This window comes from Parapedobacter flavus, from assembly GCF_035818675.1.
In the GTDB taxonomy this organism is placed as follows: domain Bacteria; phylum Bacteroidota; class Bacteroidia; order Sphingobacteriales; family Sphingobacteriaceae; genus Parapedobacter; species Parapedobacter flavus.
Genome location: NZ_JAYKZZ010000001.1, coordinates 57672 through 113875 on the forward strand (window position 1 = coordinate 57672; position 56204 = coordinate 113875).

66 protein-coding genes (2 of these 66 cut by a window edge) are annotated in these 56204 nt (G+C 50.1%); 49 read left to right on the top strand and 17 right to left on the bottom strand.

Annotated elements, in window-relative coordinates; translation table 11 throughout:
* Positions 1-53, top strand: the 3' end of a protein-coding gene (efp, locus tag U9S71_RS00275; RefSeq protein ID WP_326324335.1) for an elongation factor P. 508 nt of this gene lie to the left of the window's left edge; only the last 53 of its 561 coding nucleotides appear in the window; its start codon lies off the left edge, out of view; it ends in the stop codon at positions 51-53.
* 18 nt (positions 54-71) lie between these two features.
* Positions 72-662, top strand: a complete 591-nt coding sequence (locus tag U9S71_RS00280) for a 5-formyltetrahydrofolate cyclo-ligase (protein ID WP_326324336.1) — start codon at positions 72-74, stop codon at positions 660-662.
* Here U9S71_RS00280 and U9S71_RS00285 read toward each other — a convergent pair.
* Positions 646-1938: an HAD-IB family phosphatase gene (locus U9S71_RS00285; RefSeq protein ID WP_326324338.1), complete on the bottom strand. Its 1293-nt coding sequence runs from the start codon at positions 1936-1938 to the stop codon at positions 646-648. The two genes, U9S71_RS00280 and U9S71_RS00285, sit on opposite strands and share 17 nt — an antisense overlap.
* 9 nt (positions 1939-1947) lie before the next feature.
* Positions 1948-2955, bottom strand: a complete 1008-nt coding sequence (locus U9S71_RS00290; RefSeq protein WP_326324340.1) for an NAD-dependent epimerase/dehydratase family protein — start codon at positions 2953-2955, stop codon at positions 1948-1950.
* Positions 2956-3076: 121 nt separating this feature from the next.
* On the opposite strand from U9S71_RS00290, the gene U9S71_RS00295 reads away from it, so the two are divergent.
* A complete protein-coding gene (locus U9S71_RS00295) occupies positions 3077-4258 on the top strand; it encodes a formimidoylglutamase (protein ID WP_326324341.1) in 1182 nt (393 codons plus the stop codon).
* A 5-nt stretch (positions 4259-4263) separates the two neighbouring features.
* Here U9S71_RS00295 and radA read toward each other — a convergent pair whose 3' ends face one another.
* The 3 genes from radA to U9S71_RS00310 are packed head-to-tail and all read right to left on the bottom strand — an operon-like array spanning position 4264 to position 8589.
* Positions 4264-5640 carry a DNA repair protein RadA gene (gene radA, locus U9S71_RS00300; RefSeq protein ID WP_326324342.1) on the bottom strand — a complete coding sequence of 459 codons (1377 nt, stop codon included), beginning with the start codon at positions 5638-5640 and terminating at the stop codon, positions 4264-4266.
* A 2-nt stretch (positions 5641-5642) separates the two neighbouring features.
* Positions 5643-6800 (bottom strand): dipeptidase, encoded by a 1158-nt coding sequence (locus U9S71_RS00305; protein WP_326324344.1) that lies wholly within the window; start codon positions 6798-6800, stop codon positions 5643-5645.
* Positions 6801-6807: 7 nt separating this feature from the next.
* Positions 6808-8589 carry a serine hydrolase domain-containing protein gene (locus U9S71_RS00310; protein WP_326324345.1) on the bottom strand — a complete coding sequence of 594 codons (1782 nt, stop codon included), beginning with the start codon at positions 8587-8589 and terminating at the stop codon, positions 6808-6810.
* Positions 8590-8672: 83 nt separating this feature from the next.
* Between U9S71_RS00310 and U9S71_RS00315 the strand changes: the two genes are divergently transcribed.
* Genes U9S71_RS00315 through miaA form a run of 3 tightly spaced genes read left to right on the top strand, consistent with a single transcriptional unit; the run spans position 8673 to position 11592 of the window.
* On the top strand, positions 8673-9470 hold the full coding sequence (locus U9S71_RS00315) for a hypothetical protein (RefSeq protein ID WP_326324347.1): 798 nt from the start codon (positions 8673-8675) through the stop codon (positions 9468-9470).
* Positions 9471-9511: 41 nt separating this feature from the next.
* The gene (locus U9S71_RS00320; RefSeq protein WP_326324349.1) at positions 9512-10684 is read left to right on the top strand and encodes a Gfo/Idh/MocA family protein; all 1173 of its coding nucleotides are present in this window, start codon (positions 9512-9514) and stop codon (positions 10682-10684) included.
* Positions 10663-11592 carry a tRNA (adenosine(37)-N6)-dimethylallyltransferase MiaA gene (miaA, locus tag U9S71_RS00325; RefSeq protein WP_326324350.1) on the top strand — a complete coding sequence of 310 codons (930 nt, stop codon included), beginning with the start codon at positions 10663-10665 and terminating at the stop codon, positions 11590-11592. The genes U9S71_RS00320 and miaA overlap by 22 nt, the downstream gene beginning before the upstream one ends.
* Here miaA and U9S71_RS00330 read toward each other — a convergent pair.
* From U9S71_RS00330 to U9S71_RS00340, 3 genes are all read right to left on the bottom strand, one after another.
* Entirely contained in the window at positions 11582-13135 is a 1554-nt protein-coding gene (locus U9S71_RS00330) for an Rne/Rng family ribonuclease (RefSeq protein WP_326324351.1), read from the bottom strand. The two genes, miaA and U9S71_RS00330, sit on opposite strands and share 11 nt — an antisense overlap.
* 374 nt (positions 13136-13509) lie before the next feature.
* Entirely contained in the window at positions 13510-14340 is an 831-nt protein-coding gene (locus U9S71_RS00335) for a tetratricopeptide repeat protein (RefSeq protein WP_326324353.1), read from the bottom strand.
* A gap of 26 nt (positions 14341-14366) precedes the next feature.
* On the bottom strand, positions 14367-14651 hold the full coding sequence (locus tag U9S71_RS00340) for an HU family DNA-binding protein (RefSeq protein ID WP_325637451.1): 285 nt from the start codon (positions 14649-14651) through the stop codon (positions 14367-14369).
* A 252-nt stretch (positions 14652-14903) separates the two neighbouring features.
* Here U9S71_RS00340 and U9S71_RS00345 point away from each other — a divergent pair, with 252 nt between their 5' ends.
* The 3 genes from U9S71_RS00345 (at position 14904) to uxaC (ending at position 18474) form a co-directional block, all read left to right on the top strand.
* Positions 14904-15725 carry an SDR family oxidoreductase gene (locus U9S71_RS00345; RefSeq protein ID WP_326324355.1) on the top strand — a complete coding sequence of 274 codons (822 nt, stop codon included), beginning with the start codon at positions 14904-14906 and terminating at the stop codon, positions 15723-15725.
* A 166-nt stretch (positions 15726-15891) separates the two neighbouring features.
* Positions 15892-17055, top strand: a complete 1164-nt coding sequence (gene uxuA / locus U9S71_RS00350; protein WP_326324356.1) for a mannonate dehydratase — start codon at positions 15892-15894, stop codon at positions 17053-17055.
* Positions 17056-17070: 15 nt separating this feature from the next.
* Positions 17071-18474 carry a glucuronate isomerase gene (gene uxaC, locus U9S71_RS00355; protein WP_326324358.1) on the top strand — a complete coding sequence of 468 codons (1404 nt, stop codon included), beginning with the start codon at positions 17071-17073 and terminating at the stop codon, positions 18472-18474.
* Here the strand turns inward: uxaC and hemL are convergent.
* From hemL to hemA, 4 genes are all read right to left on the bottom strand, one after another.
* Positions 18469-19854: a glutamate-1-semialdehyde 2,1-aminomutase gene (gene hemL / locus U9S71_RS00360; RefSeq protein ID WP_326324359.1), complete on the bottom strand. Its 1386-nt coding sequence runs from the start codon at positions 19852-19854 to the stop codon at positions 18469-18471. The two genes, uxaC and hemL, sit on opposite strands and share 6 nt — an antisense overlap.
* A gap of 88 nt (positions 19855-19942) precedes the next feature.
* A complete protein-coding gene (gene hemB / locus U9S71_RS00365) occupies positions 19943-20914 on the bottom strand; it encodes a porphobilinogen synthase (RefSeq protein ID WP_326324361.1) in 972 nt (323 codons plus the stop codon).
* Between the two features lie 106 nt (positions 20915-21020).
* Positions 21021-22658 (bottom strand): hydroxymethylbilane synthase, encoded by a 1638-nt coding sequence (hemC, locus tag U9S71_RS00370; RefSeq protein ID WP_326324362.1) that lies wholly within the window; start codon positions 22656-22658, stop codon positions 21021-21023.
* A 181-nt stretch (positions 22659-22839) separates the two neighbouring features.
* Positions 22840-24081 carry a glutamyl-tRNA reductase gene (gene hemA, locus U9S71_RS00375; protein ID WP_326324364.1) on the bottom strand — a complete coding sequence of 414 codons (1242 nt, stop codon included), beginning with the start codon at positions 24079-24081 and terminating at the stop codon, positions 22840-22842.
* 178 nt (positions 24082-24259) lie between these two features.
* On the opposite strand from hemA, the gene U9S71_RS00380 reads away from it, so the two are divergent.
* A complete protein-coding gene (locus tag U9S71_RS00380; protein ID WP_326324366.1) occupies positions 24260-25471 on the top strand; it encodes a serine hydrolase domain-containing protein in 1212 nt (403 codons plus the stop codon).
* 23 nt (positions 25472-25494) lie between these two features.
* Positions 25495-25860 carry a CoA-binding protein gene (locus U9S71_RS00385; protein ID WP_326324368.1) on the top strand — a complete coding sequence of 122 codons (366 nt, stop codon included), beginning with the start codon at positions 25495-25497 and terminating at the stop codon, positions 25858-25860.
* Here U9S71_RS00385 and U9S71_RS00390 read toward each other — a convergent pair.
* On the bottom strand, positions 25837-26352 hold the full coding sequence (locus U9S71_RS00390; RefSeq protein ID WP_326324369.1) for a GNAT family N-acetyltransferase: 516 nt from the start codon (positions 26350-26352) through the stop codon (positions 25837-25839). The two genes, U9S71_RS00385 and U9S71_RS00390, sit on opposite strands and share 24 nt — an antisense overlap.
* Before the next feature lie 15 nt (positions 26353-26367).
* Complete coding sequence (locus U9S71_RS00395) at positions 26368-27390, bottom strand: LLM class flavin-dependent oxidoreductase (protein ID WP_326324370.1); 1023 nt, start codon at positions 27388-27390, stop codon at positions 26368-26370.
* Between the two features lie 216 nt (positions 27391-27606).
* On the opposite strand from U9S71_RS00395, the gene U9S71_RS00400 reads away from it, so the two are divergent.
* From U9S71_RS00400 to U9S71_RS00585, 38 genes are all read left to right on the top strand, one after another.
* Entirely contained in the window at positions 27607-28650 is a 1044-nt protein-coding gene (locus tag U9S71_RS00400) for a LacI family DNA-binding transcriptional regulator (protein ID WP_326324371.1), read from the top strand.
* 83 nt (positions 28651-28733) lie between these two features.
* Entirely contained in the window at positions 28734-29987 is a 1254-nt protein-coding gene (locus U9S71_RS00405) for a glycoside hydrolase family 88 protein (protein WP_326324372.1), read from the top strand.
* Positions 29988-30293: 306 nt separating this feature from the next.
* Positions 30294-30911, top strand: a complete 618-nt coding sequence (gene rplC, locus U9S71_RS00410) for a 50S ribosomal protein L3 (protein WP_325637419.1) — start codon at positions 30294-30296, stop codon at positions 30909-30911.
* 4 nt (positions 30912-30915) lie between these two features.
* Positions 30916-31545: a 50S ribosomal protein L4 gene (rplD, locus tag U9S71_RS00415; protein WP_326324374.1), complete on the top strand. Its 630-nt coding sequence runs from the start codon at positions 30916-30918 to the stop codon at positions 31543-31545.
* A 1-nt stretch (position 31546) separates the two neighbouring features.
* Positions 31547-31837: a 50S ribosomal protein L23 gene (rplW, locus tag U9S71_RS00420; RefSeq protein ID WP_326324375.1), complete on the top strand. Its 291-nt coding sequence runs from the start codon at positions 31547-31549 to the stop codon at positions 31835-31837.
* A gap of 6 nt (positions 31838-31843) precedes the next feature.
* Complete coding sequence (gene rplB / locus U9S71_RS00425; protein WP_326324376.1) at positions 31844-32668, top strand: 50S ribosomal protein L2; 825 nt, start codon at positions 31844-31846, stop codon at positions 32666-32668.
* The gene (gene rpsS, locus U9S71_RS00430) at positions 32668-32934 is read left to right on the top strand and encodes a 30S ribosomal protein S19 (protein ID WP_326324378.1); all 267 of its coding nucleotides are present in this window, start codon (positions 32668-32670) and stop codon (positions 32932-32934) included. The genes rplB and rpsS overlap by 1 nt, the downstream gene beginning before the upstream one ends.
* A 3-nt stretch (positions 32935-32937) precedes the next feature.
* Positions 32938-33372 (top strand): 50S ribosomal protein L22, encoded by a 435-nt coding sequence (gene rplV / locus U9S71_RS00435; protein WP_325640148.1) that lies wholly within the window; start codon positions 32938-32940, stop codon positions 33370-33372.
* An 11-nt stretch (positions 33373-33383) separates the two neighbouring features.
* The gene (gene rpsC, locus U9S71_RS00440; protein WP_326324380.1) at positions 33384-34202 is read left to right on the top strand and encodes a 30S ribosomal protein S3; all 819 of its coding nucleotides are present in this window, start codon (positions 33384-33386) and stop codon (positions 34200-34202) included.
* Between the two features lie 52 nt (positions 34203-34254).
* Complete coding sequence (gene rplP / locus U9S71_RS00445) at positions 34255-34671, top strand: 50S ribosomal protein L16 (protein WP_326324382.1); 417 nt, start codon at positions 34255-34257, stop codon at positions 34669-34671.
* Between the two features lie 118 nt (positions 34672-34789).
* Positions 34790-35023 carry a 50S ribosomal protein L29 gene (gene rpmC / locus U9S71_RS00450; RefSeq protein ID WP_326324384.1) on the top strand — a complete coding sequence of 78 codons (234 nt, stop codon included), beginning with the start codon at positions 34790-34792 and terminating at the stop codon, positions 35021-35023.
* A 14-nt stretch (positions 35024-35037) separates the two neighbouring features.
* On the top strand, positions 35038-35292 hold the full coding sequence (gene rpsQ, locus U9S71_RS00455) for a 30S ribosomal protein S17 (protein WP_130143043.1): 255 nt from the start codon (positions 35038-35040) through the stop codon (positions 35290-35292).
* Between the two features lies 1 nt (position 35293).
* The gene (gene rplN / locus U9S71_RS00460) at positions 35294-35662 is read left to right on the top strand and encodes a 50S ribosomal protein L14 (protein ID WP_262245014.1); all 369 of its coding nucleotides are present in this window, start codon (positions 35294-35296) and stop codon (positions 35660-35662) included.
* A gap of 2 nt (positions 35663-35664) precedes the next feature.
* Positions 35665-36015 carry a 50S ribosomal protein L24 gene (gene rplX / locus U9S71_RS00465; protein WP_326324385.1) on the top strand — a complete coding sequence of 117 codons (351 nt, stop codon included), beginning with the start codon at positions 35665-35667 and terminating at the stop codon, positions 36013-36015.
* Positions 36015-36584, top strand: a complete 570-nt coding sequence (gene rplE / locus U9S71_RS00470) for a 50S ribosomal protein L5 (protein WP_326324387.1) — start codon at positions 36015-36017, stop codon at positions 36582-36584. The genes rplX and rplE overlap by 1 nt, the downstream gene beginning before the upstream one ends.
* Positions 36577-36846, top strand: a complete 270-nt coding sequence (gene rpsN, locus U9S71_RS00475) for a 30S ribosomal protein S14 (RefSeq protein WP_326324389.1) — start codon at positions 36577-36579, stop codon at positions 36844-36846. Before rplE ends, rpsN begins: the two co-directional genes overlap by 8 nt.
* Before the next feature lie 74 nt (positions 36847-36920).
* The gene (gene rpsH / locus U9S71_RS00480) at positions 36921-37319 is read left to right on the top strand and encodes a 30S ribosomal protein S8 (protein ID WP_326324391.1); all 399 of its coding nucleotides are present in this window, start codon (positions 36921-36923) and stop codon (positions 37317-37319) included.
* 18 nt (positions 37320-37337) lie between these two features.
* Positions 37338-37895, top strand: a complete 558-nt coding sequence (rplF, locus tag U9S71_RS00485) for a 50S ribosomal protein L6 (protein ID WP_326324392.1) — start codon at positions 37338-37340, stop codon at positions 37893-37895.
* An 8-nt stretch (positions 37896-37903) separates the two neighbouring features.
* Positions 37904-38257, top strand: a complete 354-nt coding sequence (gene rplR, locus U9S71_RS00490; protein ID WP_326324393.1) for a 50S ribosomal protein L18 — start codon at positions 37904-37906, stop codon at positions 38255-38257.
* A 12-nt stretch (positions 38258-38269) separates the two neighbouring features.
* On the top strand, positions 38270-38788 hold the full coding sequence (rpsE, locus tag U9S71_RS00495) for a 30S ribosomal protein S5 (RefSeq protein ID WP_257666909.1): 519 nt from the start codon (positions 38270-38272) through the stop codon (positions 38786-38788).
* Between the two features lie 5 nt (positions 38789-38793).
* A complete protein-coding gene (rpmD, locus tag U9S71_RS00500; RefSeq protein WP_326324394.1) occupies positions 38794-38973 on the top strand; it encodes a 50S ribosomal protein L30 in 180 nt (59 codons plus the stop codon).
* 61 nt (positions 38974-39034) lie between these two features.
* Positions 39035-39481, top strand: a complete 447-nt coding sequence (gene rplO / locus U9S71_RS00505; protein ID WP_326324395.1) for a 50S ribosomal protein L15 — start codon at positions 39035-39037, stop codon at positions 39479-39481.
* Positions 39482-39484: 3 nt separating this feature from the next.
* Entirely contained in the window at positions 39485-40822 is a 1338-nt protein-coding gene (secY, locus tag U9S71_RS00510; RefSeq protein WP_326324396.1) for a preprotein translocase subunit SecY, read from the top strand.
* 7 nt (positions 40823-40829) lie between these two features.
* A complete protein-coding gene (gene map, locus U9S71_RS00515) occupies positions 40830-41615 on the top strand; it encodes a type I methionyl aminopeptidase (RefSeq protein ID WP_326324397.1) in 786 nt (261 codons plus the stop codon).
* Between the two features lie 72 nt (positions 41616-41687).
* Positions 41688-41906 (top strand): translation initiation factor IF-1, encoded by a 219-nt coding sequence (gene infA, locus U9S71_RS00520; protein WP_013665023.1) that lies wholly within the window; start codon positions 41688-41690, stop codon positions 41904-41906.
* A 35-nt stretch (positions 41907-41941) separates the two neighbouring features.
* Complete coding sequence (ykgO, locus tag U9S71_RS00525; protein ID WP_013665024.1) at positions 41942-42058, top strand: type B 50S ribosomal protein L36; 117 nt, start codon at positions 41942-41944, stop codon at positions 42056-42058.
* 21 nt (positions 42059-42079) lie between these two features.
* Positions 42080-42457 carry a 30S ribosomal protein S13 gene (gene rpsM / locus U9S71_RS00530; RefSeq protein WP_326324398.1) on the top strand — a complete coding sequence of 126 codons (378 nt, stop codon included), beginning with the start codon at positions 42080-42082 and terminating at the stop codon, positions 42455-42457.
* Positions 42458-42476: 19 nt separating this feature from the next.
* Entirely contained in the window at positions 42477-42866 is a 390-nt protein-coding gene (gene rpsK, locus U9S71_RS00535; protein WP_326324400.1) for a 30S ribosomal protein S11, read from the top strand.
* Between the two features lie 68 nt (positions 42867-42934).
* Positions 42935-43543, top strand: coding sequence for a 30S ribosomal protein S4 (gene rpsD / locus U9S71_RS00540; RefSeq protein ID WP_326324402.1), 609 nt, complete (start codon positions 42935-42937; stop codon positions 43541-43543).
* Positions 43544-43629: 86 nt separating this feature from the next.
* Positions 43630-44622 (top strand): DNA-directed RNA polymerase subunit alpha, encoded by a 993-nt coding sequence (locus tag U9S71_RS00545; protein ID WP_326324404.1) that lies wholly within the window; start codon positions 43630-43632, stop codon positions 44620-44622.
* A gap of 78 nt (positions 44623-44700) precedes the next feature.
* Positions 44701-45336, top strand: coding sequence for a 50S ribosomal protein L17 (rplQ, locus tag U9S71_RS00550; RefSeq protein WP_326324406.1), 636 nt, complete (start codon positions 44701-44703; stop codon positions 45334-45336).
* Between the two features lie 218 nt (positions 45337-45554).
* Positions 45555-46691, top strand: a complete 1137-nt coding sequence (locus U9S71_RS00555) for an aspartate aminotransferase family protein (RefSeq protein WP_326325277.1) — start codon at positions 45555-45557, stop codon at positions 46689-46691.
* 45 nt (positions 46692-46736) lie between these two features.
* Positions 46737-47699: a Rossmann-fold NAD(P)-binding domain-containing protein gene (locus tag U9S71_RS00560; RefSeq protein ID WP_326324407.1), complete on the top strand. Its 963-nt coding sequence runs from the start codon at positions 46737-46739 to the stop codon at positions 47697-47699.
* Positions 47700-47729: 30 nt separating this feature from the next.
* A complete protein-coding gene (argB, locus tag U9S71_RS00565; protein ID WP_326324409.1) occupies positions 47730-48524 on the top strand; it encodes an acetylglutamate kinase in 795 nt (264 codons plus the stop codon).
* Between the two features lie 47 nt (positions 48525-48571).
* Entirely contained in the window at positions 48572-49375 is an 804-nt protein-coding gene (gene proC, locus U9S71_RS00570; protein WP_326324411.1) for a pyrroline-5-carboxylate reductase, read from the top strand.
* The gene (locus tag U9S71_RS00575; RefSeq protein ID WP_326324412.1) at positions 49368-50432 is read left to right on the top strand and encodes a M20 family metallo-hydrolase; all 1065 of its coding nucleotides are present in this window, start codon (positions 49368-49370) and stop codon (positions 50430-50432) included. The genes proC and U9S71_RS00575 overlap by 8 nt, the downstream gene beginning before the upstream one ends.
* An 89-nt stretch (positions 50433-50521) precedes the next feature.
* The gene (locus U9S71_RS00580; protein WP_326324413.1) at positions 50522-50956 is read left to right on the top strand and encodes a PepSY-like domain-containing protein; all 435 of its coding nucleotides are present in this window, start codon (positions 50522-50524) and stop codon (positions 50954-50956) included.
* Between the two features lie 65 nt (positions 50957-51021).
* Positions 51022-51342, top strand: a complete 321-nt coding sequence (locus U9S71_RS00585) for a heavy metal-binding domain-containing protein (protein WP_326324415.1) — start codon at positions 51022-51024, stop codon at positions 51340-51342.
* A gap of 81 nt (positions 51343-51423) precedes the next feature.
* Here the strand turns inward: U9S71_RS00585 and U9S71_RS00590 are convergent, their stop codons facing one another.
* The 3 genes in view from U9S71_RS00590 to U9S71_RS00600 are tightly spaced (at most 30 nt apart) and all read right to left on the bottom strand, a layout consistent with a single transcriptional unit that may run on beyond the window.
* Positions 51424-52719: a hypothetical protein gene (locus U9S71_RS00590; RefSeq protein ID WP_326324416.1), complete on the bottom strand. Its 1296-nt coding sequence runs from the start codon at positions 52717-52719 to the stop codon at positions 51424-51426.
* 30 nt (positions 52720-52749) lie between these two features.
* Positions 52750-54294, bottom strand: a complete 1545-nt coding sequence (locus tag U9S71_RS00595) for a RagB/SusD family nutrient uptake outer membrane protein (protein WP_326324418.1) — start codon at positions 54292-54294, stop codon at positions 52750-52752.
* A gap of 21 nt (positions 54295-54315) precedes the next feature.
* Positions 54316-56204, bottom strand: the 3' portion of a protein-coding gene (locus U9S71_RS00600; protein WP_326324420.1) for a SusC/RagA family TonB-linked outer membrane protein. The gene runs 1159 nt beyond the window's last position; 1889 of the gene's 3048 nt are visible here — the last part of the coding sequence; the start codon falls outside the window, past its right edge — the gene reads right to left on this strand; the stop codon is at positions 54316-54318.

Sequence of the window (56204 nt, forward strand, 5' to 3'; positions counted from 1 at the left end):
ATAAAGTAAAAGTAGATACACGCTCCGGCGCTTACGTGGAGCGCGTGAAATAGTTTCAGGCGCTGCGCCAAATGGACCCATCTACAAAACAGGCACTGCGCAAACGATATCGTGAAAAGCGGATGGGGCTTTCGCCCGAGGAGTTTCAGCGATTGAATGACGGACTGATTCTGCAAGCGGAAGTGCTGGACCTGGAGCATTTGCGGACGGTACACCTCTTCCTACCCATCACCGGTAACAACGAACCCGATACCTACGCGATTACAGGTCGGTTGAGGCAACGCTACCCCAATATGCGGATTGTGCTTCCAAAAACTGAGCCGGGGACTCGCGAAATGAAACACTTCGTTTGGGATGCGAATACAGCGCTAGTACCCAACCATTGGGGGATACCTGAACCAGTCACAGGAACAGCTGTGCGACCGCATGAAATCGATGCCGTATTTTTGCCGCTGCTGGTTTTTGACCAACAGGGACACCGTATTGGTTATGGCAAAGGGTTCTACGACCGGTTCCTCGCCGAATGCCGTCCAGCGGCTCAGAAAATCGGATTGTCGTTATTCGAAGGGGTGAAATCCATCAGCGACATTTCCTCGCATGACGTGGCGATGGACCTATGTGTGACACCCACCCGGATATGGACGTTTAATACAGTACCCTAAATTTAACCGTATTATCAATTTGCCGCAGTTGTCGGAGCAGTTGCTTATCGTACTGCGTATCCACGTCGGTCACGGCATATCCGATATCGCCCTTCGTTACCAGGAACTGGGCAACGATGTTGATGCTGTTTTCGGCAAAGACCTTATTGATCTGTGCCATCACACCCGGAACATTGCGATGGATATGCAGTAACCGGTGGGCTTTATCCATTTTGGGCAACGGGAGGCTTGGGAAGTTCCTGCTAAGGTACGTATCGCCCTTATTGATGAACTCAGCCATCCGGCGCGGAATGAATTCGCCATTGCGTTTCTTGTCTTTTTTATCGTCGAAAAGGACGATCCCCTTTTCGCTGCAGATATCGCGGTTTACACGGTGCTTGCTGTCGCCAAGGTAGCCAATGACCTTGAGCTTGTCGGCCCTGGCCAATTGTTCATCCGCTAGCCTGATATCCTTGCCCAATAGCAGCATCCCCACGTCTTTAACGTATTTCTCTTCAAATGTCTGCTTGGTGCGGATGGAAAATCCATCTCGTTTCAGGATATGGGCAGCGATCTCCGGGACGTCGCCCACAATGAGACATAGAATACGGTTTTTGGGATACGATATGGCACGCGGGAGGTCGTTCACGTACAGGAACTCGTCAAAGCTGGGTGTTACGTGGTCTGCTTTCTCCGACACGCTTTTACGCTCGATATTCTCGGTAAAGGCGAAGAAGCGCTCGATAAGCCCCGACTCCTTCAATTGGAAATCGGAATAACCATCGCCGATGCCAAAGATCTTGCCCGGTAGTTGCAATTGCTTCAGGAGTTTCACTTTGCCCCCTTCTTCCGATAAGGGGTTTCCTTCATCGTATCCGGTGATGTTGCCCGCTTCGTCGAACGTAAATGTGTTGGCATATACGTTTTCTTTTTTGATATGGTAGGGGATGACGACGGGGAAGATGAACTCCTTGAATCCGCCGGAAACAATCAATACACTGTCTGCATTCTTCTTGAAGAACTCTTTGTTGCGCGAGAAGGACCGAGACACTTTCTTTTTCAATATCCAGATGAGCTTGGCGAGGTGTTCGCGATTGGCTTCCAATAGCTTAACGCGGGCGGCGAGGCTCTCGCGGAACGATAGCTGGCCGTTCATGGATAGGTTGGTGAGGCGATCGATCTCTTCATACACCAGCTCCTTGGCGGGGTGGTCGGCCAGTGAGATACGGGCCAGTTCGTCTAAGGCCTCCACTTGGGTGAAGGTACTGTCAAAATCAATGATGTAATAATTCTCCAATGGATGTTGTTATTTCAGTGTTTTACAAATTTCGTTTAATGTATGATCAATGGGTTTGAACGCGATGCCGGTGACAGCGACAACCTTGCGATTTGAAAATCGCAACCGGTTGCGTGCCGAATTAGCAGTCTCGCGTGTGATCAATGGGCGCTTACGGGTAAACCATGCAAGCACGCTAGCTGCCCGCCAGGCCATGCTGAGCATCCATGGTGTGGCCCGGTATTTCGGGGCAGGTCTGCCCAAGAGGTTGCTGCAGCGGGCCAGAAGTTCACGGTACGTCATGTTAGCATTGCTCAAGAGGAAACGTTGCCCCGTGATGGTAGGATTGTCCATGAGCAATACCATCGCTTTGGCGGTGTCTTCCACATCGATGAGGCCGACAGACCCGTCGGTATAGAAATGGAGCCCTTTGTGGACCATTGCGAAGATCGAGCCGCTGGTATCACCGCCTTCAGCCCGGGCTGAAGGTCCGATAATAAGGGCCGGATTGACGATAACGGCATCCAGCCCTTCGGCAACTCCCCGCCATACTTCCATTTCGCCCTCGTACTTAGAAGCCGCATACCCAGGTTGACCGGGCGTATACTCCCATAGGTCATCTTCCGTTGCTTCACCGTTATGCCTTGGCTGACCGATCGCAGCGATGGAACTGACATGCAATAACCGCGTGCGGTGTTGTAGCGCCAGGTTGACCACGTTGGCCGTACCGGCCACGTTCACCGTCGTCAGCCGTTGCCGATCGGCAGCATGATACGAAATCATGCCGGCGCAATGATAAACCTTCGATATACCGATGAACGCATCACCCAGCGCGAAGAAGTCATTGATATCCGCATTTACCCATTCCAGTGCGGGCAAGTCAACGAGTTCTTGTGGGATAACTGATGTTTCCCGTTTGGCAGCGCGTACCGCCATCCCTGAAGCGAGTAACCGTTTGATGAGTATCGAACCAAGAAAACCTGTTCCTCCTGTTACTAAAACCACCGTCGCAGCATAGTTTGATAATAATGCTTTCAAAAGTAAGGTAATAAATGGATATTTCCGCTATTAAAACACTTTCTTATGGCAGCGGAGAGAACGAAAAATTTGCTTTTTATGGGCAAATTTATCTAAGTTTGCCAAACAACATACAACTATCATGTCCTTATCGGTTTTCTTTTCATCTGTTTCCCACCAGGATCTCACACCCAACGGCGGGTTCTTCCGATCACAAATTGGGGCGACGGTTCGCCTATTTGACCGTGATTTCCCGGATCTGGAGGAGGAGAAGCCCGATTTGGCATTGTTCGGGGTGCTGGACGACCGGATGGCCGTGGGCAACCTGGGTTGTGCTGAAGGGGCGGGTGCGGTGAGACGCAACCTGTATGGGCTTTACCAGGGCGAATACAAGCTGCGGTTGGCCGACCTCGGTAACATCCGAGCGGGAGAGACCGTAACCGATACCTACGCTGCGGTGAAAACGGTATGTGCGGAACTCATCAAGGCGGGTATCGTACCAGTCATCATCGGTGGCGGGCAGGACATTACATATGCACAGTACTTGGCGTACGAGAGCCTCGAACAACGCGTGGACGTCTCCATCATCGATGCGCGGTTTGACATCGATCAAGACCAAACGGAAAGTGCTCCGTTGAATGCACAAACGTACATCAACCATATCATCCTGCATGAGCCCGATTACCTGTTTAACCTGAATAACCTCGCTTACCAGACCTATTTCGTCAGTAAAGAGTCCATCGCGATGTATGATAAGCTGTATTTCAATGCGGTGCGCTTGGGCTTGATGGCTGGTCAGGTGGATCAGGTGGAACCCGTTATCCGGTCGGCCGACATGCTCAGCTTCGATATGGCTGCGATCCGGCAATCGGATGCACCGGGGAGTGCCCATGCCTCCGTCAACGGGCTGTTTGGCGATGAAGCATGCCAGATTTGCCGCTACGCCGGGATGAGCGATAAGCTCACGTCGATCGGCTTTTACGAGTACAATCCGGCGCTCGATAGCCGCGGGCAGACAGCTATGCTTCTGGCCCAGATGATATGGTACTTTATCGATGGGTTCTACAACCGGAAAAATGATGCCCCGCTGGTGCCCAAGTCGGCTTACATTACCTACCGCACAAGCGTACATAATGAGGCGTATGAATTGGTTTTTGTGAAAAGTAAAAAATCCGATCGGTGGTGGATGCAGGTGCCCTATTCGGGTACGAAATCAGTGAACGAGCGGTACCACTTGGTTCCTTGCCGTTACGAAGACTATCAAATGGCCGTTTCGGGCGAAATGCCCGACTTGTGGTGGAAGACCCATCAGAAGCTGATCTGACCCCATCACCCGAATATCGCTTGGAATACTTCTTCCACGCGGGCAACCGGCTTGATATCGATTTGATAATTGCTGCGTTCCAATCCCTTGGTATTGTACTTGGACAGGAAAATGGCCTCGAAGCCGAGCTTTTCTGCTTCGGCTATCCGCTGCTCGATACGGTTCACGGCACGTATCTCGCCCGAGAGGCCCACTTCGCCGGCGAAAGCTACTGTAGCCGATACGGCCATGTCCTGTTGGGAAGAAATAATGGCCACGACGACCGCCAGATCGATGGCCGGATCTTCCACCCGTAGGCCGCCGGCGATGTTGAGGAAGACATCCTGGGCGCTGAGGCGGAAACCGAAGCGTTTTTCGAGCACAGCGAGCAGCATGTTCATCCGTTTGGTATCGAATCCGGTAGACGAGCGCTGGGGCGTGCCGTAGGCCGAGTTGCTCACCAATGCCTGCACCTCGATCAACATGGGCCGCATTCCTTCCAGCAAAACGGCAATGGCGGTGCCACTAGTGCCATCTTCACGTTGCGATAACAGGATTTCCGAAGGGTTGCTCACTTCGCGCAACCCGGAGCCTTGCATCTCGTATATACCCAGCTCGGAGGCCGATCCGAACCGGTTTTTAACTGCCCGCAAGATGCGGTAGGCGTGGTGGCGATCGCCTTCAAACTGTAACACCGTATCGACCATGTGCTCCAGTACCTTTGGCCCGGCGATGCTGCCGTCTTTGGTGATGTGGCCGACGATGAATACGGGGATGTCGGTTTCTTTGGCAAAGCGGAGCAGTTCGGCCGTACATTCGCGTACCTGCGATACGCTCCCAGGGGCGGAGTCGACCTGTGCGGAATGCAGCGTTTGGATGGAATCGATAATGACCAAGTCGGGTGCAACGGATTCCACCTGTGCAAATATATTCGTTGTAGCGGTTTCGGTGAGGATATAGCAGTTGGCCTGCGAGGCTTGCGAAATCCGTTCCGCGCGCATTTTGAGCTGCTGCTCACTCTCCTCGCCGGAGACATATAAGGTCTTTGCCTTCATAGTAAGGGCGAGTTGCAGCATCAAGGTGGATTTGCCGATGCCCGGTTCGCCACCGATAAGCACCAGCGATCCGCGCACGATGCCGCCACCCAGTACCCGGTTCAACTCGCGGTCGGGGGTCACCAATCGGCTTTCGGCCACATGCTCAATTTCATGTATCACGGCCGCCTTGCGCGCGGGCTTTTTCGTGCCTGAGGCTGTCCGCCAATCGGGTGTGCGAGCATTGGCGCGCGCTACCACTTCTTCCACGAACGTGTTCCACTCGTTGCAAGAAGGGCATTTGCCGAGCCATTTGGCCGATTCATAGCCGCAGTTTTGGCAGAAGAAGGATGTTTTTGTTTTCGCCATGGTTAATTCGCTTGGGCCGCTATCACGCGGAGTACATTCTCGCCGAGGATTTTTCGGATATCGGTTTCGGTATACCCCCGCTGCCGGAGGCCCGCGGTGAGGTTTGGGAAATCGCTGCAATCGTCGAGCCCTACTGGCGTGGATGATATCCCGTCGAAGTCGCTGCCAATGCCCACGTGGTCAATGCCTGCCGTTTTAACCATATAATCGATATGGTCGAGCAATAACGAGAGGGGTGGACGGAGTTCTTCTTTCGCTGCGGCTGGTAGGCGGCTGAACTTGGCGTCGTTTGAACGCTTCACGCTATCCTTGGTGGCCACGTACTTTTCATACAACCGGTTGATTTTCGTGTAATGCATGGGATCCAGGAAGCCCGAATAGAAATTAAGGCAGATGACCCCGCCGTTTTCGACAACCGCTTTGATTTGGTCATCCTGCAGGTTCCGTGGATGTGCCATCAGCGCGTAAGCGTTACTATGCGATACGATCACCGGTTTGGTGGTCGCCGCTATGGCGTCGAAAAACGTTTGCCTGCCTACGTGCGAGAGGTCGACCATCATGCCCAGTTCGTTCATCCTATGGATGACCTGGCGCCCGAAATCGGTCAGCCCCTTATGCTTCAGTTTTTTAGGGTTACGGGTTTCATCTGTGGCCGAAGTTGCCCACTCCGTGCTGTTGTTCCAGGTCAGGGTGAGGTACCGTGCGCCGCGGGCAAAGAGACTATCGAGGTAGTCCATGCGGCCCTCAATCATGTGGCCGCCTTCCACACCGATTACCGCCGCGATTTTCCCTTGGTCGGTGATGGTTCGTATGCCGGCAGGGGTGGTGGCCAGTGCGATTTCACCCGGATATTTATGGATGAGTTCCATCAGCCCATCGATCTGCTTATTGGCGTATGCAAATGCGGTGCCTTTGCCATACTTCTCGCTGCACCATACGGCAAAAACCTGCACATCGATGCCCCCTTCTTTGATGCGGGGAATGTCTGTGTGGCCCGAGGTTATCCGTTTCCCGATGTCCTTACCCCGCATGACCGATTGATAGAGCACGTCGTTGTGTGTGTCGATAACAAGAGCATCGTTGTGGATACGTTGGGCATCCTGCGCGAATAGCTCGCCTGTGAAGAGGATGGCGGCGACGAATAGCATGGTTTTATTCATAATGGACCTATTTAGCGCGGACGGCTTCGTAGAAGGTATCTTGTATCCGGCTACGCACATTCAATTCATACAGTTTGGTGCTCCTTACCGGATGAACCCGATTGGACAGAAAGATATAAATCAGTTGTTCTTCGGGATCAATCCATATACAGGTGCCGGTATAACCCGTGTGGCCGAATGTAGCGGGTGAGGCTAGTTTGGAGGGATATGCTTTGCTGGTGTCGGGGTTGGCCCGGTCGAACCCTAAACCCCGTCGGCTGGTTTTCGATTGCTTGGACGAGAATAGGTCCACCGTTTCCGGCTTAAAATACCTATCGCCTCCGTATTCGCCACGGTTGAGCAGCAGCTGTCCATAGATGGCCATGTCGTTGGCTGTGGCGAAGAGGCCGGCATGGCCCGCAACGCCACCGGCCATGGCCGCACCCTCATCGTGCACATACCCTTGTAGTAGCGTTTTCCGGAAGGTCGTATCGTCTTCGGTCGGTACGATACGTTGCTTCGGGAAGCGTTGCCGAGGAAGGTAACCGGCTGTCTGCATACCTAAGGGGCGATAAAACTCGTGCTGGATGTAATCTTGGATAGGGGTGCCCGTTTGGTGCTCGGCCACTTCCTTCATCACATACATGCTGATGTCGCTATATACATAGTTTCCCGTGGGATTGAGTTTCGATTGGAGCATGGTGGGCCACATGACGTCATCGTAAAACCCCGTGCGGATAAAGCAGCCATCGGCAACTTTCACGGAATAGGTGGCCGACGAGTCGGAGCTGAGATCTTCCGGCTTGAGATTGGCATAAAACGGGATGAAGGGAATAAACCCTGCCTCATGGAGCATCACGCTGCGCAGCACGGTGCCGTTTTTGTTGGTGCCCTGTGCTTGCAGCAAGTAATGGCCCATGGTACTGTCGAGGTCGACAATACCGCGCTCGGTGAGGCGCATGATGGTCGGTGTGGTTGCCGTAATCTTCGTCACGGAAGCCATATCGAAGATGTCGGAAACCTTGGTGGGCTCTTCCTTTTCATACGTGTGGTATCCATAGGATTTCTCAAAGATTACCTTGCCGCTTTTTACCGCCATGACCACCCCGCCCGGGGTGGCGCGCTCGCGGATAGCCTCTTCCATGATGTGGTCGATATCGGTTTCCAGTTGGGCCTGATCGATGCCGAGTGTAGACGCATCCGTATAGGCCAACCGGGTCTTAGCGGTGGTATAGCCCGCGCCCACCGTATATCGTGGCGAGAATGATTTCGGTAGCTTGGCCGTACAAGCAAGGCCACCGAATACCGACATGGCCGCATCTACGGCGGAGGCAGCGGTTTTTTCGGGATTCCACAGGAGCGGAAAATAGCGGAAATCCAGTGCTTTAAGGTTCGTTCCGTCGCCAAATACGGCGAGTATGACTTGTTTGCCCACGGCTTGTGTATAGATAAACTGCAAGAGCCGTTGATCGGAAAGGTCTTCGGCCGTCAACGCTGCGATAATGGTATTGTAGAACTTGATGTCTTCATCGAGTTGCAAATAGCTATCCGGTTGCATGGGTATCACAAAGCGATCGACGGGCGCATAGCGGCTTAGTTGGTTACCGAAAGCGATGGACATGGTTTCATCGAGACGGGTGATGACCGCCGTCTGCCGCTTGGCAAGGTTGCGGAGCGGGATAACATTAACTTGGTTGTTTAACAAAACGGTTTGGTTTATCTGCGCGTAGGTTGTGGGCTGTGCGTATAGCGCCGTATTGGTGTACATGCAAGCCACAAACATGCAAAGCAGCATAATGGTTCTATTCATAGTAGACGAATATCGGTAATTTGCGGAAAAAATAGGTGCCTCTCGTATTTTTTATGAATTTTGTCAATTATTACCGGTATCTGATGTTTGGTTTGAACGGCTCTTTCTATACATTTCGCTCAGCGTTAGCCAATCGGCTTACGTTGCCGTTCCATGCGGAAATGCTTTCGGAAAAGGCAGGCTTGCTATATTCGGACGAAGAAAGGCTTTGTATCGTTTATTACGCAGTTGAGGCTGAAAAACGCGTTCCGATGACCTGTATCGGCCGGTGTATCCATATCGATGAAGACCTTTGGGCCACGCGGTCGCAGCTGTTGCTCAATCGCATTGCCGCATTGATGGGACATGCGCAACGCGTCTACGCACGGAATACCGTGGTTGCACGGGTAGAAAAACGCGTTGCGCTATCTTTTCTGCAGGAACATCACTTACAGGTGGCCTTGCCGGGCAAGTACCGATATGGCCTATACCACGATGGCGAGCTGGTAGCCGTGGCGGTATTCAGCGGCGGCCGGCGCATGGCCGAAAAGCCTACCGATTACCGTTCTTACGAGCTGCTCCGCTTTTGCCATAAGCAGGGAGTGCACGTGGTGGGCGGCTTCAGCAAGCTGCTTGATGGTTTCCGGCGTGATTTTAACCCCGACGACATCATGACGTATGCCGACAAGGATTGGTCGGATGGCAGTCGCTATCGCAAGCTGGGTTTTACGGAGGTGGGCGAGACCGCACCGCAGCTATTCTGGGTGGATATGCGTACGATGCAACGGTATTACGAGCGTACGTTACCCTCGGAGGTCGCAGCAATGCTCCCCGATGAGCGGCCCACGGCAGGATACGTGGCTGTACACAATAGTGGGAGTATCAAGCTAGTATATTTTTAGTATATTCGACGGATTTTAAACTTTTTAACGCAAGAAAACAGATGAACAGAAAACTTCGCATGGGCATGGTAGGAGGAGGAAAAGACGCCTTCATCGGTGCGGTACACCGTATTGCCGCCAATATGGACGGCTTGGTGGAACTGGTGTGCGGTGCATTTAGCATCAACCCCGACATCGCGCGAGAATCCGGGAAGGCTCTTTTTATCCCCGACAACCGGGTATACCTCACCTTTCAGGAGATGATTGAAAAGGAGAGCCAGCTCCCAGAGGGTGAACGTATGGATTTTGTGACCATTGTGACCCCGAATTTCGTGCACTTTGAACCGGCGAAGCTGGCCCTGGAACATGGGTTCAATGTTGTTATTGAGAAACCGATGACCTTTACGCTCGAAGAAGCCAAGGAACTCAAGGAAATCGTTGACCGTACCGGCAACGTGTTGTGCCTCACCCATACCTATAGTGGATACCCGATGGTGAAACAGGCCAAGGCGATGATCAAGGAAGGTGTCTTAGGCAAAATAAGGAAAGTGGTGGTGGAATATCCGCAGGGCTGGTTGAGCCGTCTTTCCGAGCGTGAAGGTAACGCCCAAGCTGCTTGGCGTACTGACCCGAAAAAATCGGGAAAGAGTGGCTCGATGGGCGATATCGGCACCCACGCGGCACACTTAGCCGAATACGTGACGGGCTTGGCAATCACCGAACTCTGTGCCGATTTGTCTACGCTAGTCGAAGGACGGATGTTGGATGACGATGGAAACGTCTTGCTGCGTTTCAACAACGGCGCACGTGGCGTGCTGGTGGCTTCCCAGATTTCCGCAGGCGAGGAGAACGCACTACGTATTCGCGTGTATGGTGAAAAAGGGGGAATCGACTGGGCGCAGGAAGATCCCAATAACCTCATCGTGAAGATGCTCGACCAACCGCGGCAGTACATTCGCACGGGCAATGCGTATGCGGCACCCTATACGCTGAGTAGTTTTGCCATGCACAATACGCGCGTACCATCCGGACACCCGGAAGGGTTACTGGAGGCATTTGGTAATATCTACCGCAATTTCGTGCTCACCGTTTCCGCTAAACTCAACGGCGAGACGCCCACTGCGGAGATGTTGGATTTTCCACAGGTTGATGAAGGTGTGCGCGGGATGGCGTTCATCGATAATGTGGTTGAAAGCAACAATTCCTCCGAAAAGTGGACGAAGTTCGTGGTGTAAAGACCACGTCTGACCTTATCGTCATTCTTGGCCCTACCGCCTCCGGAAAAACCCGGTTGGCGGTGGAGGTAGCCAAGCGGACCGACGGCGCCATCATCAGTGCCGATTCCCGGCAGGTGTACCGTGGCATGGACCTCGGTACGGGGAAGGACCTTGATGATTACGGTGATATTCCCTATTTCTTGATCGATATCCGGGAAGCTGGAGAAACCTATCACGTAAGCCAATACCGCAGCGATTTCTACGACGCCCTAGACCGCATCAGGCAGCAGGGAAAACAGCCTATTCTGTGTGGCGGCACAGGATTGTATATCCAGTCGGTGCTGCAGCGGTTTGATTATAGCGGGGTACCCGTAGACATGGTGTTGCGCAGTGAACTGGAGGCGTTGGATGCCGATGCGCTCCGTGACAGGTTGCGGCAGCTACCTATGCCGCTTGGTTTCAAAGCCGATACCAGCACTAGGAAGCGGCTTATCCGCGCAACGGAAATCTGTACGTGGTGTCAGTACCATGTGCTCCCCCAACACCATCACCCTGTCGTTCCGGCCCTCCTTTTTGGTATAAACCCACCGATAGATATCCGCCGGCAACGCATCACCGAACGACTTCGCGCGCGGCTCGGGCAAGGGCTCATCGAAGAGGTAAAATACCTATTGCAAAAAGGCATACCGCCCGAGCGACTGGTCTATTACGGATTGGAATATAAATACGTAACCCGTTACCTCTTGGGCGAATTGGACGATAAAACATTTTTTGACCGACTCAACACGGAAATCCATCGCTTTGCCAAAAGACAGATGACCTATTTCCGGAAGATGGAAAAGGATGGGTTAGTCATACACTGGTTGACCAACGGGTCGATAGATGATATGGCCACCGAGGTGATGGCCATATCCGCTATAATTTGATCTCGACCTCTTTCCCATTGAAGAAATGGAACTCGGTGAGGAAATATGAGGCTACCGGTTTTACCTTGATCCAGCGGCCGAACTTGAAATACCACTTCATCCGTCGTGATATGAACCCCGATTTGAGGTACGTGTAGATATAAGGGTGTACACACAGGGTGATTTCCTTTTCGTTCTGCTCCTGCAGGATGAAGCTCAAGTTGTTCTCAATGTCATCCATCAAGACAATGCTTGAACGTATCTCGCCGGTACCATCGCAAGCAGGACACTTTTCGTTGGTGACGATGGTCATTTCGGGGCGTACACGCTGCCGCGTAATCTGTACCAACCCAAATTTACTCGGTGGAAGGATGGTATGACGGGCACGGTCGGCCGCCATGCATTGTTTGAGGTAGGCGTGCAGCTCCTTGCGGTTGGCCGGCTTATGCATATCGATGAAATCGATGACCACGATACCGCCCATGTCGCGTAGGCGGAGTTGCCGGGCAATCTCCTTGGCGGCCTCCATGTTCACCTGCAACGCGTTTTCTTCTTGGTTCTCCTTATTGGCGGTACGGTTGCCGCTATTCACGTCGATGACGTGCAACGCTTCCGTATGTTCGATAACCAGGTAAGCACCGCCGTGCAAGTTCACCGTTTTGCCGAAGGCTGCTTTGATTTGACGTTCCACACCGAAATGCTCAAATATGGGCTCACGGTGTTTATACAGCTTGACGATTTTTTCCAGGTCGGGCGAAATTTCCTGCACATAGGAACGGGTTTCTTCAAAGATGGCCTGTTCGTTGACATAGATGTGCGAAAATTCGTCGGTGAGGATGTCGCGCAAAATGGTTGATGTGCGGTCCATCTCACCAAGTACCTTATGCGAGGGCTCGGCTGTGCGCAAACGGCTGGTGAGCACTTCCCATTTTGAAATAAGATCCAATAAATCTTTTTGCAGTTCAGCAACCCCTTTCCCTTCTGAGACGGTCCGAATAATGACGCCGAAATTCGCGGGCTTGATGCTCTCTACGATTTTCTTCAGGCGGTTGCGCTCGGTGTTGCCTTTTATCCGTTTGGAAATGGATACTGCACTTGAAAACGGAACGAGTACGACGTACCTCCCCGCAATGGACAAATCCGAACTTAACCGCGGTCCCTTGGTAGAAATGGGTTCCTTGGCAATCTGTACGGGCAGCAGCATATTCCGGGTGAGTACCTCGGATATCTTGCCGGCTTTGTTGATGTCCTTTTCTAATCTTAAACTATCGAGCAGTTTCTCTTTGTAACTGCCTTTCTTTACCAATTTGGTGAGCTTGATGAGCGATTGGACCTGGGGGCCCAGGTCGAGATAATGTAGGAATGCGTCTTTCGAATATCCAACATCTACAAAGGCAGCATTAAGGCCGGGCATGATTTTTTTGATCCTACCCAGGTAAATGTCTCCTACAGCATAGTTGTTGTTTGCCTGTTCCTTATTGAGCTCTACAAGCTGTTTGTCTTGAAGTAAAGCGATAGTGACCCCCCTTTCGGGAGCCGAATCGATAATTAACTCCTTTACCAACAGCTACTCCTTTAGCAAAGCAGGTCACTATCGGGAACATGTAGCCATGTCTTTTCATCATTTGCGAAAGGATAATAACCTGCTTTGAATGAATAATAAAATACGTTTAATCCAGATCCTATACGTCTTCCTGAAACATGGTAAGGGTAGAGTTCTGTTGTGGGCGCACATCAACTAATGCTGTGTGCTGCGATGTGGCCCGCGCTCATTTATATACCCTAAGCCGGAAGAAGGATCTTGTCAGGCAAGGTTATTTTTTCTTGTGCCTGTTTTTCCTTAGACGTTTTTTACGTTTGTGGGTAGCCATTTTGTGTCTTTTTCTTTTTTTTCCGCTTGGCATAGCTTAAATTTTTTAAATGAATAAATTAAAATGATTATTTACTCAATTCATCAATTTTGCGATCGATAAATTGGGTTAGGGTCGGATCGGCCGCCAAATCCCTGCTTTTTTCAAAAGCAGCGATGGCCTCACGATTCAGCCCAATGTTTTCGTAACTTGTGGCCAGATAAAAATAAGATTCGGCATCGGGCTGTTGGGATACAACCGTATTGAACCGATCGATAGCGAGGTCAAACTGGCGTGACTGCATCGAAAATAAGCCGAGGCTTTTGTTTGCTCCCACGTGGGAAGGCTGCACATTGACGACCTCCCGGAGCAGCGCGATACCAGCCATGGGGTTTGTCGTGCCCGTTACGTACGCGCTACCTAAACCTACCTTCGCATCCAAACTTGTCGAATCTAGCGCCAGTGCTTTTTCGTATGCGTTAATGGCATAACCGTTGAGGGCACCGGCAGCCAATGTATCTTGCAGGTTGGTGTAGGCTGCGCGGTAAGCATCGCCCGCTTTAAGCCAATCCTCAAACTGACCATCGAGTTCGGCAAGCTCCTGGTAGATGAAGCCCGCTGGGGCCGATTCATTGATATCGTCCCATTTGGTGGCGAGCTGCTGCAGAAGCCTACGTTTATTGTCGTTGTCAGCACGCTCCAGTTCCGCCTCCACATCCGATATTTCCTGGATGATGCTAGGGTTAAGCCCCTCTTTGGCTTTTTGCGATACGGATTCGAGCGTAACCTGGGGTCCGGTAGCGGCACTCGGGGTGGGCTTGTTTTCGTTGACCAAACCTTTGATGGGCTGCGCCAACAAAAACCCCATCAAGACAATGATTGATGTAATGGCGACTACCTGTTTGGTTCGTTGCTGCATGTGTGTTACCCGCTGGTGCGCAAAAATTACTTGTTACCAGTTTTTACCTTTTCGACAAAGGTTTTAGCTGGCTTAAAGGTTGGTACATAGTGCGCAGGGATAATGATGGCCGTGTTTTTTGAAATATTTCGAGCTGTTTTTTCTGCTCTTTTCTTTACGACAAAACTGCCGAAACCCCGCACGTAAACATTCTCACCCCCAACCATCGCGTTTTTGACAACTTTGAAGAATGCTTCAACCGTTTCTTGAACATCTACTTTCTCCAGTCCGGTTTTGTTTGCGATTTCTGCTATAATTTCTGCCTTAGTCATATCTATAATTTTTGTAATTAATTATTTTTCAATACATAAGCCCTTCAAATGTTGGGGATGCAAAAGTATCGCTTTAAAACGACATCTTAAAATATATTTGTTAAAATTTTGTAAATGCGCGAGTTACCGTTTATTATCGTTGACATACCTACAACGTTTTCGTGAATAATTATATGAAAACATACCCCTACTCCATCCATTTTGCCTAATATTGGGGATTAAAATACGCAATAGACCTTATTTCTAAAAACTATGGATGGAATACAACAGTTTTCTTTAGCGGGTAAAGTGATCGTGATTACGGGTGCGACAGGGGTTTTGGGCGAGTCGTTCTCCCTGGCCACCGCGGCGGCAGGTGCGAAAGTGGCGGTATTGGGGCGTAACAAAGAACGGGCAGACGCACGGGTAGCGGCGATAAAGGAGCGTGGTGGTGAAGCAATCGCAGTGATTACCGACGTGTTGGATGAGCAGGCGGTTCACCAAGCTAAAAACCAAATATTGGATGCTTGGGGTACCATCGACGGGCTGGTGAATGCTGCGGGAGGGAATATTCCCGGCGCCACCATCGGGCCCGACCAAAACCTGTTCGACACCAAGATCGCCGATACCCAAAAGGCCGTTGAGCTGAACCTCTTCGGTACGGTTATCCCTACCCATGTTTTCGGGCGGGTCATCGCCGAGAAGGGACAGGGGTCCATCGTAAACATTTCGTCATTAGCCGCCCAGCAGGCCATTACCCGTGTAATGGGTTATAATATGGCCAAGTGTGCTGTCGAGGGGTATACCAAGTGGATGGCCGTGGAGTTGGCCCAGCGTTATGGCGATAAAGTACGGGTGAACGGGATTGCACCCGGTGTATTCCTTACCGAACAGAACCGCGCTTTGCTCACCAATGCCAATGGGTCTTATACCGACCGGGCACAGCGGTTCGTTAACAACACCGCCTTTGGACGTTTGGGCGACCCCAGTGAACTTACCGGCACGTTGATTTTCTTACTCAGTGATGCATCGGGGTTCATTTCGGGTGAAACCATTTTGGTGGATGGTGGATTCAATGCCTGGAGCGGGGTGTGAGGTTGTGAACTTGTGAGTCTGTGAACTGTGAGGTAGTGAGGTTGTGAACTTGTGAATTGAATTAAGGATAGCGGAGTGGAAGTACTAACGCAATAGCAAATGGAGCAGAGCGAAATCCCGAAAGCAAAGCGTATCGGGAAAGCATAGAGCAAATAGCAAAAAAGCAATGACAAAAAAACTTGAACAGGCGTGGCGGTGGTATGGTCCTGCCGATACGGTGTCACTACAGGATATCAAACAGGCCGGGGCAACGGGCATTGTAACCGCACTGCATCACGTACCCCATGGCGAGGTGTGGCCGCTGGAAGATATACGCGAGCGGAAAGCGCTCATCGAAGCTGCCGGGCTGACGTGGAGCGTGGTGGAAAGTGTGCCGGTGCACGAAGCCATTAAAACGCGCCGGTCCGATGCCGAACAGTACCTCGACAATTATCGGCAGAGTCTGCGAAATCTTGCCGCGACGGGCATCAGAACCGTTTGCTATAATTTCATGCCCGTATTGGATTGGACGCGTACCCAGCTCGATTTGGAAATGAAAGATGGCTCGAAGGCACTGTATTTTGATTGGAATGATTTGGCGGTTTTCGACCTCTTCGTGTTGAAAAGGGAAGGGGCCGACCAGGACTATCCGGAAGCGGTGAAGGTAGAAGCCAAGAAGCGGTATGAAACCTATACACCCGAAGCCATCGAGCTGCTCACCACCAACGTGCTGATGGGGATACCGGGCGAACGCAGTATCGAGCTGGAAGAATTGCGGGAAAGCATCCGTGAATATACGGCTATTGGCTTCGATGGCCTGCGCGAGAACCTGATCTGGTTCCTGTCGCAAATCGCCGATGTGTGCGAGGAAGAAGGTATCCGGATGACGATCCATCCCGATGACCCCCCTTATCCGATTCTTGGCTTACCGCGTATTGCCAGTAACAAAGAAGACTTGCTATATATTATTCGTTCGCTCGACCGGCCTTTCAATGGCATATGCTTTTGCACCGGATCATTAGGAGCCGGCGTTGATAACGACCTCCCCGATATTTTCGACGCGGTGAAGTCGCGTGTTTATTTTGTGCACCTGCGCAACGTGACGAAGGATAGCCAGGGTAATTTTTACGAGGCTGATCATCTTGGTGGGGACGTGGATATGTATGCAGTGATGAAGGCACTGGTTGCCGAAAATCAACGGCCTGGGGCGGCGATACCGTTCCGTCCGGACCACGGGCACCAGATGCTGGATGACATCGGCAAGACCACAGCTCCGGGTTACTCGGCCATCGGCCGCCTGCGGGGCTTGGCTGAACTTCGGGGACTGGAGCTTGGCATAATGGGACAATAATTAGAAAACCTACACATGGCTTATTTTCTTCACGACGATTTCTTGTTGCAATCGAAGCGGGCGGTGCAGCTTTACCACGATTATGCCAAGGCGTTGCCCATTATAGACTATCATTCGCACCTCCCCCCTGACGCCATTGCTTCTGATGAGCAATTCGGAAACCTCACGCATATCTGGCTGGCTGGCGATCATTATAAATGGCGTGCGCTGCGCGTATTGGGTACCGACGAGCGATACATCACCGGTGACGCAGACGACCGGGAGAAATTCCGCAAGTGGGCCGAAGCGGTTCCATATACCTTACGTAATCCGTTGTACCACTGGACGCACATGGAACTCAAAAACCCATTTGGTATCACTGAGCTGCTGAGGCCCGATAACGCGGACCGGATTTTTGATACGGCATCGGCCCAGTTGCAAACGGCTCCGTTTTCTCCTCGTGGTCTGCTGACGCATTTCGGAGTGGATATGGTGGGCACCACCGACGATCCTGTGGATGACCTTCGTCACCATCAGGCGATCGCTGGAGCAAGCTTTAAAACCAAGGTGCTACCGACATTCCGACCGGATAAGGTGTTCCAGCTTAGCAAAGGCGATGACTATCGCCGTTACATCGATCAGTTGCAGGCGAGCAGCGGCGTAGCCATCGTTGATTTGGATACGTTGTTGGATGCCTTATGGAACCGGCTGTATTATTTCCATAGCCAGGGTTGCCGGATTGCCGACCACGGCCTCAGTAGCCTGCCCCGGCAAATGGACGTGAGTCTTTCATTGGACGATGTGTTTAAACGCGTGCTTGCGGGCGATGATGCCCTTGCGGCCGAGCATGAAGAGGCGTTTACCTTTTTGGTGCTTTCTGAGTTGTGCAAATTGTATCACGACAAAGGGTGGGTGCAGCAATTCCACCTCGGTCCGCTCCGGAATACCAACAGCCGGAAATTGCGGGAGCTTGGTGCCGATACCGGCTACGACTCCATCGGTGATTTCCAGCAAGCTCAATCCATGCAGCATTTTTTCAATATGCTGGAGGAAGAAGGGCGTTTGGCCAAAACCGTGGTGTACAACCTCAATCCGGCGGACAATGCCGTGTTTGCCGCAATGATGGGGAACTTTCAAGCGGCAGGGATCAAAGGCAAGATGCAGTTCGGTTCGGGATGGTGGTTCCTGGATCAGCTTGATGGCATGGCCCAGCAGCTGAACACCTTGTCGAATATCGGGCTGATCAGCTGTTTCGTAGGGATGTTGACCGACTCGCGCAGTTTCCTGTCGTACTCGAGACATGAATATTTCCGGCGGTTACTCTGCAACCTGTTTGCCGAAGACATCAATAAGGGCCTGATGCCCGATGATATCGAGTGGACGGGCAAGGTGATACAGGATATCTGCTACTACAACGCCAAGCAGTATTTTAACTTATGATTTTGGGGCGCCCATCGCGCGGAATACCTCATCCAGGCTTTCAAAGATCGCCCGTTTGGTCTTTTCCAACTCCACCTTCGTGTGCGCTGCGGAGACAAAGCCCACTTCGTAACCGGAAGGGCCGAGGTATACGCCACGATTGAGCAATTCGCGATGGAATGCCTTATAGTATTCCATGCTGCCGTGGTCGATATCGCCGGCGGCAGTAATCGTATCCTTATCGGTAAACGCAAACCAGAAGATCGAACCGATTTGAAAAACTTTGAACCGGTAATTTTTGGCCGTGGTAAAACGTTGGATAGCTTCAACGAACTCCTTCGTCTTCGTGTTTAGGTTTTTATAGAAATTGCTGCTTTTAAGTACTGTGAGCTGCACGATACCCGCCGCCATGGCTACGGGGTTGCCCGATAGGGTGCCCGCTTGGTAAACCGCGCCCTCTGGTGAGATATGACCCATCAATTCGGCAGAAGCGCCATAGGCGCCCACAGGCATGCCGCCACCGATGATCTTGCCATAGGTGATGATGTCGGGGTGCACATCATAATGGGCTGCCGCGCCTTCAAACCCGAGACGGAAGCCGGTAATGACCTCATCAAAAATAAGCAGCGCCTGGTGCTTTCGGGTAATGTCGCGTAAAAAATGAATGTATTCTTGGTGTTGGATGAGGAGTCCATTATTTGCCGGCACACCTTCAATGATGACCGCAGCAATCTGCCCATCGAATTGGGCGAATGCAGTTTCCACAGCGCTCCGATCATCCAAGGGGATAACGATGGTCTCCTCGGCAAATGCTTTCGGTACACCTGCGGAAGATGTCTCGCCGAAAGTTACCAACCCCGAACCGGCCTTCACCAATAGCGAATCGGAGTGGCCGTGGTAGCACCCCTCGAACTTGATGATTTTGTCGCGGCCGGTGTACCCCCTGGCCAGCCGAATGGCCGACATGACGGCCTCTGTGCCTGAGCTGACGAACCTGATTTTCTCGATGTATCGATTGTGTTCAAGGATCAACTCCGCGAGTTCGTTTTCCAACGCCGTCGGCGCACCGAAGCTTAAGCCTTGCGCTAAGGTTTGGATTACCTTTTCCCGTATTTTGGGATGGTTATGACCCAAAATCAACGGCCCCCAGGAGCAACAGAAGTCAATGAATTGGTTGCCGTCGGCATCCCATAGGTGGCAGCCATCGCCCTTTTCAATAAACAACGGTGTACCGTGCACCGATTTGAATGCCCGGACGGGCGAGTTCACCCCACCCGGGAAGTACCGTTTGGCCTTTTCATACAGCTCGGCTGATTTTTCACGTGTAATATCGTCTCTTTTGCCGGACGGTGGGTGGGACTCGTCGTTCCCACCAAAGGCTTTTTTCAATGCATCTAACATCTTTTGTTAATTGTTAATGGTCAATTGTTAATGGTTAATCACCAATATCAATCTACAATCTAAAATCGTCACGCCACCATCGTCACACTCAAATCCATCCATTTTCCAGCACTTCCTTGGCATGGTAGGTGAGGATGGCGGTAGCCCCTGCCCGTCGGATCCCCGTGAGGACTTCCATCGTTGCACGGCGCTCATCGAGCCACCCATTTTGTGCCGAGGCCTTTACCATGGCGTATTCGCCGCTCACATTATAGGCGGCAATCGGGAGGTCAAAACCATCGTGCAGTGACTTGATCACGTCCAGGTAGGCGAGTGCTGGCTTCACCATGAGGAAGTCTGCACCTTCTTGTGTGTCCAATTCGGCTTCAATCAGGGCTTCGCGCTGATTGGCGGGATTCATTTGGTACGTTTTCTTATCTCCGTGTTTCGGTGCCGAGTTGAGCGCATCGCGGAAAGGGCCATAAAATGCGCTCGCATATTTGGCGGTATACGACATTAGCGATACGTTGGTGAATCCGTTTTCGTCAAGTACTTGGCGGATATAACCGATCCGCCCGTCCATCATGTCCGACGGCGCCACGATATCCGCACCGGCGCGGGCATGTGCCAGTGCCATCTCACCCAAGATGGGCAGTGTTTCATCGTTTAGGATTTCACCATTCTCTACCACGCCATCATGCCCGTCGATGCTGTAGGGGTCCATAGCCACATCGGTGATGACGCATGCTTCGGGGAAATGGTGTTTCACTTCGGCGATGGCGCTGAGGTACAGGCTGCCTTCCCTTGTGCTTTCGGTTGCATACTTGTCTTTGAGCGATTCCTTGATATTGGGAAACAGATCAAAAGCACGCAGGCCCAGTTCCATGCAATACTCCACTTCGCGGAGCAGGTGATCTATCGTATATCGATAAATACCGGGCATGGAGGCGACCTCCGACTTGATGTTGTTGCCCTCGATGATAAACAAGGGGAATATCAGGTTGGCCGCCGTGATATGCGTTTCCTGAACCATATCCCGTATTACCGCTGATTTGCGTTTCCTTCGTGGTCTTATGAGCATGCCTCCACTGTAATTAATTGAAAATATCAATTGTCAAATCAGCCTTATGGCAAAATGAATTGGCAATCAAAAATCTGTGTACATCCATTCAATCTGTGTTCGATGCTCAATAATCCAAGCCGAACACCGCTTCGGCCAGACCGATTTCATCGGGCGAGTAGGGGAGTGTATATGACAGTCCGAACTCTTCCATTTTCCGACCTGTAGACCGGCCAATACAGATGATCTGTTGGCCCGGATCGACCAGGTTATCTACAAAATAAGCCTCCACGTTTGAGGGACTGGTGAAAATCAGCACGTCGGCGTTCGACTTGGACACGTTGTTATCGATGCGTGTTTGATAAACGGGGAGGTTGATGACCTTGGTGTCTGCCGTCAACGACTTCTGGATCGTTTCCAGAGAATCTTTGGCACGCGGAATCAGCACGGTAGTGCCGGCTGCGATTTTGGCAAATTCTCCAGCGATTTCTTCCATGTTGATGCCCAGCCGTTCTCCTGAAAACTCAGGGGCATGGCCGAATTGGCGAAGCATCTCTTCGGATCCCCGCCCGATGACAGCAAATTTCGTCCGCTTACTCAACCGGGGTTCGAGTTTAAAGAAGTTCTCGATGCCGTTTTTGCTACCAAAAAAGACCCAGTCTACATACTTGAGGATATAGGGGTCTAATTTATTGATCATCGGGAAAATGCGAATCAGCGAACGGCCTTCCACTTTGATGTCATGTTTAGCCATGGCACGGTAGAAATAGCTGGCTTCGGACAGGTCGCGCGTGATGAACACATGGCCGGGTAATTTCCGGTCTTGGGCAAATTTATTGGCTATCCGGTCGGCAAGGCCGGCCGTGCTCTCGGCAGCCAAGTAGAGGCGATCGGGGAAGTCTTCACTTTCTGCGGCATTGGACGTCCACACTTCATAGCGATCACCCTGTTTACGGCAGTAGCAGCCCAGCGGGGCGTGACATCCCGCATCGAAAAGGTTCAGTACTTTGCGTTCTACGGCAATGGTGTCTGCCACTGCAGCGTTGTTTATAGACTGCAGCACGTCCGAAAGCTGTGTATCGTTTTCGCGGATTTGTACAGCCAATACCCCCTGTGCCGGGGCCGGTATGACCTCTACCGGTGGGAGTTCTTCAACATGGAAGTCGCTAAGGTCTATATTGACGCGGGTAATGCCCGCTTTTGCCAGCATGATGGCATCGAAATTCTCATCACGGAGTTTCTGAACGCGGCTCAGTACATTACCACGGAGATCGTCAAATTCCAAGTCGGGACGGATAGCTAGCAACTGCGCCTTCCGGCGGTTCGAAGAGGTGCCTACAATAGCGTTGTGTTTAAGCACCAAGCGCTTCTTAGGGTCAACACAGTCTTTATGGATGATGAGTAACTCCGACGGGTCTTCGCGCGCCGTGACGGCAGCGATGGTTAGGCCAGGTGGGTGTACCGTAGGAAGGTCTTTATGTGAGTGCACGGCGAGATCGATGCCCCCGTTTAAAAGTTCCTCTTCCAATTCTTTGGTGAAGAAGCCTTTGCCTTCCAGCTTGTCCAGCCGCAGGTGTTGCACGATGTCGCCCTGGGTCTTGATGACTTTGAGTTCGGCATCCACGCCGATTTCGGCCAACCGATCTTTCACATAATTGGCTTGCCATAGGGCCAATTCACTCCCGCGGGTACCGATAATGAGCGTACGGTCTACCATTTTCGCAAGGGTAGGGGCCGTTTTAGTCAGGGGTTCATCTGTTAGCATACACAAACTTAGATAAATTAGCTTTTATATGCAATTTAACCTGCTTTTGCATATAAAAGCTATTTGTCGATCTCTTCGCTGCCATAAAAAAACTTTTTAAATCTGCGAAAACTTAATGAATATAAGACGTTATCCGAACGGATAAGTTAAAAGATTGCACGTTTCGGATAACCGAAGTGGGTCAATGGGTGTCCGAATGGTTCGTCTTCACCAAAATATCCTTGGCCATCACCATGGGTACTTTGATGTATTTTTTTTCCATATAATCAATTACCTTTTCGAGCACTGCCCTTGAATTGGCATCCAGTCCGCTTACTTCGTTGGCGAACACCTCATTGAGTGCGAAGGAACGTATTTCTTTTACTTTCTCGGGTACTTCACGCATGGCCAGTTCTACACGGCGCTGTTTAAGCATGGGCAGGAAGTCGCGGATATTCTCGGCGATGATTTGCTCAGCATGGACCAATTCATCGTAACGTTCCTGCAGGTTTTTGGATGCGATGGCCTGCAGACCGCTTACTTCGATATAATGTGCCGGATACGTTTCCAATACCTCAGGGTGGACATCATTGGGAATAGCCAAATCGACAATTACTTTCCGATCGGTTTCGCCATGGAGGAGCGATTGGTAGAGTTGCTTATCGATAATTGCTTCAGGCGATCCGGTGCAGGTAATCAGGATGTCGAACCCTCCTTTATAATAAGGAAGCTCGCTCAGCGGGTACGCGTCAGCATTTAATTCGGCACTGAGGGCCCGTGCATTCTCAAGCGTGCGGTTGAACACCACGAAATTGGAAAACCGGTGTTTCAATAAGTATTTGGCAATGTTCTGGTTGGTTTCGCCGGCTCCGACAATGAGGATACGGGGATTATCTTCCAGTTTGATTTCGCGCAATTTGCGATAAGCGAGCGAAACCACTGACACCGGATTCCGGGATATGCGCGTATGGGTGTACACCTCTTTAGCTGTTTTAACGAGTCTATCCATCACCATCCGGAGGAAATCGCCGGTGAAACCACTCTGTCGGCAACGCTCATATGCCTTGCGCACCTGCGCGAGGATTTCTTTTTCGCCTACGACCAAGCTTTCCAATGAGCACGACATCCGGAGCAGGTGGTTCAGTGCGTCGAGGCCCTCGTAGGTGTTTACCTGGCCTAAGAAGCACTCCAATTGCTCGGAAGGAACGCAAAAGTTGAGCTTGTGCATGAATTCCTTAATGAATAAGGGTGTCAATTCGTGCGCACCATAAAACACAAATTCCACGCGGTTGCAGGTGCCTACATAAAAAATTTCGGGAATGTCAAAGCTGTTCTTCAGGTTAATCAGCCGGCTCTCCAACTCTTCGTTACAAATCACAAGGTTTCCTAAATCCTTAAGATCCACGTGCTTGTGGGTAAATGCTATGACTTTAAGATTCTTCAAGGCTGTACTATGCTCCCTTAATTTCGGTAGCAAAAGTACAACATCTCATATCTGACCACTGTCAGAACTGTGTAAAACACAGATATTTAGAATGGTTATAAATAAACCTGTTCTGCTTTCGATTCCATGTTAAATTGCTTGCCATTGCAAGTCGATTGCAATACCTTAGCGGCCGCGTATGATAGTTAGTGAACAGCCTTTGCTCAGAAATAGTTTTTTCTTCTTATTATTTATAGCCGTTTTCGGTGCATCATGCACCTCAGCCGAAAAAAAGCGTGTCCGTGCCGAGCGTAAACAACACGACCGCGACAGCTTGGCGTTGGTGTATAACCCCGCCAAGGCCGATGACCGGTTGGATGCATTCATGCAGCGGTTGCACAGCCGATCGGGCTTTAATGGAAATGTGTTGATTGCAAAAAAAGGGAAAATCCTTTACCAAAATGCCTTTGGCTGGGCAGATTACCTGATGCGCGATAGTTTGGAAATCGACTCGCAGTTTGAATTGGCGTCGGTATCCAAGCCGCTCACCGCAACCGGCATACTGCGATTGGTCGAAGCGGGAACCATCAAGCTTGACCAGACGGTGGATGAGTTTTTTCCTGATTTTCCTTACCCGGATATAACCATTAAGTTGTTGCTTACGCACCGGTCGGGATTAACGAATTACCTTTATTTTACCGACAAGAAAGAAATCTGGGCTGACAAACGTAAAGGGATGACCAATGCCGATGTGATGGCGCTGTTGGCAAAGCACAAGCCCGCCAAGTATGCAAACCCTGATGTACGATTCTTCTACAACAACACCAATTACATGGTCTTGGCAGCTATCATCGAAAAAGTGACGGGCCAGGATTTTGCCGTATATATGAAAGAAAACGTATTTGGGCCCGCCGGTATGAAGCATACCGCGGTATACTCGAAGGCGGTATACGAAAAGATTCCTACCGGTGTGATTGGGCACGACAAGGTATGGCGCCGCTCGGTGGTGCAGAATTTCCAGGATGGCCCCGTTGGCGACAAGGGCATATACAGCACGGTTCGGGATCTCTACCTGTTTGACCGCGCGTTGCGCGACGGACGCCTACTTAAGCCGGAGACACTCGATTCGGCCTATGCCGGCTACAGCAAGCCTACAAAAAGCGTATTCAATTACGGTTTTGGATGGCGTACCTATGAAACGGACAACCATCAAGTGGTGTACCATACCGGCTGGTGGCACGGCTTCCGCAACATTTACGTGCGAGACATCACCAGTGATGTTACCATTGTGTTACTCGCCAATCTCGCCAATGGAAGCCTACTCCACTTGGATGAGCTCTACCATATACTGGATATACCGGTTATCCGCCGGGGCGCCTATTCGTCGGAAGGGGAATATATGGCGGAATAGCTGTACCTTTGTAAAGCATGGCTATGGAAAACAAGAAAACATTGATTTTGGGTGCCACGACCAATCCGGGCCGGTATGCGTATTTGGCAGCCCATCGGTTGGTCGCTGCCGGCCATGATATCGTCAACATCGGGATAAAGAAGGGTGATTCTGCCGGGGTGGAAATACAACGTGCCGGTGAGGTTATTCCGGATATCGATACCGTAACGCTCTATATCGGTCCGCAGCGGCAGCCTGAATACTACGATTATATTTTAGCCACCCAGCCTAAGCGTGTCATCTTCAATCCGGGTACGGAAAACCCGGAACTTGAATCGTTGGCGCAACAACAGGGCATCGAGGTAATCCGCGCCTGTACATTGGTGCTATTGAGCACTGGGCAGTATTGATTTTTCATACGCCTTTCTCGGGCTCCCACGGAAATACACCTCACCGCAATAGACGTATCCCATCGATTCAAAAATCCGCAACATCGCCGAGTTATCGTAATTCGTATCCGCTTTGATGCTGTATATGTTTTTCTTCAGGGCAAATGCTTCGATGTGCTTCATTAGCTGCTTGGCCAGCCCTTTACCGAGGTGGTCTTTAGAAACCGCAACGCGGTGGAACACCACGAAGTCACCCTCAGTTAGCCACTCCCCTTCGATCGTTGCGTATGCAGGTTCGTCGTTGATCATTATGGCACAATAACCGGCAATGGTTTCGCCTTCGGCCAGTACAAACCCTGTGCCTGCGCCTATGTCATTGCGCAAGACCTCCGGGTTGGGGTAGCCATCCTGCCATTGGTTGCTACCATCTTCTTTCCGCCGGGCGATTGCGTATTGAAAGATTTCCCATAGTTGCGGCAAATCATCAGGTTGTGCTTTTCTAAATGTATACATCCAAGTTCCTCGTTTTTAACGCCAACCCAGTCCCGGCGCCACATGCTCCAAAATGGCGGATAGCACGTGCACGTTATATTCAACCCCAAGCGTATTGGGTATCGTGAGCAGCAACGTATCCGCTTCTTGAATGGCCTCGTCTTGAGCCAGCTCCTCGATCAGTCGATCCGGCTCTGCAGCGTAACTGCGCCCGAAAATGGTGCGTTTGTCATTTTCAATGATCCCGATTTTATCTCGCCGACTGGCTTCCTGACCGAAATAATAATGGTCTTGCTCGTTTACCAGTGCAAAAATGGATCGGCTTACCGAAACCCTCGGTTCGCGCTGGTGCCCGGCTTTTTTCCACGCTTCTTTATACATCCTGATCTGCTCGGCCTGCTGTATGTGGAATGGCTTGCCGCTCTCGTCGTATTTCAAGGTAGAGCTTTGGAGATTCATGCCATGCTCGGCCGCCCAAACGGCGGTTGCGTTAGAAGCGGCGCCCCACCAAATGCGTTCGTGTAGTCCTTCGGCGTGTGGTTCCAGTCGCAATAGGCCCGGCGGGTTCGGAAACATCGGGTTCGGGTTGGGCTGGGCAAACCCAATGCCTTTGAGGCGCTCCAGAAATTCCAACCCTTTACGGCGCCCCATATCGGCGTCGGTTTCGCCTTCGACCAGTTCGTAACCGAAATAGCGCCAACCATCGATGACCTGTTCGGGCGACCCCCTGCTGATGCCCAATTGCAGACGCCCCTCGGAAATCAAATCGGCCGCTCCGGCGTCTTCCACCATATATAGCGGGTTTTCATACCGCATATCGATAACACCGGTTCCTATCTCTATATGGCTTGTTTTAGCGCCGATGGCTGCAAGCAAGGGGAACGGCGATGCCAGCTGGGCCGCAAAATGATGCACCCTGAAATAAGCGCCATCAAGGCCGATTTCTTCAGCGGCAACTGCCAAATCAATAGACTGCAGCAAGGTGTCGCTTGCTGTGCGGGTATGGTAGGCCGGGTGGTTGGACCAATGCCCAAACGATAAAAATCCTATTTTCTTCATAGCTTATTTGCAAAGGTAGCGATTCAAAATCATACATTTTCTGCATGGATTCTTGCCGGTTTCCGGAGTCTCGACCCGTACGGATATGAAGCCTGGTGGACCGCCGAAAGTTATGGGTTAAGATTATATTTTCGGTACGACGACAGACTTCGGCTACATCACATTTGCATTTTCCAGCAAAATAACGTTGCTTTGGCAGCAAGCTGATTATACAAGATGACACCGAAGAAGCCGAAATCAGAAAATAGCATTGTAGACATTGCGAAGGCACTGGGGATATCCCCGGCTACCGTATCCAGGGCGCTCAACGACAACCCACGGATCAGTGAGGCCACGCGGCAGCGGGTGAAAGCAATGGCCAAGGAAATGGGGTACCGGCACAACAGCATGGCATCTTCGCTACGTAACCGTCGCTCTAACATCATCGGGCTGATCGTGCCCCGTATATCGATGTACTTCCATGCCTTTTTCATTACGGCATTGCAACGTCAGCTACAGTCGGCTGGCTATAACCTCATGATATGCCAGTCCAACGATTCCGTGAGCTTGGAAAAGGAATTGGCCAATACGCTGTATTCGGCCCGGGTGGATGCCCTGGTGGTCTCGCTGGCTTTGTACACGGAAGACACGGCCCATTTCGAGGGGTTTCTCCAACAAGGTATACCGTTGGTGTTTTACGACCGGGTACCCTTGGGGTATGACACCTCTGCCTATATTGTGAAAGGCGATGATTACCGCGGAGGGTTGTTGGCGGGCAACCACCTGATACAGGCGGGATGCCGGCGGATTGCATACATCAGCGGCCCACAGACCTGCAGTATCTACCGCGAACGTACGCAGGGGTTTGCCGACGCACTGGCGAAGGAAGGGGTGTCATTGCGGGATGAATGGATTTACCATCAGGAGCTGACAGCAGAAAACGCTTGGAGCAGCTTAAGGCGGATATTCGACGGTGCGGAACAACCCGATGGATTGTTCGCAGCCAATGATACCACTGCTATTGCCGCTGTGGAGTTTGCCCGCGAGCGCGGTATCTGTATTCCTGAGCGCTTAAAGATAATCGGTTATTCCAATGACCCGAGGGCAGCCATCATCTCTCCCCCGATTACGTCGATTGAACAATATCCCAATGCCATGGCCGATAAAGTAGCGCAAACGCTTATCGGTGCCTTGCAAGGTACTACCAATCGATTTGGCGTAACTACGCTGGGTGAACCGCTGGTGTGCCCGGTCGATCTGGTCAGGCGGATGACGACGTAGGCGGGGGCGAGGTTGTTGAGGTAAACGTTTGCACATGTCGTTCCAAAAGTATATTTTTGAGCGCTGACAACATTAATAGACTCATGATGATCGCCTTCGCAAAACGTTTTTTACTCGTCTCCTTAACGGTAGTAATGGTTGCCTCGGCATGCCAGAGCCCATCTAATAACACCAATGACGACCTGCAGCTTAGTCTGGAATTTGTCGACCAACAGTTGGCCGACGCTGTTACACAAATCAAAGTGTTGGCAGACAGTGTGCCTGCTGATCGGTTGCCGCGTTCGTTCCAAAGCGATACCAGTGTGTTTTCCAATACCAGCTGGTGGACTTCTGGATTCTATCCCGGTTCTCTGCTTTACCTATACGAATATTCGGGCGATGAGGAATTGTTGGAATTGGCCAAAGGCAAGTTAGCGATTCTCGAAAAAGAGAAACATAATAAAGGCACGCACGATTTGGGCTTTATGCTTTATTGCAGTTTTGGTAATGCTTTGCGACTTACCGGCGATACTGCTGCTTATAAGGAGATATTGCTCACGGGCGCGGAGTCGCTGATCAGTCGGTATAACCCAACGGTGAAGGCCATCCGCTCGTGGGAAGGTTGGACCTACCCAGTTATTATCGATAACATGATGAATTTGGAGTTCCTCACGCAGGCGTCCAAGCTGAGCGGTGACTCCAAGTACCGCGATATCGCCGTGACGCACGCCAACACCACGATGGCCAATCATTACCGGCCGGATTATAGTTCGTACCATGTCATAGATTATAGTCCCGAAGACGGCAGCATTGTAGGCAGAAAAACGGCCCAGGGTGCATTCGATGAATCGGCGTGGGCACGCGGGCAGGCTTGGGGCCTGTATGGTTATGTGATGATGTACCGTGAGACGAGGGATGAGGTGTACCTGGATTTTGCGGAGCACATTGCCACATTTATGCTTAACCACTCCAATATGCCCGAAGACCTGATACCCTACTGGGATTTCGATGCACCAGATTTACCAGACGAAAGCCTTTATGCGGCGGGTTACAAAACCAACAGAGACGCTTCCGCAGCGGCAATCATGGCGTCGGCATTAATTGAGTTGAGTACGTATACGGATGGCGAGCGAAGCGACAAGTATCTGGGAAGCGCTGAACGGGTGCTGGAAAGCCTTTCTGCAGCGCCCTACAAAGCGGAGGCAGGGACCAATGGCGGATTCATTTTACAATATAGCGTGGGGTCGATTCCGCACGGTAGCGAAATCGACGTGCCGCTCACTTATGCCGATTATTACTATATCGAAGCCTTGATGCGATATAGAAGGTTGTTAGCAAGTCAGCCGTTGTTCGGGTAAGCGTTACCCCACCCACCCCCGCGTCCTATCTCTGTAGTATCCTTGTCCTATCCCTGTGATATCCCCCCATATCTCGGCAAAAATGCGATAAGACGGCATTTCGTCGGGAAGCTGCAGGGAAACTATAGGGAAAGATGCAGCCAAAGAAGACGAGGAAAACACGTAGATATGGAAAACAAAAAAAATAATTTACTAACTGTTTGATACTTACTGTAAGTTTCCTATCTTTGCCGTCCCTTTTGAGGGGATGGTATGTCTTGAGCGAAGCCCTACTGCTTCGATGGACGTTAATAGATTAATAGAAACATGTCTGGAATTATTGGAAAAAAAGTAGGAATGACCAGCATTTTTGATGCGGACGGGAAGAATATTCCGTGTACCGTAATCGAAGCTGGCCCGTGCGTGGTAACGCAGATACGCACGGAAGAAAAGGATGGGTATTCCGCGGTTCAGCTCGCTTTTGATGAAGCAAAAGAGAAGAACACGACGGCTCCTTTGAAAGGGCATTTCGCCAAAGCGAAAACGACGCCCAAGCGTAAATTGGTAGAATTTAAAACCTTTCCCGACGAAAAGCAACTCGGTGAATTGGTAACCGTTTCCATTTTTGAGGAGGGCGAGTACATTGATGTGGTCGGTACTTCAAAAGGAAAAGGTTTCCAAGGGGTAATGAAGCGCCATGGTTTCGGCGGTGTTGGTGGGGCTACCCACGGTCAGCACAACCGCCTCCGCGCACCCGGTTCATTGGGAGCATCATCTTGGCCGTCGCGTGTATTCAAAGGTACGCGTATGGCTGGCCGTACGGGGGGCGACCGTGTGAAGGTTCAGAACCTGCAGGTGCTGAAAGTTTACGAAGAGCAAAACCTGCTCGTGGTGAGTGGTTCCATCCCCGGAGCCAAAGGTTCTTACGTAATCGTAGATAAATAAGGAGATGGAAGTTAACGTTTTAAATATATCAGGTAAAGAAACAGGTGCCAAGGTGCAACTTCCTGAGTCGGTATTCGGGGTAGAACCCAATGACCACGCGATTTATCTGGATGTGAAGCAATACCTCGCTAACCAGCGCCAGGGAACGCATAAATCCAAGCAACGTAATGAGATTGCCGGTTCGACCCGCAAGCTCCATAAACAAAAGGGAACCGGTGGTGCCCGCGCAGGGAGCATCAAGTCTCCATTGTTCAATGGTGGTGGCCGCGTTTTCGGTCCGCAACCCCGCAACTACAGTTTCAAGCTGAACAAGAAGCTTAAGTCTTTGGCGCGTAAGTCAGCCTTGAGTTACAAGGCCAAAGAAAATAACATCGTGGTATTGGATGAAGTCAATTTCGACAGCATCAAAACCAAGAACTATGTGAGCTTGGTGAACAGCCTGAACGTAGCTGGCGAAAAGACCTTATTGGTACTACCCGTTCAAAACAACAACGTTTATTTATCAAGCAGGAACCTCAAGAAAGCAAAGGTGATTACCGCCAATGAATTGAACACCTATGACGTGTTGAATGCCGGTAAGCTTTTGTTAACTGCGGATGCTGTTAAAACATTGGAGGAGGCACTTGCCAAGTAACATGGAAATAATCAAAAAGCCCATATTGACCGAAAAAGCATCGCAACTTACAGAACAGCTGAACCGCTATGCATTTAAGGTAGACCCCAAGGCAAACAAGATACAAATCAAACAAGCTGTGGAGCAGATGTTTGGCGTAACCGTTTTGGCCGTTAACACGATTGTGGTGGCCGGAAAAGCCAAGAATCGCTATACCAAAGCTGGGTTTGTTTCCGGGAGAGCCCCGAAATACAAGAAAGCCATCATTACGATCAAGGATGGCGAAACGATTGACTTTTACAGTACGATATAATAAGAGATGGCAGTAAAAAGATTCAAACCGGTTACCCCTGGCACTCGCTTCAGAGTAGGCGGAGACTATTCCGATATTACCACCAATGTTCCTGAAAAGTCATTGGTCGTAAAGATCAAGAAGTCTGGCGGGCGGAACAATTCCGGTAAAATGACAATGCGTTACCTCGGTGGGGGACATAAGAAAGCATACCGACTGATTGATTTTAAACGCGATAAAAAAGACGTTCCCGCAAAAGTTGCCACCATTGAATACGACCCCAATCGTACGGCTCGTATCGCACTTTTGCATTATGTAGATGGCGAAAAACGTTACATCATTGCGCCCGAAGGGCTCAAAGTAGGGCAGACCATCGTGTCTGGCGATTCGGTAGCGCCTGAAATCGGCAACACGTTGCCATTACAGGTGATTCCACTAGGTTCTATTATCCACAATATTGAGTTGAACCCCGGCCAGGGCGGTACTATAGCGCGCAGCGCAGGTACGTATGCCCAGCTTTCTGCTCGCGATGGTAAATATGCGATCATCAAATTGCCTTCTGGCGAGACACGCATGATATTGGCTACTTGCTTAGCTACGATCGGATCGGTGTCGAACGCGGAAAAAGCCAATGAGGTATTGGGTAAAGCCGGACGGAAACGCCACTTGGGCCGCAGGCCTCGTGTACGTGGTGTTGCCATGAACCCTGTCGATCACCCGATGGGTGGTGGTGAAGGCCGGTCATCCGGCGGGCAACCGCGCTCACGTACGGGATTGTTGGCCAAAGGCTACAAAACCCGGAACAAGAAAAAAGCATCGAATCGTTACATCATTGACAAAAGGAAGAAATAGTGGCTCGTTCAATTAAAAAAGGTCCTTATATCGACCACAACTTAGAAAGAAAAGTTCTTTCTATGAATGAAACAAGTAAGAAATCAGTCGTTAAGACCTGGTCTCGCAGATCGATGATTTCACCTGATTTTGTTGGCCATACCTTTGCTGTGCACAACGGCAATAAATTCATCCCCGTATACGTAACGGAGAACATGGTTGGTCACAAGCTTGGTGAGTTTGCGCCTACGCGCACATTCAGAGGCCACGCAGAAAAGAAAAGATAGGTAATGGAAGCAACACGAAAACTAAAGAAGTCTGTTATTATCAAGCAGCGCAAAGAGCAGGAAAAGGCTCAGGTAGGAGGCGCTTCTACTGCCAAATTATTGAATTGCCCCACTTCGCCGCGTAAGATGCGCCTGGTAGTGGATCTGATCCGTGGTGAAAAGGTAGAAAATGCCCTATATATCCTAAAGCATACCAATAAGGAAGCGGCCATCCGTGTGGAGAAGCTGCTGCTTTCAGCGATTAAGAACTGGGAAACCAAGAATGAAGATAAGTCTGTTGAAGACAGCGAGTTGTTCGTGAAGGAAGTCTTCGTGGGCGGTGGTCGTCAATTGAAAAGACTGCGTCCGGCACCCCAAGGCCGCGGTTACCGTATCCGCAAACGCTCAAACCACGTTACACTCGTGGTAGACAGCAAGAACAACGTTGCACAAAACTAATTTATCAAGTAATGGGACAAAAAGCAAATCCAATAGGTAATAGATTAGGAATCATCAAAGGTTGGGATTCCAATTGGTTCGGCGGAAAAAACTATTCCGATAAATTAGTGGAGGATGAGAAGATCCGTAAGTACCTGTCTGTCCGTATCGCCAAGGGTGGCGTGGCTAAGGTGGTTATCGAACGTACGTTAAAGCGTATCACGGTTACTATCCATACCGCTCGTCCGGGTATCGTTATCGGTAAAGGTGGACAGGAAGTCGACAAGATCAAGGAAGAGTTGAAGAAGTTGACGAAGAAGGATGTTCAGATCAATATCTTCGAGATAAAACGCCCTGAGTTGGAAGCACAGTTGGTTGCTGAAGGCGTGGCGAAACAATTAGAGGCGCGGATTTCTTTCCGTCGTGCCATGAAGACGTCTATTGCATCGACCATGCGCATGGGTGCCGAAGGGATCAAGATCATGTGCTCTGGTCGGCTCGGTGGCGCTGAAATGGCACGTACCGAACAGTATAAAGACGGCCGGATTCCGTTGCACACGTTTCGTGCAGACATCGACTACGCATTGGTGGAAGCACTGACTACCTACGGGAAAATCGGTGTGAAAGTGTGGATATGCAAAGGAGAAGTGTACGGCAAGCGCGACTTATCGCCCAACGTGGGTCAGACATCAGGTGGTAAAACACGTGGTGAAGGCGGCGGAGATTTCCGCGGTGGCGACCGTCGTGGTGGCGGCGATCGTCGCGGTGGTGGTGACCGTCGTGGTGGCGGTGATCGTCGTGGCGGAGGCCATGGACAGCACCGTAGTGGTGGCAATCGTGGCGGGAGATAGTAATTAACAGTTAATAAGAAATCCCGTTAAATCGGGAGTTATAAGATACAACATGTTACAGCCAAAAAGAACAAAGTTCAGGAAGATGCAAAAGGGCCGCATGAAAGGCAACGCCACCCGTGGGGCGGAGTTGGCCTTTGGCTCATTTGGCATCAAGTCAATGGAACCGGCGTGGATTACCAGTCGCCAGATTGAAGCGGCTCGTATTGCGGTTACCCGTTATATGAAACGTGAGGGTCAGGTATGGATCCGTGTTTTCCCTGACAAGCCCGTTACGAAGAAACCTGCAGAGGTTCGGATGGGTAAAGGTAAGGGTGCACCCGAATATTGGGTGGCAGTGGTACGTCCGGGCCGGATGCTGTTTGAAGCGGAAGGTGTGCCTTTGGAAGTTGCCAAGGAAGCATTGCGCCTTGCTGCGCAGAAACTGCCTGTACAAACGAAGTTTGTGATACGTAGGGATTACGTATAAACATAAACGCACTGGCGCTGCCTGCATTTGGTTTTGCCGCCGTTACCGGCAAACCACCACGGGGGGATAAACCGCGGAGCTCGCTGATGAAGGCAACCAGTATTATAATTGAATAGACATGAAAAATTCAGAAATCTTAGAATTGTCAACAGAGGACTTAGTAGCCCAAATTGCAGAAGAGAAGGCTGCCCTCACCAAATTGAAGTTTGCACATGCTGTTTCAGCGATAGAAAATCCCAATCGCATCAAGTATACGCGCAAAACTGTTGCGCGTTTGATGACCGAATTGACGAAACGTAAGAAGGCCGAAAAGGCCGCTAACGAAGCTAGCGAAACAGCCGCTGAGGCATAAATTGACATTGGAAAATGGAAAGAAATTTAAGGAAAACAAGAATCGGCTTGGTAGTGAGCAACAAAATGGACAAGTCCATTGTAGTGGCGGTTGAGCGGAAAGTGAAACACCCTATCTATGGAAAGTTCGTAAAGAAAACTACCAAATTCAAGGCTCATGACGAAGAGAACACCTGCGGTATCGGCGATACGGTGTTGATCATGGAAACTCGTCCGCTGAGCAAGACCAAGAATTGGCGATTAGTAGAAATTTTAGAGAGGGCTAAGTAACATGGTACAACAGGAATCAAGACTCAATGTAGCCGACAACAGCGGAGCTAAGGAAGTATTAGTGATCCGTGTGTTGGGCGGTACCGGCAAACGTTATGCATCGATCGGTGATAAAGTTGTTGTAACCGTGAAAAGTGCTTTGCCATCAGGAAACGTTAAAAAGGGAACGGTTTCTAAAGCAGTAGTGGTGCGCACGAAGAAAGAGATCCGCCGGAAGGATGGTTCATATATCCGCTTTGACGACAATGCTGCGGTATTGTTGAATAACCAGGATGAGCCGCGGGGAACGCGTATCTTCGGCCCTGTAGCGCGCGAATTGCGTGAGAAACAGTTCATGAAAATCGTATCATTAGCACCGGAGGTATTATAATTATGGGACAGACAAAGACATCGACACATAAGATTAAAATCCGGACAGGGGATTTGGTGAAGGTTATCTCCGGAAACTCCAAGGGAACGCAAGGAAAGGTATTGCAGATATTGAAAGCCGACAACAGAGCAATCGTTGAAGGTGTAAATATCATCAAAAAGCACACCAAGCCGAATGCTGCCAACCCGAATGGGGGAATCATTGAAATGGAAGCGGCTATCCACATTTCCAACCTCGCGGTTATCGATCCGAAATCGGGTAAACCGACCCGGGTAGGGCGTCAGGTGAAGGAAGTGGACGGCAAGAAGAAAATTGTACGTATAGCAAAAAAATCAGGGGAGGAGATCGACTAATGACTTACATTCCGAGATTAAAGGCAAAGTATAAGGAAGAAATCCGTACGGCGCTAAAAGAGAAGTTCCAATATAAAAGCGTGATGCAGGTGCCACGGTTGGAGAAGATTGCCCTGAGCCAAGGTATTGGTGCTGCCACTGCAGACAAGAAACTTATCGACAATGCGATCGGTGAGATGACGTTAATAACGGGCCAGAAGGCGGTAGCGACCCGGTCGAAGAAAGACGTATCTAACTTCAAACTTCGTAAGGGCATGCCCATCGGTGTACGCGTAACCCTGCGCGACAGCAAGATGTACGAATTCCTGGATCGCCTGGTAGCTGTTGCGCTACCGCGTATTCGCGATTTCCGTGGCATTAACGACAAGGGTTTCGACGGCCGTGGGAACTATACGCTGGGTATCACCGAACAGATTATTTTTCCCGAAATTGATATCGACAAAATTAACAAAATACAAGGTATGGATATTACCTTTGTAACCAGCGCGAAAACAGATGTGGAAGCGTTGGAGTTGTTGAAGCAGTTTGGGTTACCATTCAAAAATCAAAATACGACGACTAATGGCTAAAGAAGGAATCAAGGCACGTGAAGTGAAGCGTGCTAGGCTGGTAGCTAAATATGCCGAGAAACGTGCAGCACTGAAAGCTGCTGGCGATTATGTTGCGCTCGATAAATTGCCCAAAAATGCGTCACCCGTCCGCTTGCACAACCGTTGCAAATTGACCGGTAGGCCTAAAGGCTATATGCGGCAATTCGGCATTTCGCGGGTAACTTTCCGTGAAATGGCACTGGCTGGAAAGATCCCGGGTGTGAAGAAAGCATCTTGGTAGTACATTTTTTTAACCGGTAGCAGGTCCGCAGGTCAAGGTGGCCAAAGGAAACCGTTATCACAACAATATCATTAATGAATACAGATCCAATAGCGGATTACCTTACCCGAGTAAGGAATGCCATTAAGGCCAACCACAGGGTTGTTGAGATTCCTGCATCGAACCTCAAGAAAGAGATTACCAAAGTTCTCTTTGATAAAGGTTACATTACTAATTACAAATTTGAGGATGACAGTGTTCAGGGTAACATCAAAATAGCCTTGAAATATCATCCGGTAAGTAAGATCCCGGCTATCCGCACATTGAAGCGTGTGAGTAAGCCCGGCCTGAGGAAGTATGCGGGAGTGGATAATATACCACGTGTGTTGAACGGTTTAGGAATCGCCATTCTGTCGACCTCCAAAGGAGTGATGACAGACAAGGAGGCTCGCCTCCAGAATGTCGGTGGCGAAGTTTTATGTTACGTATATTAATCAGGAGGAACACACAACATGTCAAGAATAGGAAAAGCGCCGATTGCCATTCCCGCTGGGGTGACGATCACCGTGTCTGACAAGAATTTGGTGACGGTTAAGGGACCTAAAGGCGAGTTGACTCAACAGGTTGATCGGGATATCAAGGTGGAGCAGGAAGATGGTCAGTTGTTGGTAAAACGCCCTACGGAACAGAAACGGCATAAAGCATTGCATGGTTTGTACCGTTCGCTGCTGAACAATATGGTTGTAGGTGTTACCGAAGGGTATAGCACCACACAAGAGTTAGTGGGTGTAGGTTATCGCGCCAGTGCGCAAGGAAGCACGCTTGATCTTACCTTGGGATTTTCACACCAGGTGGTGTTGATCCTGCCGAAGGAAGTGAAAGTTTCAACCACAGCGGTTAAAGGGAAAAATCCGACCATTACATTAGAGTCTATCGATAAGCAGTTGCTGGGTCAGGTAGCGGCCAAAATCCGGTCACTGCGCGCGCCGGAACCGTATAAAGGAAAAGGTATTAAATTTGCTGGTGAACAACTGCGTAGAAAAGCAGGTAAATCGGCAGCTAAAAAATAGTAATCGTCATGGCAGGAAATAAAGTATCGCGTAGGGCACGCATTAAACAGGGGATCAGGAAACGTGTTTCAGGATCGGCCGAGCGCCCACGCTTGTCTGTATATCGGAGTAATAAGGGCATCTATGTGCAAATAATTGATGACCAAGCCGGATCGACGTTGGCGTCTGCGTCTACGATGAGCAAAGAATTCGCTTCATCGGGTAACAAAGTAGAGCAGTCTAAAGCTGTTGGAAAGTTGATCGCTGAAAGGGCTATTGCAGCTGGAATTAGTAAAGTAGTTTTTGACCGTAATGGGTATCTGTATCACGGCCGCGTGAAATCGCTTGCTGAAGGTGCTCGGGAAGCTGGTTTGGATTTTTAATTGATTGAGAACATGTCATTAAGCAACATAAAGAGAGTAAAGTCAAGCGAAATCGAACTGAAAGATCGCTTGGTGAGTATCCAGCGCGTGGCCAAGGTAACTAAAGGCGGTCGTACATTTAGTTTTTCAGCTATCGTCATCGTGGGCGATGAGAATGGTGTGGTAGGGTACGGACTTGGTAAGGCCAAAGAAGTTACCGAAGCCATCACCAAGGGGATTGACGATGCAAAGAAGAACCTGATTAAGGTGCCGATCATTAAGGGTACGGTACCACATGAGCAATATGGTAAGTATTCTGGCGGCAATGTATTGATCAAACCGGCGGTACACGGTACGGGTGTGTTGGCTGGCGGTGCTATGCGTGCGGTATTGGAAAGTGCCGGCGTAACCGATGTACTGGCCAAATCACTGGGATCGTCCAACCCCCACAACGTGGTTAAAGCTACCATTGATGCATTGTTGAAAATGCGCGATGCGTATACCGTGGCTCAGCAACGGGGTGTGGATTTAAACAAGGTATTTAACGGATAACCATCATGGCAAAGATCAGAATTACCCAAATTAAGAGTATCATCGACCGAAGCGAGCGCCAAAAGCGGACGATTCAAGCGTTGGGATTGCGTAAAATCAATCACACCGTTGAAGTGGAAGCTACGCCGTCGATTATCGGGATGGTACGCAAGGTGAATCATCTTGTGGCAATAGAACAAGTATAACATACGTTTAATCGTTGTACCTGTATAGTGAAAGCGAAGGTACAGCACAATATTAGTAAAGATGAACTTAAGTAATCTAAAACCGGCAGCGGGATCAACAAAAACGAGGAAGCGTATAGGACGCGGCCAGGGCTCAGGTCGTGGCGGCACGTCTACGCGTGGCCACAAAGGGGCCCAATCGCGGTCTGGCTATAGCCGGAAGATTGGATTTGAAGGTGGGCAGATGCCGTTGCAACGCCGGGTGCCTAAATTCGGGTTTAAGAACCTGAACCGTGTTGAATACGTAGGTGTTAATCTCGACGTATTACAAGGGTTGGTGGATGAGTTCAAACTGTCTGCTATCGATTTCGATACACTGACATCGCATGGGTTGGTCGGTAAGAAAGATTTGGTGAAGATCTTGGGTAGAGGGGAACTGAAAGCTAAGGTGGAAGTAAAAGCACATGCATTTTCAAACACGGCACAGCAAGCGATAGAAGCAGCAGGAGGCTCGATTGTAAAACTTTAATACATGAAGAAGCTAATCACAACCTTGACCAATATTTGGAAGATCGATGATCTGAGAACGCGTATTCTGAATACGCTTTTATTTCTTTTGATCTATCGCGTAGGGTGCCATATCGTGTTGCCCGGTGTTAACCCAGCTGCGCTTCAGCATGAAGCTAAAGAAGGATTGCTGGGATTACTCGATATGTTTGCCGGCGGATCATTCTCCCGCTCGGCCATCTTTGCATTGGGTGTAATGCCTTACATTTCGGCTTCCATTGTTGTTCAATTGCTGGGTATCGCTGTTCCTTATTTCCAGAAGCTACAGAAAGAGGGGGAAAGTGGGCGTAAGAAGATGACGCAGATTACGCGTTACCTTACGCTGGCCATTACCTTGGTGCAATCCGTCGCATATGTGCGCACGCAAATCGATGCTGGGGCTAAGATGATTCCCGATCCGATGTTTACGATTCTGTCTGCGTTTGTGTTGACTGCAGGTACGTTGTTTGTGATGTGGCTTGGTGAGAAGATTACCGACAAAGGTATTGGAAACGGCATCTCGTTGATCATTATGGTGGGTATCATTGCCCAACTGCCCAGTGGTCTTACTGCCGAGTGGTTTTCTCGGATGAGTACAGGCGGCGGTGGCCCGATCCCATTGTTACTGGAGTTTGTTGCATTGTTCCTCGTCGTGATTTTTACGATTCTTATTGTACAGGGCGTGCGTAAGATTCCTGTTCAGTATGCTAAGAAAATCGTCGGAAACAAGCAGTACGGCGGCGTCCGGCAGTATATCCCGTTGAAGGTTAATGCTTCTGGCGTAATGCCGATTATCTTCGCGCAGGCTATTATGTTTGTGCCGATGAGCGTTGGGCAGTTTTTCCCCGATTTGCAATCGCCATTTTTAACATCATTGAGTAACTATACGTCCGTTGCTTACAATGTGGTGTTTGCCGTTCTTATTATCGCCTTTACGTTTTTCTACACCGCCATTATGGTAAATCCACAACAGATGTCGGAAGACATGAAGAAGAATGGTGGGTTTATCCCTGGGATTAAACCGGGACAGGCCACCAACTACTACATTGATGGTGTCGTCTCTAAGATTACGTTCCCGGGGTCTATATTTTTGGCAATTGTTGCTATATTTCCGGCAATCGCGAGTCTGTTTGGAGTGAATAATCAATTTGCCCATTTTTACGGAGGTACATCACTGTTGATTTTGGTGGGGGTTGTATTGGATACGCTGCAGCAGATAGAAAGTCATTTGTTGATGCGCCATTATGATGGATTGATGAAAACCGGCCGTATTCGGGGGCGTGCCTCCGCTGTAAATACCGGCACGACACAGTCTGTCATCTAGTTTTTGCATGTCTAAGGTATATTACAAATCCGCTGAAGATATTGAACAACTGCGAAAGTCGGCTACCGTACTTTCGCAGTTGCTCGGTGAAATTGCCCAGGTCATCCGGCCAGGTATAACCACGCTTTCATTAGATAAGTTGGCTCATGATTATATCCAGGACCATGGGGGGCAACCGGCATTTCTCAATTACAACGGATTCCCCAACTCATTGTGCATATCGGTAAACGACCAGGTCGTACACGGTATCCCCAGTGACTACGAGCTTCGTGACGGGGATATCGTAACGGTAGATGGCGGCGTTGATCTGAATGGCTATATTAGTGATTCGGCATATACGTTTGCTGTGGGCGACGTAACTGCTGAGGTGAACCAATTACTTGGTGTAACCTTGGAAGCGCTCAATTTGGGTATTGCACAGGCTGTGACAGGCAAGCGCGTAGGTGATATTGCTTATGCCGTGCAGGACCACGTGACCCGATATGGATATGGCATTGTAAGGGAACTCGTTGGACACGGCGTTGGGTTCAAGCTACACGAGAAACCGGAGGTGCCCAATTACGGGAAGCGGGGTACGGGTAGCAAGCTTGAGGAGGGCTTAGTGATTTGTATTGAGCCGATGATTAACATGGGCAGAGCGCAGGTGAAATTTTGGGACGACGGCTGGACAGTGAGCACAGTTGATGGCAAACCATCCGCACATTTCGAGCATATGGTTGCTATTCACAAAGGATCGCCGGATGTACTGACAACCTTTGCGTATATTGAGGAAGTTTTGGGTAAAAAGAATTGACAATCAATTTTTTTTGGTTATCTTTGCAACCCTGTTTATGTAGGGGTATAATTAGATAATAATCAAGACTATATGGCTAAACAAGCCTCAATCGAGCAAGACGGAGTCATTAAAGAAGCGCTATCCAATGCGATGTTTCGCGTTGAATTGGAAAATGGGCATGAGATTATTGCCCATATTTCGGGTAAAATGAGGATGCACTACATCAAAATTTTGCCTGGCGATAGGGTAAAGCTGGAGATGTCTCCATATGATTTGACAAAAGGAAGAATAACATATCGATATAAATAGAGCGGGGGGACCCGCTTAGAAAGCAACATAAGATCATGAAAGTCAGAGCATCCATAAAGAAGCGTAGCGCGGATTGCAAGATTATCCGCCGGAAGGGTAAAGTTTTTGTAATCAATAAGAAGAACCCTAAGTTCAAACAACGTCAGGGATAATCGTAATTCATTAACATATATATGGCAAGGATCGCAGGTATAGATTTACCTAAAAACAAAAGAGGAGAAATAGGCCTCACCTATATTTACGGAATCGGACGCTCCACGGCTCAGCGCATTCTAGACAAAGCTGGCATCAGTTACGATGTGAAAGTTCAGGAATGGGATGATGACCAGTTGGGCGCTATTCGTAGTGTCATCACTGAGGAGATCAAGGTAGAAGGTGCACTCCGCTCTGAAGTGCAATTGAATATCAAACGGTTAATGGATATCGGCTGCTACCGCGGGCTACGCCACCGTAAGCACCTGCCGGTTCGTGGTCAACGCACCAAAAACAATTCGCGTACCCGGAAAGGAAAACGTAAGACGGTTGCGAACAAGAAAAAAGCTACAAAATAATAATTGAACGAAGAATATAATGGCTAAAAGTAAAAAAGCTAGCAAAAAGCGCGTTGTTACCATTGAGGCCGTTGGTCAGGCACATATCAACGCTACCTTCAATAATATCATTATTACGCTTACGAACAACCAGGGGCAAGCCATTTCTTGGTCTAGCGCAGGTAAGATGGGCTTTAGGGGTTCTAAGAAGAACACTCCTTATGCTGCTTCTCAAGCTGCTACAGACTGTGGTAAAGTTGCCCACGATTTGGGATTGCGCAAAGTGGAGGTTTTTGTAAAAGGCCCCGGTGCTGGTAGGGAGTCAGCGATTCGTACGTTGCAAAACAACGGGATCGAAGTGACCTCCATCAGAGACATCACCCCGTTGCCGCATAACGGTTGCCGTCCGCCCAAACGTAGAAGAGTATAATACAATAAATTTTTAAAGCTAAGATTCTTCAGTTGTAGGCTGAAAGATACTTTAAAACCAATCATCATATGGCAAGATATACAGGACCAAAGTCCAAAATCGCCCGTAAATTCAGGGAACCCATTTTCGGGCCAGACAAAGCGTTAGATCGCAAGAACTATCCGCCGGGACAACACGGTGCGTCGAAGCGTCGGGGCAAACAATCGGAGTATGCTGTGCAGCTGCTCGAGAAGCAAAAGGCAAAATACACTTATGGTGTATTGGAACGCCAGTTCGCAAACCTGTTTGTGAAAGCCTCTTCCAAACAAGGTATTACCGGCGAGATTTTCCTCAAGTTGTTGGAGGCTCGGTTGGATAATACGGTTTACCGTTTGGGCATTGCTCCTACCCGCTCGGCCGCTCGGCAACTGGTTGGACATAAACACATCACCGTGAATGGCGAAGTGGTGAATATTCCGTCTTACAGCCTCCGCGCGGGTGACATCATAGCTGTCCGGGAGCGCTCCAAATCACTCGAAACAATTACCGATTCAGTGGCTGGACGCAAGATCAACAAGTTTAGCTGGCTGGAATGGGATGCGAACGAATTGGTTGGAAAGTTCCTGAACTATCCGGATCGTACCGAGATTCCCGAGAATATCAAGGAAAGCTTAATTGTGGAGTTGTACTCCAAGTAAGTAACACGCAAGAGCAGTACAGCCTATTTAGGTGCACTGTTCTTGCTGTATAGCATATTTTGTAAACAATCATTAAGAATAATTAAATGGCAATCTTAGCATTTCAAAGACCTGATAAAGTTATCATGCAGAAATCGACGGATTTCGATGGCACATTTGAATTTCGTCCATTGGAACCTGGTTTCGGGGTGACAATCGGTAATGCTTTACGCCGTATTCTATTGTCCTCGCTGGAAGGATATGCAATTACGTCGATTCGTTTTTCGGGTGTATCGCATGAGTTTTCTACCATCAAAGGTGTTGTGGAGGACGTTACCGAGATCATCTTGAACCTTAAGCAGGTGCGTTTTAAGAAAACGGGCGAGATGGGCGACACGGAAAAGGTCTTTATGGTGATCAATGGACAGGATCAAGTAACCGCCGGCGATATTACCAGCTTTTCGACCAACTTTACGGTGTTGAATCCGGATTTGGTAATCTGTAATATGGAGAGTTCCGTTACGTTGGAACTCGAGCTCAACATCTCGAAGGGCCGTGGATATATTAACGCTGAGGAAAATAAGGTGGTGGACGGCCCTGTTGGTGTTATTGCAGTCGACTCGATATTTACCCCAATCAAGAATGTAAAATATACCATTGAAAACTATCGGGTAGAGCAAAAGACTGACTATGAGAAGCTTTTGTTGGATATTTCAACAGATGGCTCTATTCATCCGGAGGATGCATTAAAAGAGGCTGCTAAGATTTTGATTCAGCACTTTATGTTGTTCTCTGATGAAAACATGTTGTTGGAATCTCAAGCTAAGGAAGAAACCAAGGTGGTAGACGAAGAGATTTTGCATATGCGTAAAGTTTTGAAAACCGAATTGGTAGATTTGGATTTGTCCGTGCGGGCGTTGAATTGCCTGAAAGCTGCAGACATCCGTACACTGGCCGAATTGGTAACGTACGACGTGGCAGATATGTTGAAGTTCCGGAACTTTGGTAAGAAGTCACTGAGCGAAATCCAAGAACTAGTTAAATCGAAGAGCTTGTCGTTCGGAATGAACTTGGCTAAGTATAAGCTTGACGAGGAATAAATTTAAATAATAGCGACCTGTTGCATAATTCCTTCCCGATAGTTAGCGGGGGCGGTATGCACAAATTTTAATAAGAAAATGAGACACGGAAAAAGATTCAACCATTTAGGGCGCACATCTAGTCACCGCAAGGCAATGTTGTCTAACATGGCTACTTCGTTGATTAAGCACAAACGCATTACCACTACATTGGCCAAAGCCAAAGCGCTACGTAAGTATGTAGAGCCATTGATTACCAAGTCTAAGAACGATACTACGCACTCACGCCGTACCGTATTCAGCTATCTGCAAGATAAAGAAGCTGTGACGATACTTTTCCGTGAAATTTCTGAGAAGGTGGCTACCCGTCCGGGCGGCTACACCCGTATCATCAAGTTAGAAAACCGTTTGGGCGATAACGCCGAGATGGCTTTTATCGAGTTGGTGGATTACAATGAGGTGTATAAGAAAGACGGTGAGGTTAAGGAGCGCAAATCTACCCGACGACGTGGAGGTAAAAAGAAGGCCGCTGCTGCACCTGCTGCTGAGGTTGTCGAGGAATCGGCTACCGAAGGAGAAGAGGTAGTTGCAGAGGCTGCCGACGTTGAAGCCGCCGACATGCCGCAAGTAGCGGAAGAGGTTGCCGAGACGGAAGCCGCTCCAGCAGTTGACGACGAAGCAGAGACTCAGAAAGAAGATACCCAAGAAGAAGGCAAAGAGGAAAAGAAAGACTGAGTCTTACAACGTTGACAAGATTTAAGGAACCGGCTTATTCAAAGCCGGTTTTTTTTGGTTTTATCAGTTTGTGTTTTTGTGCGTGGAAATCCAACGTAACTTGCGTATAGGTTTCCGGCTGCATATCAATTCAAGTTTATATCTTTGCGCAGATGATTTACTCCATTAACAATCCTGTTCCTATACCACGGAAATCACAGGAGCTATTTGGTAAGAAAATGAAACTATTTGATGTTTACGCCATTAACCCCGTAGAAATTGAGCGTGGGGAAGGTTCGGTTGTATGGGATAGCCACGGCAACGAGTATCTGGATATGTATGGAGGTCACGCGGTTATTTCCATTGGTCACACGCACCCACATTACGTCAAACGGATTACAGACCAACTGCATAAAATAGGGTTTTATTCCAATTCCGTTGAAATCCCCGGGCAAACACAGTTGGCCGAATTACTGGGCAATGTTTCCGGAAAAGCCGGTTTTCAGTTGTTTTTGTGCAACTCGGGAGCGGAAGCCAATGAAAATGCATTGAAATTGGCGTCATTCTACAATAACCGGAAGAAGATTATCGCCTTTACAGGCGCATTCCATGGTCGCACTTCATTGGCGGTGGCCGCCACCCATAATGCTAAAATTGTGGCTCCTGTCAACGAGACCGATCACGTGATATTCTTGCCCTTCAACGATACGGAAGCACTGGAGGCAGCTTTTGCGTCGTATGGGAATGAGATTTCATCGGTCATCGTAGAGGGAATTCAGGGCGTGGGTGGCATCAAAACAGCTTCCTATGAATTTCTGAAGCAAATCCGGGACCTTACGTCACAATATGATTCGATCTTCATTGCCGATTCAGTGCAATGTGGGTATGGTCGTTCAGGTTCTTTTTATTCGCACGACGTAGCGGGGGTAGAAGCGGATATTTACAGCATGGCAAAGGGTATGGGTAATGGGTTTCCGATTGGCGGTATCGCCATTTCTCCCAAGATTAAGCCCTGGATAGGAATGTTGGGTACCACGTTTGGCGGAAATCACCTGGCTTGTGCGGCAGCATTGGCCGTACTGGAGGTAATCGAGAAAGATAACCTCATTGAAAATGCGGCTAACGTGGGTACGTACTTAATCGACGAATTGCGAAAAATGGATAAAATCTCTGAGGTGAGGGGAAAAGGTTTGATGATCGGTATCGATCTACCAGAGGAACTATCTTCGGTAAAGAAGAATTTGTTGCTCAAAAACCGTATCTTCACAGGGGAGGCCAAGCCAAACGTTATCCGGTTGCTTCCGGCGCTGAATTTGACGAAGGCGCATGCAGATCGCTTTCTTGAAGCACTCAACGGGCGACTGAAAACAGATTAGAATTTAGGTTTAACTGCCAATGGGCAGACGATTTTAGATGGACGAATGAAACAGTTTTTTTCGGTTGCGGATGTAGACAACTTACCGGGAATTGTAGATGAGGCATTAAGGTTGAAGGGCAATCCGTTTGCTTTTGATCAGTTGGGCAAACGGAAAACGCTGGGATTGGTTTTCCTAAACCCTAGCTTGCGGACGCGCCTGAGTACGCAGAAGGCTGCCATGCAGCTGGGTATGGACGTAATGGTGATGAACATGGATAAGGATGGGTGGGCACTAGAGACACGCGATGGCGTGGCCATGAATGGCACCACCGTTGAGCATATCCGTGAGGCGGCGGCTGTGATGGGCCAATATTGCGATGTACTGGGTATCCGGTCGTTTCCGAAGCTGGTCGACCGCGAGGCGGATTACAGCGAGGATTTATTCCGGAAGTTTTCCCGCTACTGCGGTGTTCCCGTCATCAGTTTAGAAAGTGCGACACGCCACCCGTTGCAGAGCCTGGCGGATTTGATTACTATACATGAACATTGGCGGGGGGCGAATAGGCCCAAGGTAGTATTGGCATGGGCTCCTCACGTGAAAGCATTGCCACAGGCCGTTCCTAACTCGTTTTCGGAATGGATGTGCCGCGCACAGAAAGAGGGTATGGTTGATTTTACCGTAGCTCATCCTGCGGGGTATACGCTGTCTGATGCGTTTACCCAAGGGGCAACGGTGACAAATTCATTGGATGAGGCATTGATAGGTGTGGACTTTGTGTACGTGAAAAACTGGTCGTCTTACGATGATTACGGCCAGATGCCACCCGTAAAGGAGCAATGGATGCTGGATAACAGTAAATTGGCAGTTTCCAACCAAGCCAAGGTGATGCATTGTTTGCCTGTTCGCCGTGACTTGGAGTTGGCGAGTGAGGTACTGGATGGCCCGCAGTCGCTGGTGATCCAGGAAGCGGGCAACCGCGTATGGGCGGCGCAGGCGGTGCTGAAACGCATGATCGACGGACATTAAATTGATAAAATTGCTATTACAGATAGACATATGGCGGCAGATAAGCTGTGGGTAATCAAAATAGGTGGTAATATTATTGACCACCCCGAAGGAATAAGTCGGTTTCTGGATCGATTTGCCAGCCTTCGCGGCCATAAGGTGTTGGTACATGGAGGAGGAAAGATCGCTACACGAATGGCCGCCGATCTGGGTATCGAAGCCACACTTGTGGCGGGGCGGCGTATCACTGACGAGGCGATGCTGCGTGTTGTCACCATGGTTTATGCCGGTTTGACTAATAAGGAGGTCGTGGCGGGACTACAGGCAAGAAGGTGTAACGCGCTTGGCTTAAGCGGTGCCGATGGCAATAGCATTAAAGCCGTGAAGCGCCCGGTCAAAGAAGTCGACTATGGGTTTGTGGGAGATATTTTTCCAGCCTCGGTTGATGACCAGGCCATCATCGCATTGATGGAAGCTGGTTTTGTACCGGTGTTTTCGGCAATTACCCACGATGGGCAGGGGCAATTGCTCAATACCAATGCGGATACCATTGCATCGGCGCTGGCCATCGCATTATCATCGCGGTACGATACCTCGTTGGTATATTGTTTTGAGAAGCGAGGGGTGTTGCAGGATGTGCATAACGAGGATTCGGTGATACCGGAGATAAAGGCTGCAGAATTTGAGGGATTGCAAGCGTCCGGCATCGTTGCTGACGGCATGGTGCCCAAACTGCATAACGCTTTTGACGCCATAGCAAAAGGGGTGCATGAAGTATGCATTGGCCACGCAGATGACCTTCATTTGCTGCACGAACAACGATTCGGCACGCGGATGGTTAGGTGATTTTAGACGATAGACACTAGACAACAGACACTAGATATTTAGACAATATGAGCAAAATAACAATCATCGGAAGCGGTAACATTGGTCTATCATTGGCCAAGGGACTGGTGAAAAAGGCTTATTGCCCGGCGGAAGACATCACCTTGACGAGGCGTAACCTCAAGTTGCTGAGCGACGAGGCTGCGAAAGGATTCAACGTGAGCGATAACAATAAAGTGGCTATCTATGATGCCAGCGTTATTATACTTGCTGTTTTGCCACAGCAGCTTAAGACGGTGCTCGAAGAGATTGCTCCAGCCATCTCACCGGAAAAACAGCTGGTTGTGTCGGTCATATCGGGCGTTACTTGTGCAGACGTACGCAATAAGCTGGGTAACAATGTGCAGGTTATCCGCGCAATGCCCAATACCGCCATCGCTATCGGGCAGTCGATGACATGTATCGCATCCGATAATGCGTCCGACGAACAGTTGGAACGGGTTACCAAGCTGTTTGAGACGGTCGGCGCGGTCGTTACGATCAACGAAGACCTTATGACATCTGCAACTGCACTCTGTGCATGTGGAATCGCTTTTTTTCTACGCAGCATCCGGGCAGCATCGCAGGGAGGAGTAGAAATCGGCTTCCACGCACATGACGCCCTGAAAATGGCGGTGCAAACCGCTAAGGGTGCTGCCGACCTACTCTTGCAAACACAAAGCCATCCCGAAGGAGAAATTGACAAAGTGACCTCGCCCAAGGGCTGTACGATCGCCGGATTGAATGAGATGGAACACAATGGATTCAGCTCAGCATTTATCAAAGGGATTAAGCTGTCTGCGCGTAAAGCGGGAGGACTTTATAATGATTGAGAAACTAACACAAGATAGTACCAATCTACTGCGTGATCTAATCCGTATCCCCTCATTTAGCAAGGAGGAAAATCAAACCGCGGATACGATCGAACGGTTTCTGCAACAACGGGGGGTACGTACGTTTCGGAAGATGAACAACGTGTGGGCATACAACAAGTATTTTGACGCCAATAAGCCCACCATCCTGCTCAATTCGCATCACGACACGGTGAAACCCAATACAGGATACACCCGTAATCCCTTTTCACCCGATATGACCGATGGTAAACTATACGGTTTGGGCAGTAATGATGCGGGTGGATGCTTGGTGTCTTTACTTGCTACGTTCTTGTATTTTTATGCCCAAGCGGAGCTCCGCTACAACTTCTGCATCGCAGCCACCGCGGAGGAGGAGATTTCAGGTACAAACGGATTGGAATTGGTCATCCCAGACCTGGGTCCGTTGGACTTTGCCATCGTGGGTGAGCCTACGTTGATGCAACTGGCAGTAGCCGAACGTGGACTGATGGTACTTGATTGTACTGCCCATGGAAAGGCCGGTCACGCTGCTCGCGAGGAGGGAGACAATGCCATATATAAGGCGCTAAAGGATATCGAATGGTTTACCAGCTATCGTTTTCCCAAAGAGTCTGACGAGTTTGGTACCATCAAGATGAGTGTCACCGTCATCCATTCCGGCTCTCAACATAACGTGGTGCCTGCCACATGCGAGTTCGTTGTGGATATCCGCGTAACGGATGCGTACCGTAACGAGGAAGTACTGGCTATCATCCGTGAGCACGTAAGCTGCGAGGTGCGGCCTCGTTCTGTGCGGCTCAAACCGTCATCGATACCGAAGGATCATCCTGTGGTACAGGCGGGACTGGCGCTGGGTCGCACTACATACGGTTCGCCCACCACCAGTGACCAAGCGCTGCTGGATATCCCATCGCTGAAACTCGGCCCGGGCGATTCCGCTCGCTCCCATATGGCAGACGAGTTTATCCACCTTGAAGAAATAGGTGAGGGCATCGATTTGTATATCAGTATACTTGACCGCGTGGTGACGGGCTGAGGTAATCAGGATATTTTTTTCATGTGAGTGTAAGGGTAAACGACCCGACGGTTGTCTTGATTGAAATTAAGCACAATAACGTAATAATCATGAAAAAAGTAATCTATTCAGTAGTTAGTGTCGCCGTCATGTTGATGGCATTTACGGCGTGTGATAAGGAAAGTGTAATCGCTGCCGATGGCCTTCCGAAGGATGCTCAGCTCTTTATTTCCCAACACTTTCCAGATCATGACATCATCCAAGTAGTGAAAGAACGGGATGACCTGAAGACCTCTTATGATGTTTACCTCAGCGATGGGTTCAACTTGGACTTCGACAAAAAGGGAAATATCATTAGCGTGGAGGGAGCCAGTAAGTTGCCCGATAGCGTGGTGCCCGAAAAGATACTGGCGTATGTACAAGCAAATTATCCCGATTATTTTATCCGTGATTGGGAGTTGGACGACCGTGGACAGGAAGTTACGCTTTCCAATGGTATGGACCTGAAATTTGACAAAGACGGTAATTTTTTGCGGATTGACTAATGGTTAAGGGCAGCATCGCGTAACTTTTTTTGCCCACTTGCGTCAAAGTAAGAAAACACTTCATTATGCTTGTTACAACGACGCCTCAAGTGGAAGGACAAAAGATTGTCAAATACATTGGTTTGGTCAGCGGCGAAACCATTATCGGAGCTAATTTTTTCAAGGATTTTTTTGCTGGGATACGCGACATCGTAGGTGGCCGGTCCGGGTCCTACGAAAAGGTGTTGCGCGAAGCTAAAGAAACGGCCGTTTTCGAAATGCAACAGTATGCGGCGTCGATGGGAGCGAACGCTATAGTAGGTGTGGACCTCGATTACGAGACCTTGGGCAGTGGTGGCAGCATGCTGATGGTAACAGCTAGCGGCACTGCTGTGGTGTTGGAATAACAGATATACTTTGGCGATTATAATTCGTGGAGATGTTTCTTTTTTGGAACATCTCCACGAACCATGTCAAAGGCAAGTGCCTTAACGCTTAGTTACCTGAAACGGAATGTTGACCGTCGCGGCAAAGCCGGTGTTATCCAGTACATACACGTACAACCGGTAATTTCCTGGCTTATTCACGGTGGTTTCTAACCGGTTTTCTTCTGTAAACATGGGTTGTCCGTATCGGTCAGGGCGCGGTTCGTACGACCCGCCGAAACCTAAGACAGTGGCTTCCTCTAGAATTTCCCATACATAGGAGAGGCTGTCCTGCTCGCGGTCCGACACTAATACTTGGGCCGCGATGGGTATACTTGCGCCTACCCGCACGTTATCCAATGCGGCTTCCCCATTGATCGTCATCGATTGGATTACTGGAGCAGTCTGCATCGGCTCCGTCCCAGACCATACCCGTTGCATGGCTTCCACTTGTGGGGTTTTCTCTCCGCGGAAGGGCAGCCCATCTACATCCTGCTCCAGGAACATACTAAACCAAGTGGGTGTGCGCTCTTCCTTTTGCCCCCATAAAAAGACGAACGAACCCAAACAACGATCGTTGGCCAGGATATAGTCGTTGTACCGGTGCTCGTAGATAAGCCGTTTCTCCTCGCTAGTTTGCTCAATAGGTGCCCCCCACGCCGTTTCGGGTACTTCCCAAAACCCACTAGGCCCCCACTCAGTGACCATGAAGGCACCTTGATAATCGGAACGGTCTACCATTTCACCAATCTCCACGATCGAACCATAACTATTGATGCCTACGAAATCCAGCGATGGCGCAAACCGGGCGATGGAGTCGAGTGCTGCCTGACTATGAGCCACCACGCTAATCACCGCATGCCGGTTATCGATCGATTTGATCAGCTGGGCTAGTTCCTCCACAAACTGCCAAGCCGCACCGATATTCGCATTCCCCAAATCAATTTCGTTGCCAAGCGCCCACGCCAGTATCCGGGGTTCGTCGCGGTACGTTTCTACCAGCTCGCGCACGTGCTCGCGCACCTTGTTTTTATACGCGCTGTCAAAATAAGCAGCCGAATCTTTGGTCAGCCCAATCCCTTGCATGATGTACATGCCGTTTTGCTCGGCCAAGGCGACATCCTTGCGGATGGATTCGACGCTGCCGCTCCATGTGCGGAAGGCGTTGGCGCCCGACTGGCTGGCTATGTTAAGCGAATGTGTACCACCTACTCCTTTGATGTAGGTATGGGTACCGTCTACATACAATTGGAACTTACCGTCTTCCTTTACAACTGCCACGCCTTCCGTTGGTGCCTGCGCTATGGCCAGGCCATGCAGCAACATAACGAAGACAGCCCCTATTCCATACCTTTTCATACCGTTATTTTTTAATAGCTAAGCAGCTTGTTACCTGAAATTTGTGTTCGCATCGATCTGGGCTTGCGGAATGGGAACGTACTCGCTTTGTCCCGGTACGAACCGCGACCCAAACACCTCCTGGGCGCGGCCGGTACGAACCAGGTCATTAAACCGCTCGCCCCACCACTCGCATGCAAATTCGGCCCGGCGCTCATCGAGGATTTGTTCCAAGGTTACCCCTGTGATGGGGTTGAGCTTGGCGCGCTCGCGCACCAGCCTGAAGGGCTCATCGCCGTTCTGCCCTTTGCGCACTTTCGCTTCGGCATTCAGCAACAGTACATCGGCGTACCGCAAAATACGGACGTTGTTGTTTGCGCCGTACTCCATGCGCCCTTCGGTCATCTGCGACGACGGCAGGTAGGTTTTGCCATTGAAATATTTTATACCAAACGGATTGCCGTAAATCCGGTCGCCGCTTGGTGTGGTGGCATACGTGTCTTCGGTTTCGCCATACTCCAAGATGGTGGTTTTCAGTCGTACGCTATCGTTGCGGGCGGTCAGGAAATCTACGATATCTTGCGATGGCGGCACCCATCCTGCACCGGAGATGGCACTACCCCGCTGGTCGCCCGAGGGGCCCTGCCACCGGAAAAAGGTGCCCCAATCAATGCCGGGGCGCACGATGTCGCCCGTAGGCAGTCCGAAATCCGAATATTGCAACTCGAACAATGATCCATCGTTCAGCTTGCCGGGTATCTTGAAGAGCTGGTAGAAATCGCCGTATAGGGAGAACTTGCCGCTATTGATAATGGCATCGGTTGCCTCCAGCACCGTGTCCCAATGGGGACTGGCGTTGTCGTTTCCCGCCAAGTCGGCCGCTGCCTTGGCTTTCAGCAGGAGTGCCGAATATTGAGTCACAGCCCCTTGGTGCTCGGCTTGGTTTGGTCGTACATCTTCTAGATCTGCTGCGCAGGCATTCATTTCATCGATAATGAACTGGCGCACTTCGGCGGCCGTGCTTTTGCCGATGGTGGCCAGCCGCTGGATGTTGTCGCTATCCGTCAGAATAGGTACATCGCCAAACAGGCGGGTGGCCATCAGATGGGCATAAGCGCGTAAGAAACGCACCTCGGCCTGGTAGCGTCTATTCAAAGCAGCCGTTTCAGTATCGCCGTCGGCAATCTGCTCGGCAAACAGACTCAGCTCCGTCAACGCACCATTGGCCGTGATGGCTAGGCTGTAGTAGCTTATCCACGATTGGTTAATACCCCAATAGGATTGTACGGTTACATCGCGTTGGAAATTCTTGATGCTCATCAGTTCCGGGTTGTCATTCGCCGTAGGCGCCCCGCGTTGGTAGTCGTCTTCGCGTACGGCGCGTATCGACAGGTCGATCCAATGCACCAGACGGTCATCTGCAGCCGCTCGGTACACGCCCGAAACGGGTGCATACATCTGCGAAAGATCGGTATAATCAATACCCTGCGAAGGACGCTGGTTTTCCAAAGGTTTGTCTAAGAACTTTTCACACCCGCTGGTGAGCAGGGCGAAGGATAGGCAGGTCCCTATCAATTTATAGCTAAACTTGTTCATGGCTTTCATCAGTTATCAAAATTAAAACGTCACACGGAGCCCCACACTGTAGGTAGAAGATACCGGGTATACGTTCGCATCGTATCCCATACCGGTTACTTCGGGGGTGAAGCCGTTATATTTGGTGAAAATAAAAGGGCGGTCGGCCGTTGCGAATACCCGTACCGGTATTGAATTGCGAATATCGAAGCTGTAACCCAGCTGGATATTCTGTACCCTTAGGTAGGCGCCGCTTTCGACAAAGAACGAGCTGGCCTGCAGATTCCAAGCCGCCACGCTGCCCTGTGCCGATGGGTAGGTGTTGGTAGAGCCTTCACCGGTCCATAGTCCTTCCACGAATGCAGCGTCGATATTCATCTGCGCATATTTGCGTCGCATGGCCCGGTTCAGGTTATGGATCTTGTTGCCGGCCACACCCTGTAGCATCAGGTTGAAATCAAAGCCTTTGTACGTAAGTCCGATGGTGGCGCCGTAGGTCAGTTCGGGCAGGTAGTTGCCCAGGTTTATCCGGTCGTCCTCATCCAGCTCGCCGTTGCCGTTCTGGTCTTTGTAACGTAGGTATCCGGGCAAGATGGGGGCATCGGGGTTGTTCACGTTGTATTGTGCGGCAATCGGATCAGCGCTGATCTCGGCCTGGTTTTGGTATACCCCATCTACTTCATAACCGTAATAGTAGTTAATGGGCTGGCCTTTTTCAATACGTGCAGGGAACTCGGCCGTCCACTCGGGGAACCCGTTCTGAATGTTGGCCAGTCCGCCCAGGTCGAGCACCCGGTTTTTCAAGGTCGTGGCGTTCACGCCGACGGAGTAGCCAAAGTCGCCCACTTGGTCGTTCCAGTCGAGCCCGATTTCCCAGCCGCTATTGGCCACGCTGCCCCAGTTGCCGTACACCCGGTCCCATACAAAGGGGAGGGGGCGTTCGAATGCCAGGTCATGCGTTACGCGGTAGTAATAGTCTACGGTACCGTTCAGTCGGTTGTTGAGCATGGCAAAGTCAAGACCGCCATCCCACTCTTCCACCACTTCCCAGGCCACGTTGGAAAAAAAGCGGTTTACCGTATATCCCGGTATGCGGCTGCCGTAGGTGGATCCGATACTACCAAAGATACCGGAGGCGTTATTGCCCGCGTTCACGATGGCGTAGCCTGCGTTGGGCTGGATGCCGTCATTGCCCAGCCTGCCCCAGCTTCCCCGAATTTTCAGGTTGTCAAATAGCTGTTGGTTTTGCATGAAATCCTCCCGGCTGATGACCCAGCCCAGTCCTAGGGAGGGGAAATACCCCCATTTGGTCTGGTACTTCGAGCTGCCATCCGCACGGAACGTGGCGGTGAGCAGGTATTTGTTATCGTAATCGTAGGTGCCCCGTGTAAAGAAGGAGAGCCCGGCGTTGCGGAAACCGCCTTCGCCGTAACCCGTGGCCGATCCGATTCCCTGTGCATTCTGGCCTGCATACCAGAATTCCGGGTCTTCGGGTACGTCATTGGCCGAAACCCAGGTTTCGCGCCAGCGGTCCTGGCGAGTCGACTGTCCCAACAACACGGACCAGTGGTGCTTGCCGGTTTCATCGCGGTAAGTGAGCAAGTTATCCACGATATAATGGAGGTTTCGTCCCTGGGCTGAGCGGAGGTACGACCGGTCATTGCGCTGTGCGTTATCGAGATAGTATACCGGCGAATACTGTAGGCCGTGGGTAGATTGATAGCGCTGGCTGAACTGCGACCGGAAGGTTAGCTTCCGCTCCCAAAACTCAGCCTCCACATACGCGTTTGGCAGGATTTGGAATCCTTTGCTTTGATTGTGATGGTAATAGGCCGTTGCAATTGGGTTTCCATACCAGAATCCACCTTCGAGGCCCAAGGTCTGGCTGCTACCGAACTGGACTGGCGTGGCGAGTTCTTGCCCTCCGTCAT

Bases quoted from the DNA above. Each gene is read 5' to 3' on its own strand.
- U9S71_RS00280 (WP_326324336.1), top strand. From the start codon at position 72: ATGGACCCATCTACAAAACAGGCACTGCGCAAACGATATCGTGAAAAG.
- U9S71_RS00295 (WP_326324341.1), top strand. From the start codon at position 3,077: ATGTCCTTATCGGTTTTCTTTTCATCTGTTTCCCACCAGGATCTCACA.
- radA (WP_326324342.1), bottom strand. From the start codon at position 5,640: ATGGCGAAAACAAAAACATCCTTCTTCTGCCAAAACTGCGGCTATGAA.
- U9S71_RS00305 (WP_326324344.1), bottom strand. From the start codon at position 6,800: ATGAATAAAACCATGCTATTCGTCGCCGCCATCCTCTTCACAGGCGAG.
- U9S71_RS00310 (WP_326324345.1), bottom strand. From the start codon at position 8,589: ATGAATAGAACCATTATGCTGCTTTGCATGTTTGTGGCTTGCATGTAC.
- U9S71_RS00315 (WP_326324347.1), top strand. From the start codon at position 8,673: ATGTTTGGTTTGAACGGCTCTTTCTATACATTTCGCTCAGCGTTAGCC.
- U9S71_RS00320 (WP_326324349.1), top strand. From the start codon at position 9,512: ATGAACAGAAAACTTCGCATGGGCATGGTAGGAGGAGGAAAAGACGCC.
- U9S71_RS00335 (WP_326324353.1), bottom strand. From the start codon at position 14,340: ATGCAGCAACGAACCAAACAGGTAGTCGCCATTACATCAATCATTGTC.
- U9S71_RS00340 (WP_325637451.1), bottom strand. From the start codon at position 14,651: ATGACTAAGGCAGAAATTATAGCAGAAATCGCAAACAAAACCGGACTG.
- U9S71_RS00345 (WP_326324355.1), top strand. From the start codon at position 14,904: ATGGATGGAATACAACAGTTTTCTTTAGCGGGTAAAGTGATCGTGATT.
- uxuA (WP_326324356.1), top strand. From the start codon at position 15,892: ATGACAAAAAAACTTGAACAGGCGTGGCGGTGGTATGGTCCTGCCGAT.
- uxaC (WP_326324358.1), top strand. From the start codon at position 17,071: ATGGCTTATTTTCTTCACGACGATTTCTTGTTGCAATCGAAGCGGGCG.
- hemL (WP_326324359.1), bottom strand. From the start codon at position 19,854: ATGTTAGATGCATTGAAAAAAGCCTTTGGTGGGAACGACGAGTCCCAC.
- hemB (WP_326324361.1), bottom strand. From the start codon at position 20,914: ATGCTCATAAGACCACGAAGGAAACGCAAATCAGCGGTAATACGGGAT.
- hemC (WP_326324362.1), bottom strand. From the start codon at position 22,658: ATGCTAACAGATGAACCCCTGACTAAAACGGCCCCTACCCTTGCGAAA.
- U9S71_RS00380 (WP_326324366.1), top strand. From the start codon at position 24,260: ATGATAGTTAGTGAACAGCCTTTGCTCAGAAATAGTTTTTTCTTCTTA.
- U9S71_RS00385 (WP_326324368.1), top strand. From the start codon at position 25,495: ATGGAAAACAAGAAAACATTGATTTTGGGTGCCACGACCAATCCGGGC.
- U9S71_RS00390 (WP_326324369.1), bottom strand. From the start codon at position 26,352: ATGTATACATTTAGAAAAGCACAACCTGATGATTTGCCGCAACTATGG.
- U9S71_RS00395 (WP_326324370.1), bottom strand. From the start codon at position 27,390: ATGAAGAAAATAGGATTTTTATCGTTTGGGCATTGGTCCAACCACCCG.
- U9S71_RS00400 (WP_326324371.1), top strand. From the start codon at position 27,607: ATGACACCGAAGAAGCCGAAATCAGAAAATAGCATTGTAGACATTGCG.
- U9S71_RS00405 (WP_326324372.1), top strand. From the start codon at position 28,734: ATGATGATCGCCTTCGCAAAACGTTTTTTACTCGTCTCCTTAACGGTA.
- rplC (WP_325637419.1), top strand. From the start codon at position 30,294: ATGTCTGGAATTATTGGAAAAAAAGTAGGAATGACCAGCATTTTTGAT.
- rplD (WP_326324374.1), top strand. From the start codon at position 30,916: ATGGAAGTTAACGTTTTAAATATATCAGGTAAAGAAACAGGTGCCAAG.
- rplW (WP_326324375.1), top strand. From the start codon at position 31,547: ATGGAAATAATCAAAAAGCCCATATTGACCGAAAAAGCATCGCAACTT.
- rplB (WP_326324376.1), top strand. From the start codon at position 31,844: ATGGCAGTAAAAAGATTCAAACCGGTTACCCCTGGCACTCGCTTCAGA.
- rplV (WP_325640148.1), top strand. From the start codon at position 32,938: ATGGAAGCAACACGAAAACTAAAGAAGTCTGTTATTATCAAGCAGCGC.
- rpsC (WP_326324380.1), top strand. From the start codon at position 33,384: ATGGGACAAAAAGCAAATCCAATAGGTAATAGATTAGGAATCATCAAA.
- rplP (WP_326324382.1), top strand. From the start codon at position 34,255: ATGTTACAGCCAAAAAGAACAAAGTTCAGGAAGATGCAAAAGGGCCGC.
- rpmC (WP_326324384.1), top strand. From the start codon at position 34,790: ATGAAAAATTCAGAAATCTTAGAATTGTCAACAGAGGACTTAGTAGCC.
- rpsQ (WP_130143043.1), top strand. From the start codon at position 35,038: ATGGAAAGAAATTTAAGGAAAACAAGAATCGGCTTGGTAGTGAGCAAC.
- rplN (WP_262245014.1), top strand. From the start codon at position 35,294: ATGGTACAACAGGAATCAAGACTCAATGTAGCCGACAACAGCGGAGCT.
- rplX (WP_326324385.1), top strand. From the start codon at position 35,665: ATGGGACAGACAAAGACATCGACACATAAGATTAAAATCCGGACAGGG.
- rplE (WP_326324387.1), top strand. From the start codon at position 36,015: ATGACTTACATTCCGAGATTAAAGGCAAAGTATAAGGAAGAAATCCGT.
- rpsN (WP_326324389.1), top strand. From the start codon at position 36,577: ATGGCTAAAGAAGGAATCAAGGCACGTGAAGTGAAGCGTGCTAGGCTG.
- rpsH (WP_326324391.1), top strand. From the start codon at position 36,921: ATGAATACAGATCCAATAGCGGATTACCTTACCCGAGTAAGGAATGCC.
- rplF (WP_326324392.1), top strand. From the start codon at position 37,338: ATGTCAAGAATAGGAAAAGCGCCGATTGCCATTCCCGCTGGGGTGACG.
- rplR (WP_326324393.1), top strand. From the start codon at position 37,904: ATGGCAGGAAATAAAGTATCGCGTAGGGCACGCATTAAACAGGGGATC.
- rpsE (WP_257666909.1), top strand. From the start codon at position 38,270: ATGTCATTAAGCAACATAAAGAGAGTAAAGTCAAGCGAAATCGAACTG.
- rpmD (WP_326324394.1), top strand. From the start codon at position 38,794: ATGGCAAAGATCAGAATTACCCAAATTAAGAGTATCATCGACCGAAGC.
- rplO (WP_326324395.1), top strand. From the start codon at position 39,035: ATGAACTTAAGTAATCTAAAACCGGCAGCGGGATCAACAAAAACGAGG.
- secY (WP_326324396.1), top strand. From the start codon at position 39,485: ATGAAGAAGCTAATCACAACCTTGACCAATATTTGGAAGATCGATGAT.
- map (WP_326324397.1), top strand. From the start codon at position 40,830: ATGTCTAAGGTATATTACAAATCCGCTGAAGATATTGAACAACTGCGA.
- infA (WP_013665023.1), top strand. From the start codon at position 41,688: ATGGCTAAACAAGCCTCAATCGAGCAAGACGGAGTCATTAAAGAAGCG.
- ykgO (WP_013665024.1), top strand. From the start codon at position 41,942: ATGAAAGTCAGAGCATCCATAAAGAAGCGTAGCGCGGATTGCAAGATT.
- rpsM (WP_326324398.1), top strand. From the start codon at position 42,080: ATGGCAAGGATCGCAGGTATAGATTTACCTAAAAACAAAAGAGGAGAA.
- rpsK (WP_326324400.1), top strand. From the start codon at position 42,477: ATGGCTAAAAGTAAAAAAGCTAGCAAAAAGCGCGTTGTTACCATTGAG.
- rpsD (WP_326324402.1), top strand. From the start codon at position 42,935: ATGGCAAGATATACAGGACCAAAGTCCAAAATCGCCCGTAAATTCAGG.
- U9S71_RS00545 (WP_326324404.1), top strand. From the start codon at position 43,630: ATGGCAATCTTAGCATTTCAAAGACCTGATAAAGTTATCATGCAGAAA.
- rplQ (WP_326324406.1), top strand. From the start codon at position 44,701: ATGAGACACGGAAAAAGATTCAACCATTTAGGGCGCACATCTAGTCAC.
- U9S71_RS00555 (WP_326325277.1), top strand. From the start codon at position 45,555: ATGAAACTATTTGATGTTTACGCCATTAACCCCGTAGAAATTGAGCGT.
- U9S71_RS00560 (WP_326324407.1), top strand. From the start codon at position 46,737: ATGAAACAGTTTTTTTCGGTTGCGGATGTAGACAACTTACCGGGAATT.
- argB (WP_326324409.1), top strand. From the start codon at position 47,730: ATGGCGGCAGATAAGCTGTGGGTAATCAAAATAGGTGGTAATATTATT.
- proC (WP_326324411.1), top strand. From the start codon at position 48,572: ATGAGCAAAATAACAATCATCGGAAGCGGTAACATTGGTCTATCATTG.
- U9S71_RS00575 (WP_326324412.1), top strand. From the start codon at position 49,368: ATGATTGAGAAACTAACACAAGATAGTACCAATCTACTGCGTGATCTA.
- U9S71_RS00580 (WP_326324413.1), top strand. From the start codon at position 50,522: ATGAAAAAAGTAATCTATTCAGTAGTTAGTGTCGCCGTCATGTTGATG.
- U9S71_RS00585 (WP_326324415.1), top strand. From the start codon at position 51,022: ATGCTTGTTACAACGACGCCTCAAGTGGAAGGACAAAAGATTGTCAAA.
- U9S71_RS00590 (WP_326324416.1), bottom strand. From the start codon at position 52,719: ATGAAAAGGTATGGAATAGGGGCTGTCTTCGTTATGTTGCTGCATGGC.
- U9S71_RS00595 (WP_326324418.1), bottom strand. From the start codon at position 54,294: ATGAACAAGTTTAGCTATAAATTGATAGGGACCTGCCTATCCTTCGCC.